Annotated in this window: 52 protein-coding genes and 1 pseudogene (2 of these 53 cut by a window edge); 21 read left to right on the top strand and 32 right to left on the bottom strand. The window is 74.5% G+C overall.

Translation table 11 applies throughout. The features are described from left to right. Positions 1-438, top strand: partial view of an ABC transporter ATP-binding protein gene (locus tag AB0C04_RS22500; protein WP_350871111.1) — the 3' portion only. It extends 351 nt beyond the left edge of the window; only the last 438 of its 789 coding nucleotides appear in the window; the start codon falls outside the window, past its left edge; it ends in the stop codon at positions 436-438. Next, on the top strand, positions 435-2492 hold the full coding sequence (locus AB0C04_RS22495) for a penicillin acylase family protein (RefSeq protein WP_357057671.1): 2058 nt from the start codon (positions 435-437) through the stop codon (positions 2490-2492). The genes AB0C04_RS22500 and AB0C04_RS22495 overlap by 4 nt, the downstream gene beginning before the upstream one ends. Positions 2493-2645: 153 nt before the next feature. On the opposite strand, the gene AB0C04_RS22490 is transcribed toward AB0C04_RS22495, so the two are convergent. From AB0C04_RS22490 to AB0C04_RS22445, 10 genes are all read right to left on the bottom strand, one after another. After that, positions 2646-3488 carry a S1 family peptidase gene (locus AB0C04_RS22490; RefSeq protein WP_357057669.1) on the bottom strand — a complete coding sequence of 281 codons (843 nt, stop codon included), beginning with the start codon at positions 3486-3488 and terminating at the stop codon, positions 2646-2648. A gap of 66 nt (positions 3489-3554) precedes the next feature. After that, a complete protein-coding gene (locus tag AB0C04_RS22485) occupies positions 3555-4385 on the bottom strand; it encodes a metallophosphoesterase (RefSeq protein WP_357057667.1) in 831 nt (276 codons plus the stop codon). Then, positions 4382-4954, bottom strand: coding sequence for a nucleosidase (locus AB0C04_RS22480; RefSeq protein ID WP_357057665.1), 573 nt, complete (start codon positions 4952-4954; stop codon positions 4382-4384). Before AB0C04_RS22480 ends, AB0C04_RS22485 begins: the two co-directional genes overlap by 4 nt. Next, positions 4951-5832, bottom strand: coding sequence for an SMP-30/gluconolactonase/LRE family protein (locus AB0C04_RS22475; RefSeq protein WP_357057663.1), 882 nt, complete (start codon positions 5830-5832; stop codon positions 4951-4953). The genes AB0C04_RS22480 and AB0C04_RS22475 overlap by 4 nt, the downstream gene beginning before the upstream one ends. Before the next feature lie 57 nt (positions 5833-5889). After that, complete coding sequence (locus AB0C04_RS22470; protein WP_357057661.1) at positions 5890-6825, bottom strand: sugar kinase; 936 nt, start codon at positions 6823-6825, stop codon at positions 5890-5892. Further along, entirely contained in the window at positions 6822-7442 is a 621-nt protein-coding gene (locus AB0C04_RS22465) for a bifunctional 4-hydroxy-2-oxoglutarate aldolase/2-dehydro-3-deoxy-phosphogluconate aldolase (protein WP_357057659.1), read from the bottom strand. The genes AB0C04_RS22470 and AB0C04_RS22465 overlap by 4 nt, the downstream gene beginning before the upstream one ends. Continuing rightward, entirely contained in the window at positions 7439-8263 is an 825-nt protein-coding gene (locus tag AB0C04_RS22460) for a hypothetical protein (RefSeq protein WP_357057657.1), read from the bottom strand. The genes AB0C04_RS22465 and AB0C04_RS22460 overlap by 4 nt, the downstream gene beginning before the upstream one ends. An 86-nt stretch (positions 8264-8349) precedes the next feature. After that, positions 8350-9495, bottom strand: a complete 1146-nt coding sequence (gene dgoD / locus AB0C04_RS22455) for a galactonate dehydratase (RefSeq protein WP_357057655.1) — start codon at positions 9493-9495, stop codon at positions 8350-8352. 164 nt (positions 9496-9659) lie between these two features. Then, the gene (locus AB0C04_RS22450; protein WP_357057653.1) at positions 9660-10370 is read right to left on the bottom strand and encodes a FadR/GntR family transcriptional regulator; all 711 of its coding nucleotides are present in this window, start codon (positions 10368-10370) and stop codon (positions 9660-9662) included. 36 nt (positions 10371-10406) lie between these two features. Then, positions 10407-11165 carry an SDR family NAD(P)-dependent oxidoreductase gene (locus AB0C04_RS22445; RefSeq protein ID WP_357057651.1) on the bottom strand — a complete coding sequence of 253 codons (759 nt, stop codon included), beginning with the start codon at positions 11163-11165 and terminating at the stop codon, positions 10407-10409. Between the two features lie 145 nt (positions 11166-11310). Between AB0C04_RS22445 and AB0C04_RS22440 the strand changes: the two genes are divergently transcribed. The 4 genes from AB0C04_RS22440 to AB0C04_RS22425 are packed head-to-tail and all read left to right on the top strand — an operon-like array spanning position 11311 to position 16451. After that, positions 11311-12609: an extracellular solute-binding protein gene (locus AB0C04_RS22440; protein ID WP_357057649.1), complete on the top strand. Its 1299-nt coding sequence runs from the start codon at positions 11311-11313 to the stop codon at positions 12607-12609. 10 nt (positions 12610-12619) lie between these two features. Continuing rightward, positions 12620-13555 carry a sugar ABC transporter permease gene (locus tag AB0C04_RS22435; protein WP_357057647.1) on the top strand — a complete coding sequence of 312 codons (936 nt, stop codon included), beginning with the start codon at positions 12620-12622 and terminating at the stop codon, positions 13553-13555. Next, positions 13552-14376 carry a carbohydrate ABC transporter permease gene (locus AB0C04_RS22430; protein WP_357057645.1) on the top strand — a complete coding sequence of 275 codons (825 nt, stop codon included), beginning with the start codon at positions 13552-13554 and terminating at the stop codon, positions 14374-14376. The genes AB0C04_RS22435 and AB0C04_RS22430 overlap by 4 nt, the downstream gene beginning before the upstream one ends. After that, positions 14373-16451 (top strand): alpha-galactosidase, encoded by a 2079-nt coding sequence (locus AB0C04_RS22425; protein ID WP_357057643.1) that lies wholly within the window; start codon positions 14373-14375, stop codon positions 16449-16451. The genes AB0C04_RS22430 and AB0C04_RS22425 overlap by 4 nt, the downstream gene beginning before the upstream one ends. Here AB0C04_RS22425 and AB0C04_RS22420 read toward each other — a convergent pair. Beyond that, positions 16448-17407 carry a YafY family protein gene (locus tag AB0C04_RS22420; RefSeq protein WP_357057641.1) on the bottom strand — a complete coding sequence of 320 codons (960 nt, stop codon included), beginning with the start codon at positions 17405-17407 and terminating at the stop codon, positions 16448-16450. The genes AB0C04_RS22425 and AB0C04_RS22420 overlap by 4 nt on opposite strands. Positions 17408-17468: 61 nt before the next feature. Between AB0C04_RS22420 and AB0C04_RS22415 the strand changes: the two genes are divergently transcribed. Both AB0C04_RS22415 and AB0C04_RS22410 read left to right on the top strand, forming a co-directional pair. Then, on the top strand, positions 17469-18053 hold the full coding sequence (locus AB0C04_RS22415) for a DinB family protein (RefSeq protein WP_357057639.1): 585 nt from the start codon (positions 17469-17471) through the stop codon (positions 18051-18053). A gap of 1 nt (position 18054) precedes the next feature. Continuing rightward, positions 18055-18492: a VOC family protein gene (locus AB0C04_RS22410; RefSeq protein ID WP_357057637.1), complete on the top strand. Its 438-nt coding sequence runs from the start codon at positions 18055-18057 to the stop codon at positions 18490-18492. A 23-nt stretch (positions 18493-18515) separates the two neighbouring features. Here the strand turns inward: AB0C04_RS22410 and AB0C04_RS22405 are convergent, their stop codons facing one another. Next, positions 18516-21551 carry an Hsp70 family protein gene (locus AB0C04_RS22405; RefSeq protein WP_357057635.1) on the bottom strand — a complete coding sequence of 1012 codons (3036 nt, stop codon included), beginning with the start codon at positions 21549-21551 and terminating at the stop codon, positions 18516-18518. 165 nt (positions 21552-21716) lie between these two features. Between AB0C04_RS22405 and AB0C04_RS22400 the strand changes: the two genes are divergently transcribed. Beyond that, a complete protein-coding gene (locus tag AB0C04_RS22400; RefSeq protein ID WP_357057633.1) occupies positions 21717-22409 on the top strand; it encodes a response regulator transcription factor in 693 nt (230 codons plus the stop codon). Continuing rightward, on the top strand, positions 22402-23421 hold the full coding sequence (locus tag AB0C04_RS22395; protein WP_357057630.1) for an ATP-binding protein: 1020 nt from the start codon (positions 22402-22404) through the stop codon (positions 23419-23421). Before AB0C04_RS22400 ends, AB0C04_RS22395 begins: the two co-directional genes overlap by 8 nt. Positions 23422-23465: 44 nt before the next feature. Here the strand turns inward: AB0C04_RS22395 and AB0C04_RS22390 are convergent, their stop codons facing one another. The 3 genes from AB0C04_RS22390 to AB0C04_RS22380 are packed head-to-tail and all read right to left on the bottom strand — an operon-like array spanning position 23466 to position 25488. Next, complete coding sequence (locus AB0C04_RS22390) at positions 23466-24116, bottom strand: class I SAM-dependent methyltransferase (protein WP_357057628.1); 651 nt, start codon at positions 24114-24116, stop codon at positions 23466-23468. Continuing rightward, a complete protein-coding gene (locus AB0C04_RS22385) occupies positions 24113-24793 on the bottom strand; it encodes a DUF2064 domain-containing protein (protein ID WP_357057626.1) in 681 nt (226 codons plus the stop codon). Before AB0C04_RS22385 ends, AB0C04_RS22390 begins: the two co-directional genes overlap by 4 nt. Continuing rightward, positions 24790-25488: a glycosyltransferase family 2 protein gene (locus AB0C04_RS22380; RefSeq protein WP_357057623.1), complete on the bottom strand. Its 699-nt coding sequence runs from the start codon at positions 25486-25488 to the stop codon at positions 24790-24792. Before AB0C04_RS22380 ends, AB0C04_RS22385 begins: the two co-directional genes overlap by 4 nt. A gap of 145 nt (positions 25489-25633) precedes the next feature. Here AB0C04_RS22380 and AB0C04_RS22375 point away from each other — a divergent pair, with 145 nt between their 5' ends. Beyond that, entirely contained in the window at positions 25634-27100 is a 1467-nt protein-coding gene (locus tag AB0C04_RS22375; protein ID WP_357057621.1) for a hypothetical protein, read from the top strand. A gap of 214 nt (positions 27101-27314) precedes the next feature. Here the strand turns inward: AB0C04_RS22375 and AB0C04_RS22370 are convergent, their stop codons facing one another. Further along, positions 27315-28376, bottom strand: a complete 1062-nt coding sequence (locus AB0C04_RS22370; RefSeq protein WP_357057619.1) for an NAD-dependent epimerase/dehydratase family protein — start codon at positions 28374-28376, stop codon at positions 27315-27317. A 304-nt stretch (positions 28377-28680) separates the two neighbouring features. Here AB0C04_RS22370 and AB0C04_RS22365 point away from each other — a divergent pair, with 304 nt between their 5' ends. From AB0C04_RS22365 to AB0C04_RS22355, 3 genes are all read left to right on the top strand, one after another. Next, the gene (locus AB0C04_RS22365; RefSeq protein WP_357057818.1) at positions 28681-30009 is read left to right on the top strand and encodes a molybdopterin-dependent oxidoreductase; all 1329 of its coding nucleotides are present in this window, start codon (positions 28681-28683) and stop codon (positions 30007-30009) included. Beyond that, the gene (locus AB0C04_RS22360; protein WP_357057617.1) at positions 30002-30487 is read left to right on the top strand and encodes a hypothetical protein; all 486 of its coding nucleotides are present in this window, start codon (positions 30002-30004) and stop codon (positions 30485-30487) included. The genes AB0C04_RS22365 and AB0C04_RS22360 overlap by 8 nt, the downstream gene beginning before the upstream one ends. 304 nt (positions 30488-30791) lie before the next feature. Next, positions 30792-31892 carry an L-dopachrome tautomerase-related protein gene (locus AB0C04_RS22355; protein WP_357057615.1) on the top strand — a complete coding sequence of 367 codons (1101 nt, stop codon included), beginning with the start codon at positions 30792-30794 and terminating at the stop codon, positions 31890-31892. A 75-nt stretch (positions 31893-31967) separates the two neighbouring features. Here the strand turns inward: AB0C04_RS22355 and AB0C04_RS22350 are convergent, their stop codons facing one another. From AB0C04_RS22350 to AB0C04_RS22315, 8 genes are all read right to left on the bottom strand, one after another. Further along, entirely contained in the window at positions 31968-37541 is a 5574-nt protein-coding gene (locus AB0C04_RS22350; protein ID WP_357057613.1) for a GH92 family glycosyl hydrolase, read from the bottom strand. A gap of 311 nt (positions 37542-37852) precedes the next feature. Further along, on the bottom strand, positions 37853-38542 hold the full coding sequence (locus tag AB0C04_RS22345; RefSeq protein WP_357057816.1) for a dihydrofolate reductase family protein: 690 nt from the start codon (positions 38540-38542) through the stop codon (positions 37853-37855). Between the two features lie 11 nt (positions 38543-38553). After that, positions 38554-39207, bottom strand: a complete 654-nt coding sequence (ribA, locus tag AB0C04_RS22340; protein ID WP_357057611.1) for a GTP cyclohydrolase II — start codon at positions 39205-39207, stop codon at positions 38554-38556. 63 nt (positions 39208-39270) lie between these two features. Further along, a complete protein-coding gene (locus AB0C04_RS22335) occupies positions 39271-40224 on the bottom strand; it encodes a lysylphosphatidylglycerol synthase transmembrane domain-containing protein (RefSeq protein ID WP_357057609.1) in 954 nt (317 codons plus the stop codon). Between the two features lie 67 nt (positions 40225-40291). Next, positions 40292-41110: a class I SAM-dependent methyltransferase gene (locus AB0C04_RS22330; RefSeq protein ID WP_357057607.1), complete on the bottom strand. Its 819-nt coding sequence runs from the start codon at positions 41108-41110 to the stop codon at positions 40292-40294. Then, the gene (locus tag AB0C04_RS22325; protein WP_357057814.1) at positions 41107-42150 is read right to left on the bottom strand and encodes a glycosyltransferase family 4 protein; all 1044 of its coding nucleotides are present in this window, start codon (positions 42148-42150) and stop codon (positions 41107-41109) included. Before AB0C04_RS22325 ends, AB0C04_RS22330 begins: the two co-directional genes overlap by 4 nt. Before the next feature lie 68 nt (positions 42151-42218). Further along, a complete protein-coding gene (locus tag AB0C04_RS22320) occupies positions 42219-42617 on the bottom strand; it encodes a 6-carboxytetrahydropterin synthase (protein ID WP_350870191.1) in 399 nt (132 codons plus the stop codon). Between the two features lie 3 nt (positions 42618-42620). Then, on the bottom strand, positions 42621-43601 hold the full coding sequence (locus AB0C04_RS22315) for a zinc-binding alcohol dehydrogenase (protein WP_357057605.1): 981 nt from the start codon (positions 43599-43601) through the stop codon (positions 42621-42623). A gap of 91 nt (positions 43602-43692) precedes the next feature. Between AB0C04_RS22315 and AB0C04_RS22310 the strand changes: the two are divergent. The 4 genes and pseudogenes from AB0C04_RS22310 to AB0C04_RS22295 form a co-directional block, all read left to right on the top strand. Continuing rightward, positions 43693-44391, top strand: a pseudogene (locus AB0C04_RS22310) (CDP-alcohol phosphatidyltransferase family protein); the annotation flags it as partial. A 143-nt stretch (positions 44392-44534) separates the two neighbouring features. Then, a complete protein-coding gene (locus AB0C04_RS22305) occupies positions 44535-46301 on the top strand; it encodes a sulfatase (RefSeq protein ID WP_357057603.1) in 1767 nt (588 codons plus the stop codon). A 119-nt stretch (positions 46302-46420) separates the two neighbouring features. Further along, positions 46421-46756 carry a YciI family protein gene (locus AB0C04_RS22300; protein ID WP_357057601.1) on the top strand — a complete coding sequence of 112 codons (336 nt, stop codon included), beginning with the start codon at positions 46421-46423 and terminating at the stop codon, positions 46754-46756. Positions 46757-46760: 4 nt separating this feature from the next. After that, a complete protein-coding gene (locus AB0C04_RS22295) occupies positions 46761-47981 on the top strand; it encodes a sigma-70 family RNA polymerase sigma factor (RefSeq protein WP_357057599.1) in 1221 nt (406 codons plus the stop codon). Here the strand turns inward: AB0C04_RS22295 and AB0C04_RS22290 are convergent. From AB0C04_RS22290 to AB0C04_RS22275, 4 genes are all read right to left on the bottom strand, one after another. Continuing rightward, positions 47978-48661 (bottom strand): hypothetical protein, encoded by a 684-nt coding sequence (locus tag AB0C04_RS22290; RefSeq protein WP_357057597.1) that lies wholly within the window; start codon positions 48659-48661, stop codon positions 47978-47980. The genes AB0C04_RS22295 and AB0C04_RS22290 overlap by 4 nt on opposite strands. Continuing rightward, positions 48658-49485, bottom strand: coding sequence for an ATP-binding cassette domain-containing protein (locus AB0C04_RS22285; RefSeq protein ID WP_357057595.1), 828 nt, complete (start codon positions 49483-49485; stop codon positions 48658-48660). The genes AB0C04_RS22290 and AB0C04_RS22285 overlap by 4 nt, the downstream gene beginning before the upstream one ends. Then, positions 49482-49820: a PadR family transcriptional regulator gene (locus AB0C04_RS22280; RefSeq protein WP_357057593.1), complete on the bottom strand. Its 339-nt coding sequence runs from the start codon at positions 49818-49820 to the stop codon at positions 49482-49484. Before AB0C04_RS22280 ends, AB0C04_RS22285 begins: the two co-directional genes overlap by 4 nt. An 85-nt stretch (positions 49821-49905) precedes the next feature. Then, a complete protein-coding gene (locus tag AB0C04_RS22275; RefSeq protein ID WP_357057591.1) occupies positions 49906-50682 on the bottom strand; it encodes a DNA-formamidopyrimidine glycosylase family protein in 777 nt (258 codons plus the stop codon). A 130-nt stretch (positions 50683-50812) separates the two neighbouring features. Here AB0C04_RS22275 and AB0C04_RS22270 point away from each other — a divergent pair, with 130 nt between their 5' ends. Continuing rightward, complete coding sequence (locus tag AB0C04_RS22270; RefSeq protein ID WP_357057589.1) at positions 50813-51079, top strand: hypothetical protein; 267 nt, start codon at positions 50813-50815, stop codon at positions 51077-51079. Positions 51080-51140: 61 nt separating this feature from the next. On the opposite strand, the gene AB0C04_RS22265 is transcribed toward AB0C04_RS22270, so the two are convergent. The 4 genes from AB0C04_RS22265 to AB0C04_RS22250 are packed head-to-tail and all read right to left on the bottom strand — an operon-like array spanning position 51141 to position 55493. After that, entirely contained in the window at positions 51141-52688 is a 1548-nt protein-coding gene (locus tag AB0C04_RS22265) for a long-chain fatty acid--CoA ligase (RefSeq protein ID WP_357057587.1), read from the bottom strand. After that, on the bottom strand, positions 52685-53149 hold the full coding sequence (locus AB0C04_RS22260; protein ID WP_357057585.1) for a MaoC family dehydratase: 465 nt from the start codon (positions 53147-53149) through the stop codon (positions 52685-52687). The genes AB0C04_RS22265 and AB0C04_RS22260 overlap by 4 nt, the downstream gene beginning before the upstream one ends. Beyond that, positions 53146-54318 carry an acyl-CoA dehydrogenase family protein gene (locus tag AB0C04_RS22255; protein ID WP_350870212.1) on the bottom strand — a complete coding sequence of 391 codons (1173 nt, stop codon included), beginning with the start codon at positions 54316-54318 and terminating at the stop codon, positions 53146-53148. The genes AB0C04_RS22260 and AB0C04_RS22255 overlap by 4 nt, the downstream gene beginning before the upstream one ends. Positions 54319-54344: 26 nt before the next feature. Continuing rightward, the gene (locus tag AB0C04_RS22250) at positions 54345-55493 is read right to left on the bottom strand and encodes an acyl-CoA dehydrogenase family protein (protein ID WP_357057582.1); all 1149 of its coding nucleotides are present in this window, start codon (positions 55491-55493) and stop codon (positions 54345-54347) included. Between the two features lie 143 nt (positions 55494-55636). On the opposite strand from AB0C04_RS22250, the gene AB0C04_RS22245 reads away from it, so the two are divergent. Together AB0C04_RS22245 and AB0C04_RS22240 are read left to right on the top strand one after the other, a co-directional pair. After that, complete coding sequence (locus AB0C04_RS22245; RefSeq protein WP_357057580.1) at positions 55637-56302, top strand: TetR/AcrR family transcriptional regulator C-terminal domain-containing protein; 666 nt, start codon at positions 55637-55639, stop codon at positions 56300-56302. Between the two features lie 48 nt (positions 56303-56350). Further along, positions 56351-56479: the start of an aldehyde dehydrogenase family protein gene (locus AB0C04_RS22240; RefSeq protein WP_357057578.1), read on the top strand. It continues 1290 nt past the right edge of the window; only the first 129 of its 1419 coding nucleotides appear in the window; the start codon lies at positions 56351-56353; its stop codon lies beyond the right edge, outside the window.

Here is a 56479-nt window from a genome sequence, read left to right as displayed (position 1 = left end):
GCGACCGGGGTGGCCGACCTCGCCGACCGGGCGGTGGACGAGCTCTCCGGCGGGCAGCGGCAGCGGGTGTGGATCGCGATGGCGCTGGCCCAGCAGACTCCGCTGTTGCTGTTGGACGAGCCGACCACGTACCTGGACATCGCCCATCAGATCGAGATCCTCGACCTCTGTGCCCGGCTGCATGAGGAGCAGGGCCGCACCCTGGTCGCCGTGCTGCACGACCTGAACCACGCCGCCCGGTACGCCACCCACCTGATCGCGATGCGCGACGGGCGGGTCGTCGCCGCGGGCGAGCCCGGCGAGGTGGTCACCGCCGAGCTGGTGGCGGAGGTCTTCGGGCTGCCCTGCCGGGTGATCGAGGATCCGGAGACCGGCACTCCGCTGGTCGTCCCGGCGGGCCGCCGCCGGGCCGCCGTGCTCGCCCCGGAGCCGGCATGAGCATCGCGCACGGCGGCGCGCGCGTGTTCCGGGACCGGTGGGGTGTGCCGCATCTGCGCGCGGTCGACCCGCGGGCGCTCGCCGTCGCACAGGGCCGGGTCACCGCGTACGACCGGGCCTGGCAGTTGGAGGTGGAGCGGCACCGGTCCCTGGGCAGCACCGCGTCCTTCCTCGGCGCCGACGCGGTCGGCTGGGACCGGTTCGCCCGGCAGGCCCGGCTGGACGACACCGCCCGGCGCTGCCACGCCGCCCTGGACCCGGCGACCGCCGAGTGGGTACGCGACTACGTGGACGGGGTCAATGCCGGCCTGGCCGCCGGTGCGGCCCGGGCGCCCGAGTTCGCCGCCGTCGGGCTCAGCCCCGGCCGGTGGGAGCCGTGGACACCGCTGGCGGTGTGGCTGACCCACCACATCCTCTTCGCCGGCTTCCCGAACAAGTTCTGGCGCGAGCACGTCGCCCGCCAGTTGGGTGATGCGGCGACGACCCTCTTCGCCGCCGACCACCCGGCGACCGCCGGCAGCAACGGTTGGCTGCTGGCCGGCGACCGGACGGCGACCGGCGCGGCGCTGCTCGCCGGCGACCCGCACCGGATCATCGAGGCCCCCGGGGTGTACCAGCAGATCCGGCTCGCCTGCCCCGAGTACGACGTGATCGGCCTGGCCGTGCCGGGCGTGCCGGGCGTCGCCCACTTCGGACACACCGGCGAGGTGGCCTGGTCGATCACCAACGCGATGGCCGACTACCAGGACCTCTACGTCGAGCGGCTACGCCGCCGGGGCGGCGTGGTGCAGGCGTACGGCCCGGACGGCTGGGAGACGGCCGCGGCGCACACGGAGACCGTGGAGGTCGCCGGCGGGGACCGGGTCGAGGTCGAGGTGGTCGAGACTCCCCGCGGACCGGTGATCGCCGGCGGGCCGGACGAGGAGTCGGCGATCAGCCTCCGCTACCCGCCCCGGGTGCTGGCGCAGCTCGGCTTCGCCGCGCTGCCGGCGCTGCTGCGCGCGCGTACCGTCGCCGACGTGGACGCGGCGGTCGACCTCTGGGTCGAGCCGGTCAACGTGCTTCAGGCGGCGGACACCCAGGGTGGTCTGCTGCACCGGGTGGCCGGCGCGGTGCCGGTGCGACACCCGGCCAACCGGCTGCGGGTGGTGCCGGCCTGGGCGGCGGACCACGCCTGGCAGGGCTGGTACGCGCCGATGCCGCGGGCCGACGTCGACGGCTGCGCGGTGATGGCCAACGCCCGTGGGCTGGCCACCCCGCTCGGCGTCGAGTTCGCCCCGCCGTACCGGGCCGACCGGATCCGCGAGCTGATCGACGGCGGCCGGGACTGGACGGCCGAGGAGATGGCGGGGGTGCACACCGACACGCATCTCGCCGCCGCCGGCCCGCTGCTCGCCCGGCTGGCCGGCCTCAGCGGGCTCGGCCCGGCCGCCGCGGCGCTACGGGACCGACTGCTGCGCTGGGACCGCCGGATGGCCGCCGAGAGCACCGACGCCGCCGGGTACGCCCTGGTGCGGGCGGCCCTGGTACGCCGGCTCGCCGCACACCCCGCGCTCGCCACGCTGGCCGACCCGCCGTCGTACCCGGAGGTGTTCCAGCCCTGGCTGGCGCTGACCCCGCGGGTCGCGCTCGCGCTGGCGGCGCTGCTGGAGAGCACGCTGCTGCCCGGCGTCGACCCGGACGCGCTGCTCCGCGCGGCCGTCGAGGAGGTGGCGGCGGCCGGGGTCGGGCTGCCAGCCTGGGGTGAGCTGCACCGGCTCACCCCGTGGCGGGCGCTGCCGGACCCGGACGCCGGGCCGGGCCCGCGGCTGGCCGGGGACCACGACTGCGTGCTGTCGACGTCCAGCGTCCCCGGGCTCACCCACGCCAGCGTGCGTGGCCCGGCGGCCCGCTACGTCTGGGACCTCGCCGACCGGGCGCGCAGCCGCTGGGTGGTGCCGCACGGCGCGTCCGGGGTGCCCGGCGACCCGCACCACCACGACCAGACGCCGGCCTGGCTGGCCGGCGACCTGCTGCCCGTGACCACCGACTGGGACCAGCTCACCGAGGTGTGAGCGGAGAACTGACCGCCGCACCGCGCGGGGGGCGCCGCCCCGCGGCGGTGCCTCCGGTGAGGGTGATACCTCTGCGGCATCAATATGCCGCAGAGGTATCACGCTCGTGCGGACCACCGCCGCCGGGCCCGACAGTTCCCCGGGCGCGGCGGGTCAGGGGATGGTCAGGCCGTACGCCGCCAGGACCTCCTGGATCGGCTGGTAGTAGGTGGTGCCGCCGGAGGTGCAGTTGCCGCTGCCGCCGGAGAGGATGCCGACGATCCGCCCGGTCGACGCGACGTAGAGCGGGCCGCCGCTGTCGCCCGGCTCGGCGCAGATGTTGGTGCGGATCAGCCCGGCGACCGAACCCTGCGAGTAGTTGACGGTCTGGTTCAGGCCGGTGATCGTGCCGCAGCGTACGCCGGTGGTCGAGCCGCTGCGACAGACCGCCAGACCGACGTAGGCGCCGGTGACGCCGTTGATGGTCAGCAGCCCCGGGTAGGTGTAGACGGCGCTGGGGTGGGCGACCGTGCTGGTGTAGCGGACCAGGCCGTAGTCGTTGCCGGGGAAGCTGCTGCCGGTACGGGAGCCGAGCACGGTGGTCTGGGCGCTGTTGGCGTACCAGGTGGCGCCGAGGGTGGTGCAGTGCCCGGCCGTGACGAAGTAGTAGGTGCTGCCGCTGCGGACGTTCGCGCCGAGCGAGCAGCGACCGCCCCCGCCGTAGATCGCCTGGCCGCCGGCGATGAGGGTGCTCAGCCGTCCGGGTTCCCGGCGCAGCTGCGCGCCGGCCCGGGAGGCGGTCTCCCGCAGCGCGGCCAGTTCCCGCCCGGTGACGGTGTCGTCGACGGTGACGGTCATCCGGCCGGTGGCCGGGTCGAGTCCCCACGCGGTGCCGGTGGTGCGCACCTCGGCGAGCACCGCGGCCGCGCCGGCCGGGTCGGGTCGGGCCTGGGCGGCGGCCGGGGTGCCGAGCACCAGCGCGGCGAGGACGAGGACGACGAGCGGGAGACGGCGCATCCGGACCTCCGATTGATCGGCAGATGTCGATGTACTCTCTCAGCATCCGCCGGTCCCACCGCGCATTCAAGACCCCGGCAGGATCACCCGGGGCACCGCCGGAGCGCCGCGTCGCCGCCACTCCCGCGGGTAGCCCAGCGACACCTCCTCGAACCGGACCCCGTCGTAGCTGGTGGTGCGGGGGATGTGCAGGTGCCCGTAGACCACCGCCGTGGCCCGGAACCGCCGGTGCCAGTCGGCCGTCCGCACCGTGCCGCACCACTGCGCGAACTCGGGATGACGCAGCACCAGCGTCGGCTCGCGGACCAGCGGGAAGTGGTTGACCAGCACGGTCGGCCGGGTCGGGTCGGTGGCGGCCAGCCGGCGCTCGGTCGCCGTCACCCGGGCCGCGCACCAGGCGTCCTGGCTCGGGTACGGGTCGGGGTGCAGCAGCGCCTCGTCGGTGCAGACGACCCCCACGTCGTACGCCCGACGCAGCGACTCCTCCTTGCTGCTGGTGCCGGGAGCGTGGAACGAGTAGTCGTAGAGCAGGAAGAGCGGGGCGACGGTCACCGGACCGTCCGGGCCGGACCAGACCGGATAGTCGTCCTCCGGGGTGAGCACACCCAGCTCCCGGCACATCGCGACCAGCTCCCGGTAGCGCGCGTCACCGCGCAGCTGGACCGGATCGTCGCGCATCGTCCACAACTCGTGGTTGCCGGGCGCCCAGACCACCGTGGCGAACCGGGCACGCAGCAGGGCCAGGGTGGACCGGATGTCGGCGAAGCGCTCGGCCACGTCCCCGGCGACGATCAGCCAGTCCTCGTCGGACCCGGGACGCAGCCCATCCACGACCGCCCGGTTCTCCGCGTACCCGACGTGCAGGTCGCTGACCCCGAGCAGCCGGCCGGCGCTCACCCGAGCTCGGCCCGCACCCAGTCGGCGAGGTCCCGCGCGCAGTCGTCGACCGTGTCGCGCCAGGCCCGGTCCGCGCCCTCGCCCGCCTCGTCGCTGACCCGCTTCACCAGCCGGCACGGCACCCCGGCCTGGGCGGCGGCCCAGGCGACCGCGTACCCCTCCATGTCGACCAGGTCGGCGCGCCGGGCCAGCCGGGCCCGGGCCGCCTCGTCGGCGATGAACGCGTCGCCGGTGGCCAGCACCGCGGTCCGGCTGCCCAGGGTCAGCGGCGCGCCGTAGGTCTGCCCGGTGAGGGTCCGCAGCAGGTCGGTGTCGAGATCGTGCTGGAGCACCGTGCCGATCTCGTGGATGCCCGCCCAGCCCGGACGCAACGCCCCGGCGGTACCGAGGTTGAGCACCAGCCTCGGCTTCGGGCCGGCGGCCAGCACTGTCGCCAGCGCGGCGGCAGCGTTGACCTTGCCCATGCCGGTGAGCAGCACCGGCAGCCCGGAATCGAGGTACGCGGCCTCCTCCTCGACGGCCAGCACCACCAGCGGGACGTCGGACCGGATGTCACCGGAAAGAATCACCCGCGAATCGTACGGGCCGCCCGGGCGGGCCGGCCGATGGCCGGCACGTCCACCGCGAGCAGCGCGCCGTCGAGCGGCCCGGGATCGGTGAGCCCGTACCGGGCGGTGGTCACGAAGAGCCGGCTCAGCCCCGGCCCGCCGAGACAGACGCTGGTCGGCTGGGCCGCCGGCAGCCGGACCTCCCGCTCCAGCGCGCCGTCCGGCCGGTAGCGGCGTACCGCCGAGCCGCCCCAGAGCGCCACCCAGAGATGGTCGGCCGCGTCCACCGTCATCCCGTCCGGGGCGCCCTCGGCCGGGTCGAGGCGCAGGAACGGCTCACGGGCGCCGAGCTCGCCGGTGCGGGCGTCCACGGTGAACCGGTCGACCTGCCCGCGCGGGGTGTCGGCCAGGTACATGGTGGTGCCGGCGCCGTCGAAGGCGGGCCCGTTGGCGATCGTCAGCCCCGTCACCACCGCGACCGGTACGCCGCCCGGGTCGAGCCGGTAGAGGGAGCCGCCGCCGGGCACCCCGGCGTAGGTCATGCTGCCGGCCCAGAAGCGGCCGTGCGGGTCGGCCACCGCGTCGTTCATCCGCGCCGGCTCGGACCGGCCGCCTTCCAGGTCGGCGACCGTCCGGTGCCCACCGTCGGCGGTGAGCCGGGTGATCCCGGTGCCGGCCACGGCCAGCCACTCCCCCGGCCGCCCCGCCACCGGCGCCACCGCACCCAGCGGCACGTCCAGCCGGGTCAGCTCGCGCAGCGGTCCCGGGCCGTCCCCACCGTTGCTCAACAGCCGGCCGGCGAGCAGGTCGACCAGGACCAGCCGGTCGTCCACCCAACGGGCGCCCTCGCCCAGCTCGAGGCGGTCCGCGCTCCAGGCGGTGGGCTCGGTCAGCTCCATCTCTCCTCCTCCAACGACAACGCGGCGCAGGCCCGCCCGGTGCGGACGCGACAGCGGTCAGCGCAGCGCGGCGCCCGGTTCGTGGTCGAGCAGCGTCAGCTCGGTCCGCTCGGGCAGGCCCTCCCAGTCCCCACGGGTGGCGACGGCGAAGGCGGCGGTGGTCACCGCGCGATCCAGCCGGCCGGTGACGTCCGCCCCGTCGAGCAGCGCGGAGAGCAGCCCGGCGACGAAGGCGTCCCCGGCGCCGATCGTCTCCACCACCGGCACCCGGCGGGCCGGGCGGTGCACGGTGCCGCTCTCGTGGTAGCTGGTCGCCCCGTCGGCGCCGAGCTTGACCACCACCTCGCGTACGCCCCCGGCGCGCAGCGCGGCGGCGGGGTCGTCCGCGTCGGTGAGCACGGGCAGCTCGTCGGCGGAGGCGACCACCAGGTCGACCCAGGGCAGCAGCGGCCGCAGCGCCGCCGCGGCCTCCGCGACGGACCAGAGCCGGTTGCGGTGGTTGACGTCGAGGCAGACCAGCGCGCCTGCGGCGCGGGCCCGCTCGACGGCGGTGCGTACCGCCGCGTACGGGCCGGGGCCGAGGGCACAGGTGATCCCGGTGACGTGCAGCACTCGGGGTGACGCCGCGTCGAACGCGCGGTCGACGTCGGCCGGGGTAAGCCGGGAGCCGGCCGACCCGGCCCGGTGGTAGGTGACCCGGTTGAGGTCGGCCACCCGGGGTTCGAAGAGGATCAGCCCGGTGGGCGCGTCGGGGTCGACCCGTGACCAGGTCAGGTCGACGCCCTCGGCGCGCAGCGTGCGGCGGACCAGCGCCCCCGGCTCGTCGGCGCCGGTGACCCCGACCCAGCCGACGGTGTGGCCCAGCCGGGCCAGCCCGATCGCCACGGTGGACTCGGCGCCGGCGATGGAGATGCCGGCGGTGCCGCCGAGGCGCAGCGCGCCGGTCGCGCGGAAGGCGGCCATCGTCTCGCCGAGGGTGAGCACGTCGGTCACGCGCGTACCGCCGCCAGGAAGGCCGCCGCTCGCTGCCGCAGGGCGGCCGGGTCGCCGCCGCGGACGGCGTCGCCGAGCAGCGGCGATCCGACGCCCACGGCGATCGCGCCGCGCTCCAGGTAGCGCCGGGCGCCCTCGGCGTCGACGCCGCCGACCGGCACGAGCGGGGTGTCCGGGAACGGGTCGCGCAGCGCGGCGAGGTAGTCCGGGCCGCCGAACGAGGCGGGGAAGAGCTTGACCGCGGCGGCGCCGGCGGCCCGCGCGCGGACCACCTCGCTCGGGGTGAGCGCGCCGGCGAGTACCGGCAACCCCAGCCGGGCCGCCTCGTCCAGGCTGTCGGCGATCGCCGGGGTGACCAGGAAGGTCGCGCCCGCGTCGGCGGCGGCCCGGGCGTCGTCGACGGTGAGCACGGTGCCCGCGCCGAGGTGGAACTCCGGGCCGAGCGCGGCTCGGGCCCGGCGAATCGTGCCGAGCGCGTCCGCGCCGGTCAGTGACACCTCGATCAGCGCCACCCCGCTCTCGGCCAGGGTCAGCACCGCGGCCAGCGCCGCGTCCGGGTCCGGGCCGCGCACGATGGCGAGCAGTCGATGGGTACGCAGGGCGTCGGTCAGGTTCATCGGGGTCCTCCCCTTCGGTGGGCGGAGACGGTCAGTCGCCAGGTGACCTCGCCGGCGGGCGGGACCACCGCCGCGTCCCCGGGCCCGGCGTCGGCCAGGTCGAAGGCGGCGCCGAGCATCGGCTCCACCCCGACGCTGCGGTACGGCCGGTCGGCCGGCCAGCCGCGCAGGTTGCGCCAGAGCGCGGTGGACCGGGGCTGGTCGGCGCACTCCAGCTCCAGCGTCAACAGGTCCGGCCCGTCCACCACCCGGACCCGGGGGCAGTCGACCAGCACCGCGCCGACGGCGGTCCCGTCGTCCGGGCCGAGCGCGTCCAGCGTCAACCCGGCCGGGGCGGGCCACTCGCCGGTCAGCCAGGGCTGGTTGGTGGGCCAGTCGCCCGGCAGCAGTTCGGCGGCCTCCGGGTGCAGCCGGGTCGGGGTGCCGGCCGGGGCCTGGAGTCGGGCCGCCGGCGAGAGGTCGAGCAGGGCGTGGGCGGCCCACACGAAGCGGTAGCCGGGCTCGGCGGCGAGCCGGTAGTCGGCGACGACCGCGCCGGACCGCTCGGCCAGCCGCCGGGTGAGGGTGAAGTCCGGGTTCTCGACGACGGCGGTGTCGGGCCCGGTCGCGCGCCACGGCCGGGACCAGACGTCGCCGTGGTCGGGCCGGCCGCGCACGGTGGGCAGGCACTCCTCCAGCCCGCCGGCGTCCACGAACGCCGCCCCGGGGCGCACCGCGGCCCGGCCGGGCTGCGGCCCCCGCCAGAGCCACTCCCGGCCGCCGCCGGCGAGGCTGGTCCAGCGTCCGCCGAGTGCGAGGTCGACACCGACGCGCAGCGGCACCGGCCGCTCGACGTCGGCCGCCGGGTGGACGGCCGGCGACGGGCCAGGGCCGTCCCTGGATGTCTGCGGTCGCGGGTCGGTCGGGGTCACCATTCGGCGAACGAGCCGTCGGGGTGCCGCCAGACCGGGTTGCGCCAGGCGTGCGGGCTCTTCGCGGCCTTGCGGACCGCGGCCTCGTCGACGGTGACGCCGAGGCCGGGCCCGTCGAACTTGACGATGTGCCCGTCGACGAACCGGAACGGCTCCGGGTCGACGACGTAGTCCAGCAGCTCGGAATCGGCGTTGTAGTGGATGCCGATGCTCTGCTCCTGAATGAGGAAGTTCGGCGTCGCGAGAGCCACCTGAAGGCTCGCCGCGAGCGCGATCGGGCCGAGCGGGCAGTGCGGGGCCAGCAGCGCGCCGTACGTCTCGGCGAGCGCCGCGATCCGCCGCACCTCGGAGATGCCGCCGGCGTGCGACAGGTCGGGCTGGACCACCGCCACCCCGGCCTGCAACGGGGTGAGGAACTCCCCGCGCCCGTAGAGCCGCTCGCCGGTGGCCACCGGCACCGGCGAGCAGGCGACGATGTCGCGCAGGTGGTGGGCCTGGTCCGGCAGGACCGGTTCCTCCACGAAGAACGGCCGCAGCGGCGCCAGCTCGGGCAGGATGCGCCGGACCGCGGCGAACCCGGCCCGACCGTGGAAGTCGAGCGCGATGTCCCGGTCGTCGCCGAGCACCTCCCGGGCGGCGACGACCCGGCCGAGCACCGCGTCTATCTCAGCCGGCGTGGGGATGGGCGAGAGCTGCCCGGAGGCGTTCATCTTCACCCCGGTCAGCCCGGCGGCGACCTGCGCGGCGGCGGCGTCGGCGATCTCGCCGGGCTCGTCCCCGCCGATCCAGGAGTAGATCCGCACCCGGTCCCGGACCGCCCCGCCGAGCAGGGCGTGCACCGGCACCCCGTACGCCTGCCCGGCGATGTCCCAGAGCGCCTGGTCCAGCCCGGCCACCGCGCTGGAGAGCACCGGGCCGCCCCGGTAGAACCCGCCCTTGGTGAGCACCTGCCAGTGCTGCTCGATGCGCAGCGGATCCTCGCCGAGGAGGTACTCGGCGAGCACCTCGACCGCGGTGCGGACGACCTCGGCCCGCCCCTCCACCACCGGCTCACCCCAGCCGACCAGCCCGGTGTCGGTCTCCACGCGGCAGAAGAGCCAGCGCGGGGGCACCAGGAAGGTCTCGATCCGTTCGATCCTCACTGGACCGGCCTTTCGTTCGCGACCGCGGTGCTCGCAAGCTCACTCCTCGCGCTCACCGGACCGGCCTTTCGTTCGCGACTGCGGGGCTCGCAAGCTCACTCCTCGCGCTCACCGGACCGGCCTTTCGTTCGCGACTGCGGGGCTCGCAAGCTCACTCCTCGCGCTCACCGGTCACCCTTCTGTCCGCGGACCTTTTCCACGTCCCGTACCGCCTTCGCCAGCAGGTCGCGCATGGCCGTCTCGGCCGCGCTCTCGTCGCCCGCCCGGATCGCGTCGACCACCGCGCGGTGGCTCGGGACCGGGTCGTCGTCGCTGTCGCGGCCGTGCACCAGCCGGTCGCGCTCGGCGAGCCCGGTCTCCATCACCACCTCCATCCGGACCAGCAGCTCGTTGTGGGTGGCGGCGAGCAGCGCGCGGTGGAACGTGAGGTCGGCGGCCACCGCGGCGCTCGGGTCGCCGTGCGCCTCGGTCATCTCGGCGAGCGCGGCGTCGAGGGCCAGCACGTCCTCCGGAGTGGACCGGGCGGCGGCCAGCCGCGCCGCGGCCGGTTCGATGATGGCGCGGACCTCCTGGAGCTTGTCCAGCAGCCGCGGGTCGGCGCCGTCGGCGAACTGCCAACGGATCACGTCGCCGTCGAGCAGGTTCCAGTCGGCCCGGGGCCGGACGAACGTGCCGCGCTTCTGCCGGGCGTCGACGATGCCCTTGGCGGTGAGGACCTTCAGTGCCTCCCGCAGCGCGGTGAGGCTGACGTCCAACTCTTCCTGCAACGCGGCGATGTTCAGGGTGGCGCCCTCGGCGATCTCGCCGCTGAGGATGCGGCGGGCGATCACCTCGACGGTCTGCCCGTGGACGCCGCGGCCCGCGTACTGTGCCAATCTATTCGCGCCTTTTCGCTCGTCGGTTTCGATCTCTCAGGCCGAGGCTTTCACCGCGGTCCAACCGCCGTCCACCACCAGGCTCGCGCCGGTGACGTAGGCGGCGTCCGGTGAGGCGAGGAACGCCACCACCGCCGCCACCTCGTCGGGGGTGCCGAAGCGCTGCGCCACCGTCTGGGCGACGCTGCGGCGGCGGTCCTCCTCGTCGATGCCGTCCCAGGCGCCGGTGAGGATCGGGCCGGGGAGCACGCTGTTGACCCGGACCTGCGGCCCGTACTCGACGGCGAGTTGGCGCCCGAGGGACACCAGGGCGCCCTTGGCCGCGGCGTACGCCGGCCGGCCGGGGAGGCCCACCAGCGCGTGCACCGACGACACCAGCACCACCGCGCCGCAGCGGGCGACCAGGTCGTCGAGGCAGGCCCGGACGCCGAGGAACGCGCCGGTGAGGCTGACCCCGAGCTGCCGGTCCCAGGACGCCCGGCTGGTCTGGTGCGCGGGCGCGACCTCGACCGCGTAGGCGTTGCTGACCAGGATGTCGACCGGGCCGAGCGCGGCGCGCACCTGGTCGACCGCGGCCGTCCAGGATGCCTCGTCGGCGACGTCGGCCAGCACGGACAGTGCCTGCCCTCCGGCGGCGGTCAACTCCTCGGCCAGCGGCGTGCAGTCGCGGACGTCGAGCAGGGCGACCCGGGCACCCTCGGCGGCCAGGCGTCGAGCCGTCGCCGCGCCGATGCCCCCGAACGCGCCTGTGACCAGCGCTGTTCTACCGTCCAACCGACGCGCGTCCGGACTCATCGACACCCCACACCGAGCCGTTTAACCATTAATTACGAATACATCTTGACAGTCAGCCGGCTCGGATGCAACCTTCTGGTCACATCGTTCACACCACCGACACACAAGCGAGTGACGCAGCGTGTCGATGAGGAAGGGACACCCCGTGACCGACTTCGACCCCGGCCGCCGCCGGCTCCTCGGCCACCTCGGGCTCGCCGGCCTGGGCGTGCTCGGCGCCGGCCCGTTGCTCACCGCCTGCGCCAGCTCCGCCAGCGGGCCCGCGAGCGGCGACGGCGGCTCCAAGGCCGTGACCCTCCAGTCCAACCTCTCGTCGCCGCAGGCCAAGACGGCGATCGAGAAGCTGATCGACAGCTTCAACAAGCAGGGCAAGGGCACCGCGTCGGTCAACACGATCGCCTCGGAGACCTTCCGCACCCAGCTGCCGACCTACCTCACCTCCGCGAACCCGCCGGACCTCTACACCTGGTACGCGGGCTCGGTGGCCAACGACTACGCCAGCAAGGGGCTGCTGCTCGACGTCTCGGACGTCTGGCAGGGGCTGGGCGAGTACCCGCAGTCGCTGCGCACGCTCTCCACCGACGCCAGTGGCAAGCAGGTCTTCGTGCCGATGACCAACTACTGGTGGGGCTTCTTCTACCGCAAGAGCAACTTCGCCAAGTGGGGCGTGCAGGAGCCGAAGACCTGGGCCGAGTTCCTGTCGGTCTGCCAGACCATCCAGAGCAAGGGCGTTCCGCCGATCGGCATCGGCCTCGGCGACACCCCCTGGGTCGCCTCGGCCTGGTTCGACTACCTCAACATCCGGATCAACGGCGCGCAGTTCCACCGCGAGCTGCTCGCCGGCAAGCAGCGCTTCGACGACCCGAAGGTCAAGGCGGTCTTCCTGCGCTGGCGCGAGGCCCTGCCGTTCTTCGACCCGAAGGGCAAGGCGTACCCGTTCCAGGAGGCGACCACCGCGCTGCTCGCCGGCAAGACCGGGATGTTCCTGATCGGCACCTTCTTCGCCGACGCCGCGCCCAAGGACGCCCTGGGTGACCTGGACTTCTTCCGGTTCCCGATCATCGACCCCGCGGTGCCGGTGGCCGAGGAGGCGCCGACCGACGGCTTCTTCGCCAGCGCCAAGACCGGCAACGCGACCGGCAGCAAGGCCCTGCTGAGCTACCTGGCCTCGGTCGAGGCCCAGGAGGAGTACGTCCGGTCCAGCTCCGGGATCGTGCTGCCGGCGCACCCGAAGGCCAAGGCCGCCGACTCCCCGTTGGTGAGCAAGGGCAAGGCGATGCTGGAGAGCGCCGCGGAGCTGACCCAGTTCTTCAACCGCGACTCCAGCGACGCGCTCCAGCCGACGGCGGACACCGCGCTGACCAAGTTCATCGACAAGCCGGACCAGATCGACGCGATCCTGCGGGAGTGGCAGGCCGGCGCCGAGAAGGTCTTCAAGGGCTGACGTGACAGACGTGTCCACCAAGGCCGAGACACCCCGGACGACGGCGTCCGATGTGGCCGGCACACCCCGGCGGCGGCGACGGTCGGCTCGACTGTCGCCGCTGCTGGCGGCGTTCGTGCTGGTGCCTTTCGCCGTCGAGAGCATCTGGGTGTTCTGGCCGGCGCTGCAGGGCTTCTGGTTCTCGCTGACCCGCTGGGACGGCCAGACCCCGCCGCAGTTCATCGGCGTCGACAACTACGTCGAGCTGGCCGGCGACGCCACCTTCCGCGGCGCCCTGATCAACACGGTCATCTGGCTGGTGCTCTTCGGCGGGCTCTCCGTCGTCGGCGGCTTCGGGATGGCGCTGCTGCTGCAACGGGACCGTCGGGGCGTCGGCTTCTACCGGGCCGCCCTCTTCACCCCGGTGGTCTTCTCCCTGGTGGTGACGGCGCTGGTCTGGCGGGTCTTCTACCAGCCCGACGGGGTGGCCGACTCGATCCTGCGAGCGATCGGGTTGGAGCATCTCATCCGGCCGTGGCTCGCCGACCCGGAGACCGCGCTCTACGCGGTGATCCTGCCGGCGCTCTGGCGGCAGATCGGCTACGTGATGGTGCTCTTCCTCGCCGGTCTCAAGGCCATCGACCCGGCGCTGCACGAGGCCGCCCGGATGGACGGGGCGAACGCGTGGCAGCGGCTCTGGCACGTCACCGTGCCCCAGCTCAAGGGGGTCAACGCGGTCGTGCTGTCGGTCATCGTGATCGACTCGCTGCGCTCGTTCGACATCGTCTGGTCGCTGACCCGCGGCGGGCCGTACCACTCCTCCGAGCTGCTCAGCACCTACATGTACTCGGCGGCCTTCCAGAGCCTGCGGCTCGGGTACGCCTCGGCGATCGCCGTAGTGATCTTCGTGCTCGCACTCGCGGTCATCCTCGGCTACCTCGTGCGTGCGTTCCGGGAGGAAGCGTGATCCAGAAGTTCCGCACCGGGGCCTTCCACAGCGGCATGATCCTGCTCTCGCTGCTCTGGCTCGCCCCGGTGCTCTGGGTGGTCGTGATGTCCACCCGCACCTTCGACGACATCGCCGCCCACGGCGTGGGCAGCCTGCCCCACTCGTTCACCCTCGACACGTACCGCCAGGCGTGGACCGACGGCGGCGAGCTCCAGGCGCTGATCAACAGCATGCTGGTGACCATCCCGTCGGTGGCGCTGAGCCTGGCGCTGGCCGCGGTCGCGGCGTTCGCGCTGAGCCGCTACCGGATCCCGGGGCGGCGCACGATCCTGCTGCTGATGCTCGCCGGCAACCTGCTGCCGCCGCAGATCCTGCTCATCCCGGTGCAGAAGTTCAGCGAACTGACCGGCCTGTACGACACGCTCTGGGCGCTGATCGCGGTGCAGGTCGGCTTCGGGCTCGGGTTCTACACCTTCGTGCTGCACGGCTTCATGCGCGACCTGCCCGGTGAGATCCAGGAGGCGGCGACCATCGACGGGGCCGGCCCGTGGCAGATCTTCGCCCGGGTGATGCTGCCGCTGACCCGCCCGGCGCTGGCCGCGCTCGGCGCGCTCTCCTTCACCTGGATCTTCAACGACCTGCTCTGGGCGATCACCGTGCTGCGCACCGACGACCGGATGCCGGTCACCCCGGCGCTGCTCGCGCTCCAGGGCCAGTTCGTCTCGTCGTGGAGCGTCATCGCCGCCGGCACGGTCATCGCCGCGGTCCCGACGGTGGCGGTCTTCCTGCGGTTCCAGCGGCACTTCGTCTCCGGCCTCGCGATCGGAGCGGTCAAGTGAGCGCGCGGCGGTGGACGCTGCGCGGCGCGCAGACCGAGTACACCGTGACGCTGCCGGCGCACGGGCGCTGGTTGGAGCTCTCCGCGTGGGGCCCGCACGGGGTGAGCGACGGGCCCTCCCCCGTCGCGTACGACGGGCCGGTGCCGTTCCTCACCGCCGGGGACGCCGCCCCGGTCGAGTACGCCACCGACGCCGACCGCCCGTTCACCGGCGCGGACCTGGTGGTGGAGACCACCACCGGGCACCGGCGGGTGGCGTTCGGCTTCGCCGAGGCGGCGCACGACGTGGCCGCCGGCACGCTCGCGGTCGCCTTCGTCGACCCGGTCAGCGGGCTGCGCGCCGAGCTGCGCTACGCCGTCCCCACCGGCACCGACGTGGTACGACGCTGGGTGGAGCTGACCAACACCGGCGTCGAGCCGCTGCGGCTGGTCCGGGCCGGCTCGGCCGGGTTCTGCGTGCCGACCCCGCACGGGGCGGTGCTCAGCCACCAGTGGGGTCAGTGGGCGCAGGAGTTCCAACTCGACCACGTCGACCTCGGCCACGGCGGGTTCACCATCGGCAGCAGCCAGGGCGTCCCCGGCCATCTGCACGTACCGTGGCTGGCCGTGCGCGACCGGGCCGCGCCGGACGGCCCCACCTGGGGCGTCGCGGTGGCCTGGACCGGCTCCTGGGAGATCACCGCGGAGCGCGACACCGGCGGGCTGACCCGGGTACGGGCCGGCCGCCAGCTGGCCGACGGGCCGCTGGACCTGCCGGCCGGCGCCGAGCTGACCCTGCCCGAGGTCGCCGGGGCGTACAGCGCCGACGGGCTGGACGGGCTGGCCCGGGTCTGGCACCACTACCAGCGGCTGCTCGCCGGGGACCGGCTGACACCCCGACCGGTGCTCTACAACTCGTGGGAGGCGACCTACTTCGCGGTCGACGCCCAGAGCCAGCTCGCGCTCGCCCGGATCGCCGCCGACCTCGGGGTGGAGACCTTCGTGGTGGACGACGGCTGGTTCCTCGGCCGTACCGACGACACCACCGGCCTCGGCGACTGGTCACCCGACCCGGCCAGCTTCCCGGACGGTTTCGAGGCGTTCATCGCCGAGGTGCGCGCGCTGGGGCTGCGGTTCGGGCTCTGGGTGGAGCCGGAGTGCGTCAGCCCCAAGTCGCGGCTCTACGCCGAGCACCCCGACTGGGTGTACAGCGTCGACGGTCGGCCGCTCACCCCGATCCGCAACCAGTACCTGCTCGACCTGGGCCGCCCGGAGGTCGCCGAGTTCGTCCACAGCACCCTCGACGACCTGCTGCGCCGCTACGACATCGCGTACCTGAAGTGGGACTTCAACCGGCCGCGGACCGAACCGGGCAGGGCCGGCGCCCACGGCGCGGTCGACCTGGACGGCGGGCACGTGGCCGCCCTGCACCGCATCTACGACCAGTTGCGCCGGGACCACCCGGACGTGCTGATCGAGTCCTGCGCGGGCGGCGGCGCCCGCACCGACCTGGCGATGGCCGCCCGAGCCGACATCTTCTGGCCCAGCGACAACACCGCCCCGATGGACCGGTTGGCCATCCAGCACGGCTTCCTGCACGCCAACGCCCCGCACCTGCTCAGCTCATGGGTGACCGACGCGCCCGGGATCTTCGACCCGCGGCCCCGGTCGCTGGCGTTCCGCTTCGTGCTGGCGATGGCCGGGGTGCTCGGCATCGGCGCGGACATCCGGCACTGGACCCCGGAGCAGCGGGCCGAGGCGGCCGACTGGATCGCCCGGTACAAGGAGATCCGGGAGGTGGTCACGCACGGCGAGGTGCACCTGATCGGCGGGCCGGACCAGGCCCGCTGCGCGGTGCAGTACACCTCGCCCGACCGGCGGACCGTGGTCGTGCTGGCCTGGCACACCGGCCGGTCGGACGGCGTCGGGCTGCTGCCGTCGCGCCCGGTGCGGCTGCCGCTGCGCGGCCTCGACCCGGACGCGCGGTACCGGCACGGCGAGCACCACTACTCCGGCAGCCACCTCGGCGCGGTCGGGCTGCCGGTGCAGTGGACCCCGAGCCACGACGCCGAACTCGTCGTCCTGCACCGCGACTAGGCGGTCCCGGCGATGGCTGCGAGGCGGCGGGCGAGCAGGGCAGCGGCCTCCCGCAGCTCCGGCGGCTCCAGCACCTCCGCCTCGAAACCCAGCCGGGCCACGTGCGCGGCGAGCCAGTGCAGGTCGTCCCCGCCGACGACGAGCACGCACCACCCGTCGCGGTCGTCCTCGACCCGCCCGACCTGGGGCGGCACCAGCTGCCGCACCCGGTCGGGCGGGGCGTGCACCCGCACCCGGGCGAGATACCGGTACGGCGACTCGGTCACCGAGCGCTGCACGTAGGCGACCGGGTCCGGATGCTCCCGCGGCCGGAAGCGCCAGGTCGTCGGCTCCACCTCGCGCATCCGGTCGAGCCGGAAGGTGCGCCAGTCGTCGCGGTCGACGTCCCGAGCCATCAGGTACCAACGGCGGCCGGTGGTCACCATCCGCACCGGCTCGACCGTGCGCTCGGCCTCCCCGCCGTCGCGGCCCGCGTAGCGGAACCGGACCCGCACCGCGTCGCGACAGGCCCGCGCGAGCGTGACCAGCAGCTCCGCGTCGATCTCGACCCCGGGGCCGACCAGCGTCTCGGTGGCGCCGTAGACCGCCCGCACCTCGGCGCGCAGCCGGGACGGCATCACCTGGTCGAGCTTGGCGAGGGCCCGCAGCGCCGCCTCGCCCGCTCCGGCGATCGTGCCACCCGACGCCAGCCGCAGGGAAACCGCCGTCGCGATCGCCTCCTCGTCGTCGAGCAGCAGCGGCGGCAGCCGGGTGCCGGCGCCGAGCTGGTAGCCGCCGCCGACGCCCGGCGTCGCGTGCACGGGGTAGCCGAGCGCACGCAGCCGCTCGACGTCGCGGCGCACCGAGCGGTCGGTGACCCCCAGCTCGACGGCGAGTTCGACGGCGGTCCAGGACGGCCGCCGCTGCAACAGCGCCAGCAACCGCAGTACCCGCTCGGTGGTCGCCTCGACGGTCACGCGCCGATCGTTCCACAGATCACGGAACGATTCTGTCCGCAATCTGCGGCAGGCTGCACCCATGACCGACCCGACCTGGAATTCCCTGCTACGAGACCAGCTCACCTGGCACTGGACCAATCAGTTACGCGATCGCCTCGACGGGCTCACCGACGACGAGTACTTCTGGGAGCCGTCGCCCGGCGGCTGGAGCGTGCGCCCGCGCGGCACCGGAACGGCGCCGGTGCAGGCCGGCTCCGGCGCGATGACCATCGATTTCGCGATGCCGCAGCCTGACCCGCCACCGTTCACGACGATCGCCTGGCGACTCGGGCACGTGATCGTCGGGGTGCTCGCGGCGCGAAACGCAGCGCACTTCGGCCGCACGCCCACCGACTACCAGTCGTTCGAGTACGCTGCGACCGCGAAGGCGGCGCTGGCCCAGCTCGACACTGAGTACGCCACCTGGCTGGCCGGGGTCGAGTCCCTCGGCGAGAGCGGTCTCGCCCGCCCGTGCGGGGATGCGGAAGGACCGTACGCCGAGTACCCGATGGCGGTGCTGGTGCTGCACATCAACCGCGAGCTGATCCACCACCTGGCCGAGGTCTGCCTGCTCCGCGACCTCCACCTGCACACCAACCGGCAGACCCGACGGGAGGCGAGCTGAATTGGCCCGCGACGTACAGATCACTTTCGACTGCGCCGACCCGGCCGGGTTGGCGGCGTTCTGGGCCGACACCCTCGGCTACCGGCTACAGGACCCACCCCCGGGCTTCGAGTCGTGGGAACAGGCGCTGGAGGCGATGGGCGTGCCGCCCGAGCGCCGCAACGACGCCTCGGCGGTGCTCGACCCCGAGGGCGCGGGGCCGCGGTTGTTCTTCCAGCGGGTGCCGGAACCCAAGCAGGTCAAGAACCGGGTGCACCTCGACGTGCGGGCCGCCCCGGGGCTCGAGGGCGACGCGCGGATGGCCGCCCTGGAGGCGGAGGCCGAACGGCTCGTCTCCCGTGGCGCCACCCGGCTCGAGCGCCACGAGCCCGCTCCCCCGCTCGGCGCCGGTCACATCATCATGGCCGACCCGGAGGGCAACGAGTTCTGCCTCGACTGATCAGCCGCGGGTGACCACCCGGGTCAGTCGGAGGCGAAGCGGTAGAGCACGAAGTCCTTCTCCGCTCCGCAGGCGATGACCCGGGTGTTCCACGAGCAGGTGGCGCTGCGTACGTCCTTGAGCTGGCCCAGCTCGGCCACCTCCCCGTTGCCCGCCCACACCCCGGCCATGCTGCGGTCATCCTCGACCGAGCTCGGCGGCTTGGCGAAGACGAGCACGTTGCCGGCGTCGAGTCGGACCCCGACACCGTCACGGTCGCGCAGCACCGTCTTGCCCTTAGCGTCGAAGATGGTGCTGGTCGCGGCCGGGTCGGTCCGCCGCACGAGCAGGCGCTCGCCGAGCGGCACCAGCGTCGCGGCATTCGGGGCCGGCCAGTGCTGCACCGCGCCCTCCTCGGTGGCCACCACCACCTCGGTCCGCGCAGCCTCGGAATCCGGCACCTCCAGCAGGCAGGCCCGCCGCTCGCCGCAGGCCACCAGCGCCTTCGGCCGGCTCCGGTCGTCCCGGGAGCGATAGAGCAGCACCGGCTTCGCCGCCGAGGTGAGGTCGTAGGCGAGCACCTGGTAGCCGCTGTCGTTGTTCGCCACGTAGAGCCGGTCCTCGTGGGCCACCAGCAGGTCGTCGAGGTCGGCGACCGCGCCCCACTCGCGGACGATCCCGCCACTGTCCATGTCTACCAGTCGCACCGACCGGTCCGCGCCGACCTGCACCAGCCGCCGCGCCTGCCCGTCCTCCCACGGATCACGGGACCCGCCGTCCAGGTATGCCGGCCCGCCGGCTCCCGCGTCGGTGCCCACCGGCAGGACCTCGGTCCGGGTGCTGCCGTACTGCTCCTTCGGGTTGGGCCGGCTCCACCGCTCCCGGCCGTTGTCCATCCGTAGGCCGACAAGCCGGTGCTCGGTCCGGTCGACCAGCACCGCGGTCCGCTCGGTGAAGAAGACCTCGTCGTCGCCGCGCACCGCGCGGTTCCAACGCCGCTCGCCGGTCGTACCGTCCAGGATCACCAGCTCGCGCGGGGTGCTGTCGCCGGGCGCGTCGGCGAAGATCGCCACCGCGCCCGGGACGGCGACCAGCCGCTCCCAGTCGTCCGCGACGAAGCCGGTCTGCTTGCGCCACGGCTCGTCACCGGTGCCGGTGTCGACCGCGACCACCTCAAGCTGCTTGTCGGCCCGCTGGTATGCCAGGTAGGCGCGGTCGCCGAGCACCGCGGTCCACATTCCGGTGGGCCGGTCGTCGCCGGCCTTCGGCCGGGCCACCTCGGTCAGCGCCTCCTGCCACTCCAACCCCGGGTAGCGGTCCCGGGTCAGGTAGAGCACCGCCGCGGTGGCCACCCCGGCGAGGGCGAGGACGGCGCCCAGCGCGATCCACCAGACCCGCCGCCGGCGGCCGGCCCGACCACCGGGCCGAGCCGGCGACACCGGCCCGCCGCCCGGCGGGCCGGACGCGGCAGCGCCGAACGGTGGCCCGGGCGGCCCGCCGAACGCCGGAGCAGACGGACCGCCGAACGCCGGGGATGTTGGCCTACCGAACGCCGAGGCGGACGGGCCACCGGGCGAGGGCGCGGCCGGACTGCCGTAGGGCGGCAGGGGCGGTGCGCCGCCGAGTGGGGGCGCGGAGACCGGTCGGCCGGGTGCCGGCAGTGCCGTCGGATGGTCGGCCAGGTCTTCGAGCGTGGGTCCGAGGCCGACGCCGGCCGGCATCGTCGCCGCCAGGGTCGCCGGCACCGCGGGGGCGGCGGCCGGCACCGTCGTACCCGGACCGGCGGCCGGCCGGGTCGGGTCGTCCGCCGCCGGCTCGGGCGGGGCGGCGGGCACGGTCGGTGTCGTGACAGCGGGCGGCGGGGCGGCCTGTCCGGGTACGGCGGGCGCGGCAGCCGGTGCGACGTGCCCCGGCATCGGCTGGGGCGGGCGTCCGGCCGGGCGGCGCAACGGCAAATCGGTGAGCGCGCCCTCGGCCACCGGCAGCTCCGGCTGCTCCAGCACGGTCGGCGCGATCCCCAGGTCGGCATGGAGCATCCGGGCCACCAGCGGTATCCGGGACGAGCCGCCGACCAGGAAGAGCCCGGCCAGCTGCTCCGGAGTCAGGCCTGCCTCGGCGATCACCTCACGGGCGGCGGCCACTGCGCGGCGCAGCAGCGGCGTGGCGGCGCGCTCCACGTCGTCGCGGGTCAGCCGCACCGCCTCGGCGATCCCGGGCACCGCCACCGGCGCGGTGGTACCGCGGGAGAGCATCTCCTTCGCGCCCCGTACCTCGTCCCAGAGCTGGACGCGGTCCCGCCGCCCGGTGGCGTCGCGCGGGCCGGTGAGCCGCATCCATTGCTCCGGGTGCCGCCCGGCGACCAGCTCGCCGACGCGCTCGATGAGCGCGAGGTCGACGTCCAACCCGCCGAGGTCGGGCAGGCCGCCGCAGGAGATCACCGTGAAGCCGGAGTCACCCCACGGGTCGGCGCCGTCGTTGCGGACCACGGCGACGTCGAGGGTGCCGCCGCCGAAGTCGAAGACCGCGATCGCCTCGCCGACCGGCACCGGACGGCGTAGCACCTCGGTGTAGTAGCGGGCGGCGGCCACTGGCTCGCGCAGCAGCCGCGTTCCGGGGGGCGTGGGGCCGGCCAGGGTGTGTTCGGCCGCCTGCGGCCAGCCGGCGCGCAGCAGCGCGTCGCCGAGCACGTGCCGGCGCGGGGCGTCCCAGGACGCCGGGCAGGTGAGCACGGCCGGGGGAAGGAAACCGACGGTCGCCACCGCGGCCCGGCCGACCACGTGCAGCACCGCGCCGAGCAGCTCGGCGGGCGCGAACTCCCGGTCACCGAGCGGGACGGCCGGCTCGCCGATCCGGCGCTTCGGGTTCGGCTCGAACCGGGCCGGGTCCTCCTGCGCCAGCCGCCGGGCGTCCAGACCGGCGTGCAGCCTGCCGTCCGAGTCGGCGTACACGGCGGAGGGCATGATCGGCTGACCGTCCACCAGCAACGGACGGGTCCGCCCGTCCGGCCAGCGCAGCACGGCGACGGTGTTGGACGTGCCGAGGTCGACACCGAGGGCGAAGCCCTCGTGCTGGCCTGCCATCTACCGATACCTCCGCCGCGACGAGGGATGCCGACCCCGCATCGTACGCAGCCACCGCCGAGCTGCTGACCGGCCGGTCAGCACCAACCGCCGTAAGGAAGCCGCAACATCTTGTCGCGTGGGCCCGGCGGGCGGGCTGGCTAGGCTGGCTGCCGGGAGGTGCGCGTGGGGCAGCGGGTGCTGGTGGTCGACGACGACCGGACGGTCAGCGACGTGGTCTGCCGCTACCTGGAGCACGCCGGCTACGAGGTGAGCCACGTCGGCGACGGCCTCGCCGCGCTCGACGCGGCGCACGAGCGCCGGCCGCACCTGGTGGTGCTCGACCTGATGCTGCCCGGGCTGGACGGGTTGCAGGTGTGCCGACGGCTGCGCGAGCGGCCGGACGGCGTACCCATCATCATGCTCACCGCCCGCGGTGACGAGGCGGACCGGGTGCTCGGCCTGCAACTGGGCGCGGACGACTACCTGGGCAAGCCGTTCTCGCCGCGGGAACTGGTACTGCGGGTCACCTCGGTGCTGCGCCGGGCCGGCGAGCCCGTTCCCCCGGCGGCCGAGGTCTTCGCCGACGCCGGCCTCGAGGTGGCGACCGGGCCACGGTTGGCCACCCTGCACGGTCGGGAGCTGACCCTGACGCTGCGCGAGTTCGACCTGCTGGCCCACCTGATGCGCCATCCGGCGCGGGCGTTCCGCCGCGCGGAACTGCTGGAGCGGGTCTGGGGCTGGAACTTCGGCGACCAGTCGACGGTGACCGTGCACGTGCGACGGTTGCGGGAGAAGATCGAGGACGACCCGGCCGAGCCGCGCCGCATCGTCACCGTCTGGGGTGTCGGCTACCGATACCAACCCGCCGATGCGTGACCTCGCGCTGATCTTCGTCATGGCGCTGGCGGCGGCGCTCGGTGTCGGCCTGGTCGGCGCGCTCGCGCTGCGGCTGCTGCGGCACCGGTCGATCACCGTGCACGTCTGCGTGCTGCTGGCGGTGGCCGTGGCGGCGGTGGTGGCCGGCGTGGTGGTGGTCGCCCAGGCGATGTTCCTGTCCGCGCACGATCTGCAGGTGGTGCTGCTCACCGTGGCCGCCGCGGCGGCGGTGAGCCTGGCGATCGGTTGGTCCTTCGGCCGGCGGCTCGCCGTCGCCGCGGTCTGGGCCGACCAGGCGCGGGAGCGGGAACGCCGGATCGAGAAGGGCCGCCGGGACCTGGTCGTCTGGGTCTCCCACGACCTGCGCACCCCGCTGGCCGGGCTGCGCGCGATGGCCGAGGCGCTGGAGGACCGGGTGGTCGACGACCCGGCGACGGTCGCCGAGTACCACCGGCGGATCCGGGTCCAGACCGACCGGATGACCCGGCTGGTGGACGACCTGTTCGAACTCTCCCGGATCAACGCCGGCGCGCTGCGGCTGTCGCTGAGCGCGGTGCCGCTCGGCGAGGTGGTCTCCGACGCGCTCGCCGGTGCCGCGCCGCTCGCCGCCGCCCGGCGGATCCGGCTGGTCGCCGCCGAGTCGGGCTGGCCGACCGTGTCGGCCAGCGAGCCCGAGCTGGCCCGGGTGGTCGGCAACCTGCTGCTCAACGCGGTGCGCTACACCCCGGAGGACGGCACGGTCCACGTCGACGGCGGCCGGGACCGGGACGACGCCTGGCTGGCCGTCGCGGACACCTGCGGCGGGATCCCCGAGGACGACCTGCCCCGCCTCTTCGACGTGGCGTTCCGCGGCGAGCCGGCCCGCACCCCCCGCTCCAACGGGGAGGGCTCCGGCGGGTTGGGCCTGGCCATCGTCCGAGGGCTGGTCGAGGCGCACGGCGGCCGGGTGGACGTGCAGAACACCGACGGCGGCTGCCGGTTCGTGGTCCGGCTGCCGGCCACCGCCGGCTGACCGGGCCGCCAACAGCAGCCCCCAGGGCCGCGTCACGTCAGGCATCACTCGCCGGACGGCGTGCCCAGCTCGCCGAACCACCGTCCGTCGCGGCGGAACACGTCGCGTACCGAGAGGCCGACCCGGCTGGCGACCGGGTGCGCCGCCCGGGTGTCGAGGCGGGCCCAGCGGAACGTCGGACCGAGGGCGGGCTGGCCGGGCCGGCGTGGCGAGGCCACCCGGGCCTGCCCCTGCCAGAGCCCGGCCCCGGGCGGCTCCAGCTCGACCAGCACGGTGCCGGCCGGGTCGAGCAGCGCCCGGCAGCGGCGCAACAGGGCGACTGGGTCACCGCCGATGCCGATGTTGCCGTCGAGCAGTACGACATGCGCCCAGCGCCCCTCACCCGGCAGCGGGTCGAACAGGTCACCGTGGATCGCCACCGCGCCCCGGGCCCGCGCGGCGGCGACCGCGTACCCGCAGACGTCGACGCCGACCGCCGTGATCCCGGCCCGGGCGAGCGCCACCGTGAGCCGGCCCGGACCGCATCCCAGGTCGAGCGTCGGCCCGGCGCAGCGGGCCACCACCTCGGCCGCGGCGGGCTCGGCCGGGCCGTGCCAGCGGCGCACCGGCAGGCGGCTGCGCCGCCCGTCGCCGTGCACCAGCCAGTGGCCGTCCGCCCGGTCGCGCAGCGCGGTGCCGAACCCGTCGGAGCTCATCCGCGCCCCCGGGGGACCAGGTCGCGCCGGACCGCGCCGACCTGCCGGGCGAACCGGCCGCTCGGCACGCTCGCGGCGACCGCCAGCGCGTCCGGCCACTCGTCGACGTCGCGCAGCACCGGCAGCGCGGCGGTGCGCAGGCCCCGCTCCCCCAGCGCCGACCAGGTGCCCCGGCCGGTCTCCGGGGTGGACATCGGCACCGTACGCAGCAGCGTCGCGTGCCGCGGGTCGCGCAGGCCCAGCGACCACCAGCCGCCGTCGAGCGCCGCGCCGAGCACCGCCTCCACGCTGTCCAGCCGGCGCACCGCCGCGGCCAGCCGGGCCGGGGTCAGCTGCGGGGTGTCCATCCCGATCTGGAGCACCGGCCGCCCCGGATACGCGGCGGCCACCTCGGCGTACGCGTTGGCGAGCCGCTCACCCAGGTCGGCGCCGCGCTGCGCCAGCATGGTCCAACCGGTGAGCGCCTCGGCCAGCGCGGCCCCGTCGACGGCACCGTCCAACCGGCCGGTCCAGGCCAGCACGGGGGTCACCCCGGGGGTGGCCCGGACCGCGTCCAGGGTGTCCCGCAGCGCGGCGGCGGCGATCCGGGCCGCCTGGGCGGGGCTGGCCGGCGGGCAGAGCCGGGTCTTCACCGCGCCCGGGACCGGCGCCTTCGCGACCACCAGCAGGACGGTCACCGGGGACCGCCGACGGTACGCAGCACACCCGCGAAGTCGCGGGTCGCGCGCAGGGTGCCCCGGACCGAGCCGGAGACCTTCGACCGGGTGCCGGCGGTTCGGGGCGCGTAGGGGACGTCGAGTTCCCGGATCCGCCAGCCGGCGGCGGCCGCCCGGATCAGCAGTTCGAGGGGGTAGCCGAAGGCCCGATCGGTGACGCCGAGGGCGAGCAGCGCGTCGCGGCGGGCCACCCGGATCGGGCTGAGGTCGCGCAGCGGCACGCCGCGGCGGCGCAGCAGGGCGGCGACCAGCGCCGTACCGGCTCGGGCGTGCCAGGGCCAGACGCCGGCGCCGACCGGCCGGCGGCGACCGACCGCGAGATCCGCCGTGCCGGCCGCGACCGGGGCCACCAGCGCCGGCAGGCCGGCAGGGTCGAACGAGCCGTCGGCGTCGAGCACGCACACCAGCTCCGTGTCGGCCGCCTCCACTCCGGTGTGCACGGCGGCGCCGTAGCCCCGGCGCGGCTCGTGGACCACCCGGGCGCCGTGCCGGGCGGCGACCTCCGGTGAGCCGTCCCGGGAGCCGTTGTCCACCACGACGGCCCGGTAACCGGGTGGCAGGGCGGCGAGCACGCCGGGCAGCGCGGCGGCCTCGTCCAGGCAGGGCAGAACGACGTCGATGACGGTCGGCGGGGCGCTGTCGATCGGGGCAGGCATATCGCCGACGCTAGGGCGCGACCAGGGCGTTCGGGGTGGGAACGTCCTTACCGAACGCTTACCGCGCGGGCGATTCTTACCGTGCGATGACGTCCCGGCGGTTCCGCCACGGGGCGGCGCCCGCTGGTCGTACCGTCCGATCGTCATGGCCTCGACTCCCACGCTCACCGCCGCCCCCGCGCGGACCCCCGCCCGGCGCGGCGGCGCCGACGCGGTGGTGCTCGCCGTGGAGGCGGCGCTGCTCGCCGCCGCCGTCCTGATGGGTCTGCTGCTCAACGCGCGCGGGGCGGGGCTGCACGCCGACGCCGCGCCGCTCTACGCCACCTGGCGCCCGCATCTCGGCTGGGGCACCCCGGCGGCGGCACTGGTCGCCGCCGTCGTGCTCGGCTGGGGGATGCGCTGGGCGCAGCGCGCCCGGTGGAGGGTCCTGCTGGCCGCCGGCTGGTTCACGGCGGTGGCCTGGACGCTCTCCCTGGCGCTGGTGGACGGCTGGTCGGCGGGGCTCGCCCGCCGGCTCACCGCGCAGGCGGAGTACCTGCACGAGGTGCCGGGGGTGACCGACATCCCGGCGATGCTGGCCGGCTTCACCGGACGGATCCTCGACTTCCAGCCGGACTCGTGGTCCACCCACACGGCCGGTCATCCGCCGGGCGCGCTGCTGATCTTCGTCTGGCTGGACCGGGTGGGCCTGGGCGGGGGCACGGCGGCCGGACTCGCCTGCGTGCTGGTCGGGGCGTCGGTGGCGGTGTCGGTGCCGGTCGCCCTGCGGGCGCTCGGCGCCACCGAAGCGGCGCGGGCGGTGCTGCCGTTCCTGGTGCTGCTGCCCGGCGCGGTCTGGGTGGGGGCGTCGGCCGACGGCATCTTCGCCGGCGTGGTCGCCGCCGGCCTGGCCCTGCTCGCGGTACGCGGCCCGGGCGCCGCCGCGCTCGGCGGCGCGCTGCTCGGTTTCGCGCTGTTCCTCTCGTACGGCTTCGTGCTGGTCGGCGTGCTGGCCCTGGCGGTGCTCGCGCTGCGCCCGGCGGCCCGGCTCCGCTCGCTGCTCGCCGCCGGCGTCGGGGTCGCCGCGGTGACGCTCGCGTTCACCCTCGCCGGCTTCCACTGGTGGGAGGGTTATCGGCTGGTCGTCGAGCGCTACTACCAGGGCTGGGCCGCTGAACGGCCGTACGGCTACTGGGTCTGGGCGAACCTGGCGGCGCTGCTGCTCTGCGCCGGCCTGGCGCTCGGGCCGGCGCTGCGCCGGGCGGTGGTAGTGGCCGGCGCCGCGGCGCGCGCCGGCTGGGGCCGACCCGGCGCGCCGGTCGCGGCGCGCGCGGCCCGGCCCGGCGGCCGGGTCGCGGCCCTGGTCGCGGCGGTACGCGGGGCTGGGCAGACCGTCGCGGCGGTACGCGGGGCGGGGCCGACCGTCGTGCTCCCGCTGGCCGCCGCGGTGGCGGTGGCCGGCGCGGACCTGTCCGGGCTGAGCAAGGCGGAGGTGGAGCGGATCTGGCTACCGTTCGCGGTCTGGCTGCTGGCGGCCACCGCGCTGCTGCCGGCCGATCGCCGCCGCTGGTGGCTGGCCGGGCAGGTGGTGACCGCGCTGGCCGTCAACCACCTGCTCTGGACGGTCTCATGACCGCGGTGGGACCCCCGCACACGGCCACCGGCCAGCCCCGCGCCCGCGCCGGGGGCGGATGTCCGCGCGAGGCTGATACCTCACCGGCATATTTATGCCTGTGAGGTATCACGCTCACCGGGACAGACCTCCGCCGGCGCAGGCCTCTGCCAGGGCGGGTCGTCGCCAGGACGGGTCGCCGCCGGCGCGAGCGGAGAGCGCCGCGGGGCGGGAATCAGGCGGGGAGCGCCGCCGGTTCGCGCAGCGGGTCGGTGGCGAAGCCGGCCACCCCCTCGGCGAAGCTCACCCGGGCGGTGTAGCCGAGCAGGTCCGCGGCGCGCCGGGGATCGGCGACCACGTGCCGCACGTCGGCCGACCGCGCGCCGCCGGCCACCACCGGCGCGGGCCCGCCCATCGCGGCAGCCAACGTCCTTGCCAGCTCGCCGACCGTGTGCGGCTCGCCGGAGCAGACGTTGACCGGCACCAGACCCTCCGGCGTCGGCGCGGTGAGGGCGAGCAGATTGGCCCGGGCCACGTCGCTGACATGTACGAAGTCGCGCCGTTGCCGGCCGTCCTCCAGCACGCGGGGAGCCCGCCCGGCGGCCAGCGCCGACCGGAAGATCGAGGCCACCCCGGCGTACGGGGTGTCGCGGGGCATCCGCGGGCCGTAGACGTTGTGGTAGCGCAGCGCCCAGACCCCGCCGCCGGTCTGCCGCGCCCACGCCGCCGCCAGGTGCTCCTGGGCGAGCTTGCTGGCCGCGTACGTGCTGCGCGGCTCCAGCGGAGCGTCCTCGGGCACCAGGGCGGGGCTGAGTGGTTCGCCGCACCGGGGGCAGGCCGGGTCGTAGCGGCCGGCGGCCACGTCCTCGAGCCGGCGCGGCGACGGGCGGACCGTCCCGTGGCCGGCGCAGACGTACCGCCCCTCGCCGTAGACCACCATCGAGCTGGCCAGCACCAGCCGGGACACGCCGGCCCGGTACATCCCGGCGAGCAGCACCGCGGTGCCGAGGTCGTTGTGGCTGGCGTACGCCGGGGCGTCGGACGGGTCGAGTCCGTGCCCGACCATCGCCGCCTGGTGGCAGACCGCGTCGACCTCGGGCAGCAGCCGGTCCAGCAGTGGGGCGTCCCGCACGTCCCCGGGCACCAGGTCGTGCCGGCGGGTCCACTCGGGCGCCGCGTCGCCGTGCGCCTGGGGCAGCAGCGCGTCCAGCGCCACCACCTCGTGCCCCTCGTCGACGAGCAGGTCGGCGACGTGCGATCCGATGAACCCGGCCGCGCCGGTGACCAGTACCCGCATGTCTGGTGACGCTAGGTCAGGCGGGTCGGTCGGCGGGCCGGCTCGGCGGTCCCGTAAGGAGTTCGCAACAGGTCGCCCCCGTCCGGGGACGTGGCGGTAAGCCTTCGGTAATGCGGCAAACCCGACCGGGCCGGCGTACCCGCGCATAGCCTGCCGGAAGACGACGGACACGGCCGGGCCACGCGCCGGCCGGGCGCGGAAAGGACCGGCCGCCCGGTGCGTCGACCGGCCACGAGGTCACGAAGGAGGACCGGTGCCCACGAGCGACCCCGGACCGTCGGGCGCGGCCCGACCCGGCCCGGCGGTGGACGACCCGACCGACGGGTACGGCGCGCCCCGGCGGTTCTGGCGGGCGCTCGACCGGCGCCGGCCGCCCGGCACGGACGCGGTCACCCACGGCTGGCGCAGCCCGCTGCGCGGCCCGTGGCTGACCTCGGTGTACGGCCTGGCGCTGCTCGTCACCCTGCCCCTGGTGATCATCACCGGGCTGCTGGACTACGCCGCCTACGGCCCGCAGTTCGGTCAGGCGTTGCCGACGGACGTGGGCTGGCTGCGGCTGCCGCCGTTCGACTGGCCGACCCGGCCGTCCTGGCTGTTCCGGCTCACCCAGGGCCTGCACGTGGGGCTCGGCATCGTGCTGATCCCGGTGGTGCTGGGCAAGCTCTGGTCGGTGATCCCGAAGCTCTTCGACTGGCCACCGGCCCGCTCGGTGGCGCAGCTGCTGGAGCGGCTGTCGCTGCTGCTGCTCGTCGGCGGGATCCTCTTCCAGATCGCCACCGGCCTGCTCAACATCCAGTACTCGTACCTCTTCGGCTTCGACTTCTACACCGCGCACTACTTCGGGGCCTGGGTCTTCACCGCCGCGTTCGTCGTGCACGTGGTGCTGAAACTGCCCCGGCTGGTCACCGCGCTGCGGTCCCGCCCGGCGCGGGCCGAACTGGGTACCGCGCGCACGCGGACCCGGCCCGAGCCGCCCGACCCGGACCGCCTGGTGCCGCCCCGGCCCGGCCCGGCCACGGTCAGCCGCCGCGGCGCGGTCGCGCTGGTCGGCGGCGGTTCGCTGCTGCTGGCCGCGCTGACCTTCGGGCAGAGCCTGGACGGGCCGCTGCGCCGCACCGCCCTGCTGCTGCCGCGCGGCCGCGAACCGGGCGGCGGGCCCAACGGGTTCCCGGTCAACCGGAGCGCCGCGGCGGCGGGCATCCAGGCCGCCGACACCGGGCCCGGTTGGCGGCTGACCCTGCGCGGTGCCGGTCGTACCGTGACGCTCGACCGCGCCGGCCTGCTGGCGATGGCCCAGCACACCGCCAGCCTGCCGATCGCCTGCGTCGAGGGGTGGTCCACCCAGCAGACCTGGACCGGCGTACGACTGCGGGACCTGGCCGCCCTCGCCGGGCTGCCCGACCCGGCCGCGGCGCACGTCCGCTCGCTGGAGCGGGCCGGGCTGTTCCGGCAGGCCACCCTGCAGGCCAATCAGGTACTCGATGCCGACTCGCTGCTCGCGCTGCGGGTCAACGGTGTCGACCTCTCCCCCGACCACGGCTTCCCGGCGCGGATCATCGTGCCGGCGCTGCCCGGGGTGCACTGCACCAAGTGGGTGACCGACATCGAGTTCCGGGCCCGCTCCGATGGCTGACCCGACCGCCCGACTGCGCGCCGGGTACGGCGCCGGCCCCCGGCACCTGCTCGTCCTGCTGGCCTGCTTCGTGCTGACCGGCTGGGTCGCGCAGCGGATCGCCGGGGAGGCGACGGCCGGCCGGATGCTGCTCTGGTTCGTGGGCGCGGTGATCGCCCATGACCTGGTGCTCTTTCCGGTCTACGCGACGCTCGACCGGGCGCTGCGCGGGGCGCTCGGCGTCGGGCGGCGACCCACCGGGCCGGGCCGGCTGGCCCTGCTCAACCACATCCGGGTGCCGGCGCTCGGGGCCGGGCTGCTCTTCCTGGTCTACCTGCCCGGGCTGCTGGGCTGGGGCGACGAGACCTACCGGGCCGCCACCGCCCAACAGCGCGTACCGCTCCTGACCCGCTGGCTGGCCATCACCGCCGCCCTCTTCCTGATCAGCGCCGCCCTCTACACCCTCCGCCGCCTCCGCCGCCCCCACCGCACCCCCTGACCCCCACCCCCTGACCCCCACCCCCTGACCCCCACCCCCTGACCCGGCGCCCGCCCCGCCCCGCCCCGCCCCGGTGGATCATGCAGTGGTGGTGGGTGACGAAAGGTGCGCAACTGGATCAGGCTGGCACCACAACTGCATGATCGACGGCGCGAAGGGGCGGGGGTGTCGGTTTCAGGTGGGGCGAGGTGGGAAGCACGGATCGGTTCGGTGCGGCCAACGGGCCGCGCCACCACCGAGGGGGTACGTCCATGGGTAGCCACGTCAGATCCGCCACCCTCCGACGGCGCGCCGGGGGCGCGGCGTGAGCGGGCCGGTGGGCGTCGAGCCGGTCGGTGAGCTGGAGCTGGTGCACGCCTTCACCGGCCCGATGCCGACCGGGGTGACCGTCTCGCACACCGGACGGATCTTCGTGAACTTCCCCCAGTGGGGCGACCAGCCCCCGGCCACCGTGGCCGAGCTGCGCGACGGCCGGGAGGTGGCGTACCCGGACGAGCGGTGGAACTCACCCTCGGGCGACGACGACGCGCAGGCCTTCGTCTCGGTGCAGTCGGTGGTGGTCGACCCGGCCGACCGGCTCTGGGTGGTCGACACCGGCAGCCCGATGATGCGGCCCACCCGACCGGGCGGCCCGAAGCTGGTCCGGGTCGACCTGACGACCGACACCGTCGCCCAGGTGATCACCTTCCCGCCCGAGGTCGCGCTGCCCACCAGCTACCTTAACGACGTCCGGTTCGATCTGCGCCGCGGCTCGGCCGGCCTTGCCTACCTCACCGACTCCGCCATGACCGGCCCGAACGGCATCGTGGTGGTCGACCTGCACAGCGGCCGCTCCTGGCGGCGGCTGCACGACCACCCGTCCACGAAGGCCGATCCGCTGCACGGATACCTGCCGGTGGTCGAGGGGCGGCCGCTCCTACAACGGCCCCCGGACGGGCCGCCGAAGCCCCTGACGTTCGGCTCGGACGGCATCGCCATCTCCGCCGACGGTTCCCGCCTGTACTACTGCGCGCTGATGTCGCGCCGCTGGCACAGCGTCTCCACGGACGCCCTGGCGGACGCGTCGCTGCCGGAGCAGGAGGTCGCCGACACGGTCATCGACGAGGGCGACAAGGGCGCCGGCTCGGACGGGCTTGAGAGCGACGACGCGGGCCGGCTGTACCTCACCGCGTACGAGCAGAACGCGGTGCTGCGCCGGTTGCCGGACGGGCAGTTCGAGACGGTGGTGCACGATCCGCGGCTGCTCTGGCCGGACACCATGTCGGTCGCCGTGGACCGGCATCTCTACGTGACCGCCAACCAGCTGCACCGGCAGGCCGACTACCAGGGCGGTCAGGACCTGCGCCGCAAGCCGTACGCCCTGTTCCGCACCCCGATCGACGCCGGGCCGGTGCTGCTGCGCTGAGCCGCCCCGCGGACCAGCTCCGCCCTGGGCGGGCCGTCTGCACGGCCCGCCCAGGGCGGCTGGGTTGTCTCCGGCTCAGTTCGAGCCGGTGACCGTGAACGGCAGCTGCACCCGCGTCTTCGAGTCGGCCCCCGCCAGCGTGATGCTGGTCGAGCCGGCCCGCGCCGCCCCGGGAACGCTGACCGTCATACCGGAGATGACGCCGTCGCCGTTCGCGCGCACCGTGCTCTTCGCGAGACCGTCACCGAAGGTGATCGTGACCGCCTCGTTCGGCGCGAATCCGTGACCGTCGAGCGTGATCGCCGTACCGCGCGGCCCCGCCGTGGTGGAGAGCCCCACCTGCGCACGGTTCGCCGGCACGTCCTGCTCCCCGGTCACCTGCACAGTGGCCGTCGCCGGGGTCCGCGAGGACGCGCCGGTGACGGTGACGGCGTAGCGGCCGGGCTGCGCGTCACCCGAGGTCGCGATGGAGGCGCGGACCGCTCCCGCCGCGGAGGCGGCGACCTTCATGCTCCGCGCCGGGCTGGTGCCGAGCGTCACGGTCACCTGCTCGCCGGCGGCGAATCCGCTGCCGTTGACGGTGATCGCGTCACCGGTGGCGACGGTGGCGGACCCGGGCAGCGCGATCGTCGGCTGGCGCCCGCCGCCCGCCACGGTCACGGTGAAGCTCGCCGTGCTGCTCGACCGCGTGTCCCACGCGGTCACCCGCACCGTGTACGAGCCCGCCTGCGGGTAGGTGTGCTGCCCGGCCAGAGCGCCGGACGAGCCGACGGTGACGTCCTGCGGAACCGTGCCGTCACCCCACTGGACGCGCGCGTGGTAGCCCGCCGGGTCGGGAACGCCCCCGGTGACCGAGCCGAGGTCCGCCGAGATGACCTGCCCGGCGGTGGCCGTCTGGTCCTTCGGGGCGACGGTCGCCAACGCGGGCGCCGGCGTGCCGTCGTCGGCGATGGCGAACACGTGGATCCGACCCGCCGAGGCGGGGTCACCGCTCTGCGCCGGCAGGGTCACCGAGACGAGCGTCCTGCCCGCCGGGATCTGGTACGGCGTGGTGGCGAACAGGAACGGCTGGGCGCCGTCCCGGCTCGTGCCGCTCAGCCGGTACGCCGCCTTGGCGACGACCGTGTTGCCGTACGACGGGGTGCCGTTGGCGTTGCCGCCCAGCGTCCAGTCACTCATCTGGATCGGGATGCTGGCGGTGCTGCCGTCGCTGAACGTCGCCGTGCCGGTGCTGTCCTGGTTGCCCTGCGTGCCGGCGCCGATGAACGAGATGCTCCTGGCGTCGTCCGGGAGGTCGAGCACGATCGTCTGCCCGTTGCCCGCGGCGTTGTCCGGCTGCCCCGCCGGGATCGCCGGCAGCGTGAAGTGCAGCGCCGTGCCCGGCACCTGGTGTCGCTGGCCCTGGGTCACCCCGGCCGCAGCCAGGGCGGCCCGGGAGTACGCCCACGACTTCGCGTCGCAGTTGGCCGCCCGGATGCCCTCGTCACCGATGCAGACGGTGTCGAACGCCGCGGTGAGCCCGGAACTCGGCGTGTAGGCCACGTCGACGCCGACCGTCGTGGAGCCCTGGCCGGAGCCGTCGGTCACCGTGACGCTCGCCTGGTGGTAACCGGGCGTGGCGTAGGTGTGCGTGCCGCTGACGCTGTAGACGGCCCGCGAGCTCAGCGTGAGGGTGCCCGGGGTGGTCGGCGAGCCGTCACCCCAGTCGATCGTGGCCTGGTAACCGCTGGCGGTGCCGCCGGTGACGGTCGCCAGCGGCACCGACACGGATGCGCCGGAGGTCGCGTGCACGCTGTCCGGGGCGGTCACCGTGATCGCCCCGCCACCGAGATCGAGGTCGCCGCCGGCGAGCAGCTCGACCTCGGCGAGGTTGGTCTGCGCGGCGCCGACGGTCTTCGTCACGACGAGGCGGAACTGCGCGAACCGCCCCGGCCTGTCGATCTCGAACGGCCGGGTCTGGTTTCGCCACGCGAACACCTCGCCGGAGCGGGAGTCCACGGTGGTCCAGGTGGCGCCGTCGTTGGAACCCTGCAACCGCCAGTCCGCCGGATCGCCCGCACTGGCCCCGGAGGTGAGGCTGTAGTAGGCCGGGGTCTGCTTGCCGCCCCGGTAGGCCCAGCTGACCTGCGGCGTCGCCGAGGCGAAGGTCAGCTGGGTGGTCGACGAGTCGTCGAAGAGCTTGGACGCGTCCTGCCCGACGGTCGCGGTCGCGGTGCCGAGACCGGGGCCGGTGGTGTCCTGCAGCGGCTTCGGCGCCGCGTCGCCCTTGGTCAACGACGGCGGCCCGTCGTTCTTGCCGGTCCCCCAGGACGACGGGTCGGGGCCCATCTGGAAGTCGATCGTGCCGCCCCTGGCCAGCACGGACACGTCGACGGAGAGCGTGCGCTGCTTCTTGCCGTTGACCTTCACGCCCTGCACGTAGACGTTCTTCGTGCTGTTGTTCGGCGCGTTGACGACGATGTCGCCGCTCTCGCGGTGCACGACCATCCGGGTGAACTGCGGCGAGCCGATGGCCCAGTGGGACGACCCGGCCTGCAGCGGGTAGATGCCCAGCGAGCTGAGGATGTGCCACGACGACATCTCGCCGTTGTCCTCGTCGCCCAGGTAGCCCTGGCCGATCTCGCTGCCGACGTAGAGGCGCTGCATGATCTCCCGCACCAGCGCCTGCGTCCTGGCCGGCGCGCCGGCGTAGTCGTACATGTACGGGATGTGGTGCGACGGCTGGTTGCTCATGCCGAGCTGACCCATCCGCACGGCCCGCGCTTCGAGCATCTCGTGGATGATGCCGCCGTACCCGCCGGGACGATCGGCGTTCTCCGGGGTGGCGAAGAACTGGTCGAGCTTGTCGCGCAGCGCCTGCTGCCCGCCGTACAGGTTGGCCAGTCCCTTGCCGTCCTGCTGCGCGGTGAACGCGAAGTTCCACCCGTTGGTCTCGGTGTAGACGCCACCCCAGTCCAGCGGGTCGCCGGCGAGGAACGTGCCGGCGGCGTCGCGGCCCTGGAAGAGCTTCGTCTCGGGGTCGAAGAGGTGCACGTAGTTGCGGGCGCGCTGCAGGAAGTACTGCGACTCCTCCTTGAGCCGGTTGCGCTCCGACTTCGGCGTGGCCGGGTCCTTGGCCAGGGCCGCGCCCATGTTGCCGATGCCGTAGTCGTTGATGAAGCCCTCGAGCGCCCACGACACCGACTCTCCGGTGGAGGTCGGCGTGTAGCCGAGGAACAGCGAGGTCTCGATGCCCTTGCGGCCGACCTCGCCGCGCCCGGAGGCGACGGTCGCGTCCTTGACCGCCGCGTCGTACGCCGCGAGCGGGTCGGGCAGCTTGACCCCGGTGAGGTAGGCCTGCGCCAGGGCCACGTTCGCGCTGGTGCCGGTCATCAGGTCGGCGTAGCCGGGCGACGACCAGCGGGCGATCCATCCGCCGTCGCGGTAGTGCTGCACGAAGCCGTCAGAGATCTTGGCCGCGACGTCCGGGTACAGCAGCGCGTAGGCGGGCCACACGGTGCGGTAGGTGTCCCAGAACCCGTTGTTGACGTAGATCTCCCCGTCGACGATCTTGGCCCCGGTGTGCGTGGCGGTCGACGTGCCGGTCGGCGCCGACACCGGGCTCGCGTACTGCCAGCGCGGCGCGGCGGCGGTACCGGTGTTCTCCGACTGCGAGTTCGGATACAGGTTCAGCCGGTACAGGTTCGAGTACAGCGTCACCAACTGCGTCTCGGTCGCGTCCCGTACCTCGACGCGGGCGAGCCGGTCCTGCCAGGCCGCGGTGGCGGCGGCGTGGATCTGGTCGAAGCTCTTTCCGGTGACCTCCAGGTCGAGATTCCGGTGCGCCTGCTCGACGGAGAGGAACGAGGTCGCGATGCGCATCGTGACCTGCTGGTTCGCCGAGACGTCGAAGCTGGCGGAGGTCGCGGACGACGCCTTGGGGGCCCGGTCGAAGGCGCCGGAGACGTACATCCGGCTGCGACCGGCCGACAGGCCGCTTCCGTTGTCCACCCAGCCGGTGAAGCCGCCGTCCGCGCCGATGGTGAAGGTGCCGTTGTAGAAGACGAGGCTGCCGGTGGCCTGCCCGGACGGGAAGGTGAACCGCATGATCCCGGCATGGTCGGTGGGCGACATCTCGGCGGTCAGGCCGTTCTGCAGCCGCACCCGGTAGAGGTCCGGCCGCGCCGTCTCGTCCGCGTGGCTGAAGGCGAGCGCCCGGCTGGCGGGCGGCCCGGTGAGCGGTCCGTCGCCGGCGACCGGCATGACCGACATCTGGTTGCGGTCACCCATCCACGGGCTGGGCTCGTGTGAGATCGCGAGGCCCTGCAGCGTGGGCAGGTTGGCCGCGTTGTTGCTCCGGTGGTACTGGTACTCCCACGAGTCGGAGGTCGCGTCGGTCACCGGCGTGAAGAAGTTGAAGCCGTTCGGCACCGCGGTGATCGGCAGGTTGTTGCCGCGCGAGAATCCGCCCGTCGAGTTGGTCCCACGCCGGGTGTCGACGTAGTTGGTCCGGCTCGAACCGTCGATCGCCGCCGGCTCGCCGGTCAGCTCGATGTCGTCGAGCCAGCCCTGGAACCGCGTCTTCTCGGTGGCCTGCGGGTTGTCGTAGGCGAGCAGGATGCGGTCGATGGTCTTGCCCCGTGCGACCGCGCCCACGTCGGTCTGCACCGCGTTCCACTGGTCGGCGTACAGCACCTTCGACGCGCCCTGCCCGGCGGCCGGGAGCGGGTAGCCGTGCTGGTCGACGGGCGAGCGACGGCTCAGGTAGCTGCCGTCGGTGAAGTGCAGGTCCACGGCCGCGAAGGTGGACGGGTACTGGGCGTCCTGGCCGGTGAACTCGGGGAAGATCTTGTAGGAGAGCCGGGTCTTCGGCCCGACCGGGATGTCGACGTCGAAGAGCTTGTTCGTCGCGTACGAGCGACCGTCGGCCTCGGCGCCGCCCGCGTAGCGCAGGGCGGCCGTCCCGGTGAACCCGGCCTCCGGCTTGGTGGTGTAGCCACCGACCGGGCCGGCGCCGACGACGCTGACCATGGGGGTGGCCGGCGGCCTGACGTTCGACCCGTCGCTGATGTTCCAGTCGCCGAGTTGCAGGATCGAGTCACCGGAGTTCGCGGTGACGTTCAGCCGGTAGTAGCCGTAGGCGGTGCTGTTGGTGAAGCTGTAGACGTTGGTGGCCAGGCGCCCACCGAACTTCTCGCCGGTCCGCCGGTCGAGGTCGCTCCAGGTGCTGCCGTCGTTCGACCCCTGCACGACGAAGTCCCGCGGGTCGCGGGTCGGCGCGTCGTTCGCGGAGGTCAGTGCGTACCGTCGCACCACCGTCGGCTCGGCCAGCCGGTAGGTCACCCAGCCGGTCGGGTTGAACGCCAGCCACTTGGTCGACGGATTGTCGTCCTTGAGATTGGCGGCGATCTCCGCCGGCGGGTACTCGGCGCTCGCGGTAACCGCGCTGACCTTGCCGAGCAGGCTGCCGGGCAGGGTGGTCACCGATCCGCTCAGGTTCGCCTGGACCGGCTTTCCGTCCGCGCCGACCTCGACGGTGCTCGTCGCCGGTCGCGGGTCGGCCGACTCGAACGAGGAGCTGAAGTTGCCGGGCGGCGCCGAGCTGGGTGCGGCATTCGCCAGGGGTGCGGCGACGAGCAGTCCCACCGGCAGCAGGACCGCGGCTGTCACGGCGGACAGGCTGCGGTGCCAGGGGCGGGCGAGTGAGGGGTACGCCATGGGGGCCGGGCCTTTCGACTCGATCCGGGTCGAGTCCGTCGAACGTGTGGGCAGGGTGGACCGATGTTGCTGCGGAGCGTGGTGCGGGACTACGTGGATGACCTGACATCGTTGTCACATGGAGACACGTGAAACACGAGGGCGGGCCATCGGACGTCGCTGATAGTTCCGGGCCGGAGACGGCCGTGTCAACGGGTTGATCAAAGCGAAACAGTCCATCGCCGACGGTGCCGACGATCTCGCCCAGGGGTGCGGCCGGTCGATCAGCCCAGGCAGCTGTCGGAGAGGGCGTAGCGGATCAGCACCACGTCGCCGATCTGGCGGACCTCCGCCACGGTGGCCCGCCGACCCGGATGCCACGGGTAGCGGCCGTCGCCCACGAAGCGCGGCGCCTGGCAGTCACCGACGAAGAACGGCGCGATCACCAGGTGCAGCTCGTCGGCGAGCCCGGCGGCGAGGAACTGCGCGTGCACCGTCCCGCCGCCCTCTACCATCAGCCGGCGCACCCCCCGGTCGGCGAGGTCGTCCAGCACGAACCCGAGATCCACCGGATCGCCGCCGTCGACGACCGTGGCCAGCCCGCCGACCCGCTCCCCGGTCTTCTCCAGCGCGCCCGTCGCGCAGTACACGACCCGCTCCGCCTCGCCGGCGGTGAAGAACCGGGACGTCGGGTCGAGGTCGCCGCAGGCGGTGAGGGTCACCTTCGTGGGCGAGGCGGGCAGGCCGCGGGCGACCCGCGCGTCCCGGTGCGACGCCGAGCGGATCAGCAGCCGCGGGTTGTCGCCGCGGACGGTGCCCGCGCCGACCAGGATCGCGTCGCAGCTGGCCCGGACCTCGTCGATCCGGGCCAGGTCGTCGGCGTTGGAGAGCACCAGCCGCTGCTCGGAGGCGTCGTCGATGTAGCCGTCGATCGAGGTGGCGCAGCTGAGCAGCACGTACGGCCGCGCCCGCACCGGCCCGGAGGTCATCGGACGGCGGGAAGGTCGGAGGTACGAGCGGCCCGGCTGGCCTTGGCCGCCAGGTAGTCGGCGTTGGCCGGGGACAGGTACAGGCCGGTGGGCACCCGCTCGGTCACCGTCACCCCCAGCCGGTCGAGCTGCACCGCCTTCTCCGGGTTGCTGCTGAGCAGCACGATGGCCGGTACCTCCAGAGTGGCCAGCATCTGCGCCGCGGCGGTGTAGTCCCGCTCGTCCTCGCCGTGCCCCAGCGCCACGTTCGCCTCGTAGGTGTCGAGCCCGGCGTCCTGCAACGCGTACGCGTCCAGCTTGGCGTACAGGCCGATGCCCCGCCCCTCCTGGCGCAGGTAGAGCAGGAAGCCACCGGCCTCGGCGATCCGCTCGACCGCCTCACGCAGCTGCGGGCCACAGTCACAGCGCTGGCTGCCGAACACGTCCCCGGTCAGGCACTCGCTGTGCGGCCGTACCAGCGGCGCGGGACCACCCGCGCCGTGTCGATCCAGCGCCCCCGCCCAGTCCCCGAGCCCGAACGCCAGGTGCTCCCGGCCGTCGATGAGTCCTTTGAAGGTGAAGAGGCGGGCAGTGGTGGCGTAACCATCCGGGAAGCGCAGCGGCACGGTGACCTGGGTACGGATCGTCGCGACAGGAAGTGCTTCGGGCATGGGTCTCCTTCGTCCGGCGCGGCCCGGACCGGCCGCGCTTACCGCTCACCACTGTGTCAACACTCAACCACGCAAGGCTCCTTCCCGCCTGTCAGCGGGAAGCGGATCCGCTGGCTGGGTGGCGTGGCGCCGACGGGCGAGCAGCACGGCCGCGCCGGGCAGGCTGGCCACCAGCACCAGGGCTCCGTACACCGTGGCGGTGGCCACCCCCTCGGCGGCGGTCAGGCCGGCGGCCCCGAACGCCCACGCGGCCACCCCCTCGCGCGGGCCGAAGCCGGCGACGTTCAGCGGCAGCCCCATCGCCAGCAGCGCGAGCAGGGTCAGCGGCACCAGCCGGGACAGCGGCGCGGTGGAGCCGGCGGTGCGCGCGGCGACCAGGAAGGTGCCCAGGTGACCGGCCACCATCACCGCGGAGGCGAGCAGCACCCCCAGCCAGGTGCGGCGGGCGAGCAGTCCGGTTCGCACGTCGGTGACCGCGGTGCGCAGCGTCCGCGCCCAGCGCGAGCCGCCGGCGCGGGGCAACGCCCGGGCCAGCAGCACCGCGCCGAGCCCGCCGGCCACCACCAGGGCCGCCGCGGCCGGCAGGTACGGCCGCACCGGCGACGGAAAGGCGACGAGCACGACCAGTGCGAGGCCGGCCTGGACGACCTGGCCGGCGGTCCGCTCCCAGACCACCGCCCGCACGCCCCGGCCGACGTCACCGGCGTCGCGCCCGTGCCGCACCGCGCGGTGCACGTCGCCGAGCACCCCACCGGGAAGCGTCGCGTTGAGGAACACCGCGCGGTAGCAGTGCGCCACCGCGGTGCCCAGCGGCAGCCGCACCCCGAGCCCGCCGGCGACGAGGGTCCACCGCCAGGCGCCACAGACCGTGGTCAGCACCCCGATCGCCAGCGCCGCGGCGAGCGCCCCGCCGTCGATCAGCGCCAACCCGGCGAGGAAGGGCCCGCCGCCCACCTGCCACAGCAACGCGCCGAGCAGCCCGATCCCGCCGAGCGCCCGCGCCCAGGCCCAGAACATCCGCGCCGGCCCTCCCGTCAAAAGATCGTTCCCTCTCCGGTAGGCACGTGCCGGACGCCCAAAGGGTTCATCCGCCGGCGAGCAGGTCCAGGTGTTCGACCACCACCCCGAGCCGGCCGGCCGCCGCGTCCGCCAGCCGACGACGGGCGTACCCGGCCGCCGGGGCGGCCAGCTCCGGCCGCTGCTCGCAGGCCGCGGTCAGCCAGCCGCGGAACCACTCGGCCGCCAGCTCGCCCTGCGCGGCACCCAGCCGCCACGGGCTGGCCGAGGCCTGCACGGCGACCCCGTGCCGGGCGAACGCCGCCACGGTGGCATCGACCGCGTCCGGGCCGAGCAGGCGCCGGCCGTCGACGGTACGGCGCTGGTGCTCGTTGAACGCCGCCTCGACCTGCGCGTCCAGCGGATGGGCCGGGGTGAGCCGCACCCGGCCGGTAACCGAGATCATCAGCAGCGTCGGCGCGTCGGCCGCGGCGCAGGCGGCCACCACCCGCTCGACCTCCTCGGCGGTGAACATGTCGAGCAGGGCGGACGCGGTGACCAGGGCCGCGCCGGCGAAATCCGCGGCGGTCAACCGGGTGAGATCGGTGCACCGGGTCGCCACGCTGACCGGGGCCCCGTCGGCCGAGGTGACCGTTCCGGCCGTGGCATGGGCGAGCAGCTCCGGATCCCGGTCGTAGAGGATCCAGTGCTGCGGCCCGGGCAGGCGCGGAGCGAGCCAGCGCAGCATCGAACCGGTGCCGCTGCCCAGGTCGTGCAGCACGATCGGCCCGGCGGCCGGCAGCCGACGGCGGACCACCTCGACCAGTCCGTCGGCGCGCGCCGCCGCGTCGGCGGCTTCCCGCAGTCGCAGCCACGCCGGGAACGACAGCAGCACGTCGGTACTCATGCCGCACCCACGCCGGTCAGCACCGACGCCAGCCGCGTCGCCGTGACCTGCCAGCCCGCGAGGGTGTCCCGGCGGGCCCGGGCCGCGCGGGCGAGCCGGCGGCGCAGCGTGGCGTCGTCCAGCCACTGGCGCAGCGCGGCGGCCAGCGCCGGCGGGTCGTCCGGGGGCACCAGCAGCCCGGGCAGCTCACCGTCCGGCGCCCGGCCCAACGCCTCCGGCAGGCCGCCCGCCGCCGTACCGAGCACCGGAAGCCCCCGGGCCAGCGCCTCGGTGACCACCATGCCGTACGTCTCGCCGCGCGAGGGGAGCACCAGCAGGTCGGCGGCGGCGTACGCGGCGTCCAGCGCGGCCCCGGTGCACGGTCCGGCCAGACGGACCCGGTCGGCGAGCCCGGAGCGGGCCAGCCCGGCCCGCAGGTCGGAGACGAAACCGGGATCGCGGGTGAGCGCGCCGACGCAGACGCAGCTCCAGGGCAGCTCCGCGACCAGGGCCAGCGCGTCGGCCAGCACGTCGTGCCCCTTGGTCGAGGTCACCGCCGCCACGCAGAGCAGCGCGGTGCCGGTGCCGGTCCCGGTCGCCACGGGCGCCGGGTCCACCCCGGGCGCGGCGACGTGCACCCGCTGCGCGGGCAGCGGATACCGGTCGAGCAGCCGCCGGCGGGCCCAGTCACTGGTGGCGACCACCGCGCTCGCCGCGGTCAACGTCCGCTGCTCGGCCTCGTCGCCGAGCGGCATGTGCACCAGGACGACCAGCCGCAGCCGGGCCGCCTGCGGGGTCAGCACCTCCGGCGCCGGCGAGGCGACCAGCCCGTCGAGCAGGACCGCCGCGCCGTCCGGCAGCGCCGCGAGCACGCCGGCCAGCGCGGCCCGGGCGGTCGCGTCCGGCTGCGGCCAGTCACCGGGTACGGCGTGCTCGTGCACCCGCCAGCCCTGCTCGGCCAGCCCCCGGCAGACCCGCCGGTCGTACTGGTTGCCGCCGCTCGGCGTGGCCGGGTCGTCGATGTCGTTAGGCAGCACCACGTGCACCTCGCGGACGCCCACCGACCCGGCCGCGACCCCGGGGCTGGGGCTGGCGAGCCCTGCGGGGCTCGCGAGCTCACTCCTCGCGCTCACAGTGATCGCTCGTAGCTGGCCCACGCCACGTGCGACTCGTGCAAAGTGACGGTGATGCCGGCCAGGCCACGCGCTCCCTCGCCGAGCTGACCGGCGTGCACCCGCTCGGCGAGCCGGTCGGCGACCGTCCGGGCCAGCACCTCGGTGGTGGTGTTGGTTCCCGCGAAGGCGGGCTCGTCGTCGAGGTTGCGGTAGGTCAGCTCACCGAGGACGGCCTTGAGCTGCTCGGTGGCCAGGCCGATGTCGACCACGATGCCGTCCGCGTCCAGGTCGGCGCGGCGGAACGTGGCGTCCACCACGAACGTCGCGCCGTGCAGCCGCTGCGCGGGCCCGAAGACCTCGCCGCGGAAGCTGTGGGCGATCATCATGTGGTCACGGACGGTCACACTGAACACGGATCACTCCCCGTCGTAGGTGATGAGGTGGCAGAGCGCGGGCAGTTCGCCCGACGTCAGGCGGTCGAGCACGTCCGGCAGCTCCGCGAAGCGGGACGCACCGGTGATCAGGGCATCGAAGGCGGGATCGTCGAGCAGGTCCAGGGCGAGCGCCAGCCGGTCGGTGAAGCTCCGACTCCCCCGCCGGGCCGGCGCGACCGCGCCGACCTGGCTGCCGCGGATGCTCAACCGTCCGCTGTGGAACACCCCGCCCAGCGACAACTCGACCGGGCGGTCGCCGTACCAGCTCAGCTCGACGACGGTGCCCTCCGGGCGCAGCAGCTCCAGCGAGCGTTGCAGGCCGGCGGCGCTGGCGCTGGCGTGCACCACCAGGTCGCGTCCGGTGGCCGCGTCGGCCGGCGACGCGAAGTCGACGCCGAGCGCGCCGGCGATCCCGGCCCGGCTCGGGTCGGTGTCGACAAGCTCCACGCGCACCCCGGGAAAGCGGGCCAGCAGGGCCGCGACGCAGCAGCCCACCATGCCGGCGCCGACCACGCTCACCCGGTCGCCCAGCAGGGGCGCGGCGTCCCAGAGGGCGTTCACCGCGGTCTCCACCGTGCCGGCCAGCACGGCCCGGGCCGGCGGCACCCCGTCCGGCACCGGTACGACCGCCTCGGCGGGGACCACGTACCCGGTCTGGTGCGGGTAGAGGCAGAAGACGGTACGGCCCAGCAGGTCGGCCCGCCCCTGCTCGACCGTTCCGACGTTGAGGTAGCCGTACTTCACCGGGGCCGGGAAGTCGCCCTCCTGAAAGGGCGCGCGCATCACGGCGTACTGGTCGGCGGGCACCCGGCCGGCGAAGACCAGCGTCTCGGTGCCCCGGCTGACCCCGGAGTAGCAGGTCCGGACCAGCACCTCGTCCGGCCCCGGGGCCGGCAGCGTGACCGGCCGGATCTCCCCCTGACCAGGCGTCCGAAGCCAGAAGGCGTGCGCCTCACGGGTCACCGGCTGCTCCTCACCTCGGGCCTGACCGAACCGAACGGCCCCGTCATCCGTGTTCCCTGTCAGGGTCGTCGATCATAAACACGGAGGTACGGTGCCCACAGTTCGAACTGGTCCGCTGATCGGGCTGATCGCCCAGATCTCCCTGCTCGGCGCGCTGGCCGCCACGGTCGGGCTGACCGGCCCGGGATGGCTGGCCGGCGTGGGCTACGGCCTGGTCACCTGTGTCGCGCTCAGCCGAGGGCTGGGACGCGCGGGCGCGGTACGCCTCGGACCGGCGGACCGGGTGACGCTGACCCGGGCCGTCCTGGCCGGCGGGGTGACCGCGCTCGTCGTGGACGCGGCGATCGGCCGGCCCACGCCGGTCGGGCTGCTGGCCACCCTCACCGTGGTCGCGCTGCTGCTGGACGCGGTCGACGGTCGGGTCGCGCGCCGGACCGGCACCGCCAGCGCACTCGGCGCCCGGTTCGACATGGAGGCCGACGCCTTCCTCCTGCTGGTGCTCAGCGTGCACGTCGCGCCGGACGCCGGAGGCTGGGTGCTCGCCATCGGTGGAATGCGGTACGCCTTCGTCGTCGCCGGCTGGGCGCTGCCCTGGCTGCGCGCGACGCTGCCCGCCCGGCAGTGGCGCAAGGTGGCCGCGGCGGCGCAGGGGATCGTCCTGGCCGTCGCGTTGGCCGGCGTGCTGCCGCACCGGTGGGCCACGCTGCTGGTGGCCGGCGGCCTGGCGCTGCTGGTCGAGTCGTTCGCGCGCGACGTGTTCTGGTTGTGGCGGCACCGCCCGCTGCGGCCCCGCCCCCGCCCGACCGGGCACGTCGCCGGGGTGGTTCCGGTCCAACTGGTGGCGGAGCGGGTGCGCGTGCTGCCGGGCGGGGCGACGGCCCGACCGCCGGCGCTGGCCGTCGGCGCCGCCCGCGCCGACGAGTGGGGACGTTGATGGGCGCCGAGGCAGAGCGGTCCGCCGACGCCGGCGAGCGCACGGAGGAACGGCCGGTCGGCGTCGCACCGGCCGACGCGGCGGCGGAGCGTACCCCGATCGCCGGTGGCGGCTGGCGGGTGGCGCGGTCGGTCGCGGCCGGACTGCTCACCACGCTGGCCGGCCTGTTGGTCTTCGCCGCCCTGGTCGGCCCGGACCGGATGGACCGGTTGACGCCCGACGCCTTCCTGCGCATCCCACTGGAGGGGCTGCTGGGCCTCGCCCTGCTGCTGGCGCTGCCCGGGCGCGGGCGGCGGGTGGCGGTCGCGCTGGCCGGCCCGCTGCTCGGCCTGCTGGCCGTGCTGAAACTCGCCGACCTGGGCTTCGACTCCGCGCTGGCCCGGCCGTTCGACCTGGTCCTGGACTGGGCGCTGCTGGACGACGCGTTCGGCTTCGTCACCGACTCGGTGGGCCGGGCCGGCGCGGTCGGCGCGGCGATCGGCGCGCTGCTGCTCGCCGCCGGCCTGCTGCTGCTCATGACGCTCGCGGTACGTCGAGTGACCCGGCTGGTGGTCCGGCACGACCGGGCCGCGACCCGGGCGGTGGCCGCGCTGACCGTCGCCTGGGTGGCCTGCGCCGCGTTCGGGATACGGGTCGCGCCGGGCGTGCCGGTCGCGGACACCGGCGCGAGCGCCCTGGTCGGCGCGCACGTCGCCCAGGTGCACGCCCGCTTGCGGGACCGCACCACGTTCACCGCCGAGATCGCCACCGACCCGTTCCGGGACACCCCCGGCGACCAGTTGTTGACCGCGCTGCGCGGCAAGGACGTGGTCCTCGCGTTCGTGGAGAGCTACGGACGGGACGCGGTCGAGGATCCGGAGTTCGCCCCGGAGATCGGCGCGCTGCTCGACGCCGGCAACCGCCGGCTGCGGGCCGACGGGTACGCCGCCCGCAGCGGCTTCCTCACCTCCCCCACGGCCGGCGGCGGGAGCTGGCTGGCCCACGACACGCTGCTCTCCGGGCTGTGGATCGACAACGAGCAGCGCCACCGCAGCCTGCTGGCCAGCGACCGGCTCACCCTCAACGGCGCGTTCCGGCGGGCCGACTGGCGCACGGTCGGGGTGATGCCGGCCGCCACCCAGCCCTGGCCGGAGGGGGCCTTCTTCGGCTACGACGGGTACTACGACGCCGAGCGGCTCGGTTACCGCGGCCCGAAGTTCAGCTACGCCCCGATGCCGGACCAGTACACCCTGGCCACCTTCCAGCGCACCGAGCGCGCCCCGGCGGACCGGCCGCCGCTGATGGCGGAGATCCCGCTGATCTCCAGCCATTCGCCGTGGACGGCGGTGCCCCGACTGATCGGCTGGGACGACGTCGGCGACGGCTCGGTCTTCGCCCACGCGGCGGCCAGCACGGAGGGTCCGGGAGACACCGTCCGCCGCTCGACGGCCGAGGTGCGCGCCGGCTACCGGCTGTCGATCGGGTACTCGCTGGAGACCCTGATCTCCTACGTCGAGACGTACGGCGACGACGACCTGGTGCTGGTCTTCCTCGGCGACCACCAGCCGGCCCCGGTGGTCACCGGCCCGAATGCCAGCCGGGACGTGCCGATCACCATCGTCGCCCGGGATCCGGCGGTCTTCGACCGGATCGCGGGATGGGGCTGGCAGGACGGCCTGCGGCCCGGCCCGGACGCGCCGGTCTGGCCGATGGACGCGTTTCGCGACCGGTTCCTCACCGCGTTCGGCCCGACGGTGAATCCGGCCGCCGCCCGGCCGACCCGGTGAGCCGCCGCTGAGCCGGGAGCCGCGCCCGAGCCGCCGGTAGATTTTCTTCCCGGGTCGCTGTCCGGAACGGGGCACGCCGATCGTCACCCTGGTGGAGTCACCACACCGAGGAGAACGACATGAAGTACATGATGTTCGTCTGCACCGACACCGAGCCGGACGCCGACCCGAGCGCGGCGCCGGACATCCACCAGTGGGTGGCCGAGCGCGACGCCCGGGGCCAGCGCCTGCAGGGCGACGCGCTCGCCCCGCCGGCCGCGGCCACCACGGTCCGGGTCCGGGCCGGTGAGCTGCTGGTCAGCGACGGCCCGTTCGCCGAGACCAAGGAGGTGATCGTGGGCTTCGACCTGCTGGAGTGCGCCGACCTCGACGAGGCGATCGAGGTGGCCCGCAGCCACCCGATGGCGTACGCGGGCCGGATCGAGCTGCGGCCCTTCATGGACCTGGACGCCTGATCCGGTGACGGAGGCGTCCAGGGCGGTGGCCGCCGCGGGTCGGGAGTCGTTTCCGCGGATCGTGGCGGCGCTGATCCGGGTGACCGGCGACTGGACGCTCGCCGAGGACTGCGCCCAGGAGGCGCTGGCGCTCGCCCTGGAGCGCTGGCCCCGCGACGGCGTACCCGGCAATCCGGGCGGCTGGCTGATGACGGTCGCCCGGAACCGGGCCGTCGACGTGCTGCGCCGGGCCGACACCGAGCAGCGCAAGCTGCGCGAGTTGGCGCTGCTCGCCGAGCAGGAGGTGGCGCCGCCGCCGGCCGGGGAGGAGGACGTGGTGGACGACCGGTTGCGGCTCATCTTCACCTGCTGCCATCCGGCCCTGGCGATGGAGGCCCGGGTGGCGCTCACCCTGCGGACCGTCTGCGGGGTGGCCACCGTCGACATCGCGCGCGCCCTGCTGGTCAGCGAGTCGACGATGACCCGGCGGCTGACCCGGGCCAAGGCGAGGATCGCCCAGGCCGGCATCCCCTACCGGGTACCGAGCGGGCCGGCGCTGGCGGAGCGGCTGCCCGGCGTACTGGCCGTGCTCTACCTGCTCTTCACCCGGGGCTACGACGCCGACGGTGAGCCGGCCTTCGCGGACGAGGCGATCCGCCTGGCCCGGCTGGTCGACGGGCTGCTGCCCGGTCACCCGGAGGTCGCCGGGCTGCTCGCGCTCTTCCTGTTCCAGCACTCCCGCCGGTCGGCCCGGCGCGACGCCGCGGGCAACCTGCTCACGCTCGACCGGCAGGACCGGTCCCGGTGGGATCACGCCGCCGTCGCCGAGGGGCTCGACGTGCTGCGGCGGGCCGGCGAGGACGGCCCGTACGCGCTCCAGGCGCGGATCGCCGCCTGTCACGCCACCGCCCGCAGCAGCGCGGAGACCGACTGGCCGGCCATCGCCGGCTGGTACGACCGGCTGGCGCAGCGCTCCGCCTCGCCGGTGGTGGAGTTGAACCGGGCCGTGGCGCACGGATTCGCGTACGGGCCGGCGACCGGGTTGGCCCTGCTCGCCGGGGCGCGCGCCGGCGGCAAACTGGACGGCTATCCGCCGGCGCTCGCCGCCGAGGCCGAGCTGACCGCCCGCCAGGGCGACCGGGTCCGCGCCGTGCGGCTGTTCCGGGCGGCCGCGGCGATGACCGACGCGCCGGCCGAGCGACGAGCGCTCACCGACCGGGCCGACGAGCTGGCCCTCGACCGCTAGGCGAACCGCAGGTGGCGGCGCTGGCGCAGGCGTACGGCGCCGGCCACGGCGACCAGGACGGTGAGCGTGACCGCGACCGCGACCCCCTGGGTCAGGCCTCGACTCAGGTAGCCGCCGTCGGTGTGGTCGATGGCGTACGTGGCGATCTCCCGGCTGAACCAGAAGGGCAACGCCCGGGTGATGTTGTTCGCCGGGTCCATCACCATCTGCAGGCCGACCACGGTCAGCAGCACCAGCGTCCCCTCCAGCTCGCGGGGCAGCACCGCGCTGAGCAACAGGCCGAACGGGGCGGCCACCGCCACGGTCAGCGCCATGATCAGGGCGATGGCGGCGTACCGGACGTCGTGCTGGTCGAGGAGGATGAGCACGAAGTACGGCGCGGAGAGCAGCACGCCCACCGTCCAGAGGGCGAGCAGCCGCCCGAGCACCAGGTGCAGGCTGCCGTAGCCGGACAGCCGCAGCCGGGGTTCCATCCCGCGCGCCGCGCTGCCGGCGAAGAGCGCCGCGGTGCTCAGCGCCCAGCCCAGCCCCAGGCAGACGAAGCGGATCGACTGGCCGAGGTAATCGCCGCGGCGGCTGAGGTAGAAGGCGAGCGGCAACAGCAGCAGGATCAGCAGCACCGAACGCCGGCGCAGCAGCTCCCGCAGCGCGGACTCGGCCACCACGAGGATCTTGGTCATGCGCTGCGCTCCCGAGGGGTGGTCAGGTCGAGCACGATGTCGACGCGGTCGAGCTGGTTGAGCAGGTGGGTGACGACGACGATGGCCTTGCCGGCGTCGCGCCATCGCCACACCTCGTGCCAGAAGTCGAGATAGGTGCCCCGGTCGAAGCCCTGGTAGGGCTCGTCGAGCAGCAGCACGTCGGGTTCGCCCAGCCCGGCCAGCACCAGGTTCAGCTTCTGTCGGGTGCCGCCGGAGAGGTGTCGCGTCTGCGTGCCGGCCGGCGGGGCCCAGTCCAGCGCGGCGGCCCCGGCGCGGCCGGACCGCCGGGCCGCGCTCCGGTCCAGCCCTCGGCCCGCCCCGACGAGTACGAAGTGCTCGTCGGGGTCGAGGAACTCGGCGGTGCCGCCGTCCTGCGGGCAGTAGCCGAGGGTGCCGTGCACCCGCACAATGCCGGCGTCCGGGCTGAGCATGCCGGCGCAGATGCGCAGGAAGGTGCTCTTGCCCGCGCCGTTGGCGCCGACCACCGCGGCGATCTCCCCCGCGCGGACGGTCAGGTCGACCCGGTCGAGGACGGTGCGTCCGCGGTAGCGCTTGGTGATGCCCTGCGCGGCGAGCCGCACCGGGCCCGGCTGTCGGCGGGGCGGGCGCAGGTCGGGCCCGCCGAGGCTGTCGGCGACCGCCCGGGCGTACGTCTCGGGTGGGCCGAAGACCCGTAGCGGCGGCTCCCCGCTCTCCCGCAGGTGGGTGGCGGCCTCGGCGACGACGTGGCCGGTCAGGTCGGGCCCCACCCCGTGCCGGCGCAGCTCGCCGGTGAGGGCGGCGAGCCAGGCGTGGTGGTTCACCGCATCTGCTCCTCGCTCAGTATCGCGCCCACGCTCGCCGCGAAGGCGGTCCAGTCGGTGCCGGTCGTGCGCAGCGCCTCGCTGCCGGCCGGGCTGATCCGGTAGTACTTGCGGGCCGGGCCGGTCTCCCCTTCGCGCCAGTGCGCGCTCACCAGTCCGGAGCGCTGCAGGCGCAGCAGCACCGGGTAGAGGGTGCCGCCCTGTACGGCGCCGAGCCCATGGGCGCGCAGCGCTTGGGACAGCTGGTAGCCGTAGGACTCCCCCCGGCTGAGCAGCGCGAGGACGCAGAGGTCGAGCACCCCGCGCAGCCACTGCGCCCGCCGTTCCTGGTCCATCCCGGCCCTACCGGAACCGAGTGGGGCGGGCCGCTCGAAAGATCACGTGGGGACGATAGCGCCGCCACCTAGGTAGCGCAACAACCTAGTCGGCGCTCCCGCCGTGCGTCACCGCTGCGGCGCGCTGGTCGACGGGGCAGGCGTAGGCGGTGCGGGCGGCCAGTTGCCAGCGGCGGACCGGGGCACCGCAGCGGCGGCACTCGTCGCGCTTGTACACCCAGCGCTCGTCGGGGGCGATCGGGTCACTGACCACCTGTCCGGCGTCGCGGCCCAGCGCCAGGTAGCGCACCGCGAGCTCCCAGAGCCGCCGCGCCGGCGCCGGCCCGATCCCGCGCGCGTCCGGGTCGAGGCCGGCGAGGAAGAGCAGCTCGGCCCGCCAGGCGTTGCCGATGCCCGCCCAGGTCGCCTGGTCGAGCACTGCCGCGCCGATCGCGCCACCGGTCGCGGACATCCGCCGCACCGCCTCGGCCGGATCGGCATCGGCCCGCAGCGGATCCGGGCCCAGGGAGGCCCGCAACGCGCGCTCACCGTCGGCCGGAAGCGGCTCGCACCGGATCGGCGCGATCAGGTCGTACGCGACGCGCTCGCCGGCGAGCCGCAGCCGCACTCCCCCACGGGGCGGCACGGCGGGGTCGTCCTGGCGCAGGAAGAGCCCGCGCATGCCGAGGTGCACGTGCAGGGCCGGGCTGTCGTCGAAGTGGTAGAGCAGGTGCTTGCCGTACGCCTCGACGGCCCGCAGCGTGCGCCCGGTGTACGGGTGCGGGTCGAAGCGGCCCTGCGGGCTGGACAGCGCCGGAACGCTGCCGGCCAGCGCGGCGTGCTGCTCTCGCGCGTACCGGTGGATCAGGTGACCCTCGGGCATGCCCGGCGGGTACCCGGCGCCATTGCGAGAAAACACCCGGTTTACCCGCCGGTGCCCGGGTTTCCGGCCCGCCACCGGGGAACTAAGGGGTGCGACCAGTGCCGTGGCCCGCCCGCCGAGAGGATGCGAGATGACCGTCAACCCGGATGATCCGCTGCGCGAACCACCGGAGGCCGACGCGATCGAGCAGCGTCAGCCCGTGGTGGACGATGCGGAGCAGGACGTCACCGCGACCAGCACGCCGGTGGAGGCCAGCGAGGCGGACGTGGCCGAGCAGAGCGCGCCGCCGGCCGGCGAAACGGACTCGCTCACGCTCCTGCCGGAGGACGCCAACCCGGCCGACGCCCTCGAACAGCGAGAATCGATCATCCCGGCCGACGAGGACCACCGGCCCTGACGGCGAACCGCCCCTGCACGCAGCCTTCCGCGCGTCCCGGACCGGTCGCCGCGCGCTGCGGTCACTCGATCGGCGAGGTGGAGAGGGTCCGGCGCAACTCCCGCTTGAGCACCTTGTGGCTCGGCCCGATCGGCAGCGCGTCGACGTAGCGGACCTGACGCGGGTACTTGTGCCGGCCCAGGTGCTCGCGCGCCCAGTCGATCAGCTCCTGCTCGCTCGGCGCCGGCCCGGCCGGGTCGCGCACCACCACCGCGCACACCTCCTCGCCGTGCCGCGGGTCGGGCACGCCGATCACCGCCACCTGGCCGACCGCCGGGTGCCGCGCGAGAGCCTCCTCGACCTCCCGCGGATAGACGTTGAAGCCGCCGCGGATGATCAGGTCCTTCTTCCGGTCGACGATGGTGACGAACCCGTCGGCATCCTTACGGCCCAGGTCGCCGCTGCGGAACCAGCCGTCGACCACGGCCTCGGCGGTGGCCTCCGGCCGGCCGTGGTAGCCGGCGAAGACGTTGTGCCCACGGATGACGATCTCGCCGAGCTCCCCGGTCGGCAGCAGCTCGATCCGCTCGTCCAGGTCGGCGCGGGCGATCTCCACCTCGACGCCCCAGACCGGATGCCCGATGGTGCCCGCCCGGGTGCCGAAGTGCGGCTGGTTGGTGGTCGCCGTGGGCGAGGTCTCGGAGAGCCCGTACCCCTCGAAGACGGTGGTGTCGAAGGCGGCGTGGAAGCGTTCCAGGACGGCGACCGGCAACGACGCCCCGCCGGAGACGCAGAGCCGCAGCCGGGGCAGGGCGGTGCGGCCCCGGGCGGCTTCGAGCAGCGCCACGTACATGGTCGGCACGCCGTGGAAGACGTCCACCCGCTCGCGCAGCATCAGGTCGATCGCCTCCGCGCCGGTGAACCGGCCCAGCAGCACCAGGGTCGCGCCGATCCGGAAGGTGCCGTTCATCGCCACCGTCTGGCCGAAGCTGTGGAACAGCGGCAGACAGCCGAGCACCACGTCGGTCTCCCGGGCGTCGTTGGCGTCGAAGACGTTGACGGTGGCGTTCATGACCAGGTTGAGGTGGGTGAGCAGGGCGCCCTTGGGCACGCCGGTGGTGCCGCTGGTGTAGAGCACCACCGCGGTGTCCTCGGCGGCCCGGGTGACGTACGACGGCAGCGGCGCCAGCGGCTCGCTCACGTTCTCCAGTCGGCGGGCCGCGACGCCGGTCGCGGCGGGGCCGACCGTCACCAGCGCGACGCCGGCCTTCTCGGCGGCCGCCGCGCCCAGGGCCAGCTGGGAGGTGTGGCAGACCAGCAGCTTCGCGCCGCTGTCGCGCAGCACGTGCCCGGCCTCGTCCGGGGTGAGCAGCAGGTGCACCGGGACCAGCACCGCGCCGGCGGCGAGGGCGCCGTAGTAGACCCGGGGGAAGTCGACCACGTTCGGGGCGAGCAGGGCCACCGGGTCGCCCGGTCCGACGCCCAGCTCGCGCAGCCCGGCGGCGTAGCTGCGGGCCTCCAGCCACAGCTCGGCATAGGTCACCCGGATCTCCCCGTCCACCACCGCGACGGTGTCGGCGTGCCGGCGCGCCGACTCGGCCAGCACCATGGCCAGCGACAGGGCGGTCATCGGGCCGCGCCCCGGTAGAGGCGGCTGACCGTCTCGGCGACGCAGGCCGGCTTGCCGCCCGCGTCGCTCTCCACGGTGACCGCGGTGACCACCTGCACCCCACCGTCCACCGGGGACACCTCGGCGATGGTCGCGCTGGCCCGCACCGCGCCGCCGACCCGCACCGGGGCCGGGAACCGCACCCGGTTCAGGCCGTAGTTGACCCCCATCCCCACCCCCTCGACCCGGTAGAGCCGGCCGACCAGCGCCGGCAGCAGGGACAGGGTCAGGTAGCCGTGGGCGATGGTGCCGCCGAACGGGCCGGCCGCGGCCCGCTGCGGGTCGACGTGGATCCACTGGTGGTCGTCGGTGGCGTCGGCGAAGAGGTCGACCCGGTTCTGGTCGACGGTCTGCCAGGGCCCGGGGCCGACGGTCTCGCCGACCGCCGCGGCCAGCTCGTCGATGGAGGCGAAGGTCCTCATGCCAGGTGCCCTCCCAGTCGGGTGTAGCCGCGCAGCAGGTCACGGGAGATGATCAGCCGCTGCATCTCGTCGGTGCCCTCGAAGATCCGGTAGAGGCGGACCTGGCGGTACCACCGCTCGATGGGCAGCTCGCGGGTGTAACCCATGCCCCCGTGGATCTGCATCACCCGGTCCACCACCCGGTTGACCATGCCGGCGGCGTAGAGCTTGCACATCGAGGAGGCGTGCCGCGGGTCCATGCCCTGGTCGACCGTCCAGGCGGCCCGCAGCACCAACCACCGGGCCGCCTCCAGCTCGGTCTCCGAGTCGGCGATCATCCACTGGATCGCCTGGTTCTCGCCGATCGGCCGGCCGAACGTCTCCCGGGTGTTGGCCTGGTCGATCGCCATCCGCAGCGCCCGCTCGGCGATGCCGATCGCGTGCGAGGGGATGATGTAGCGACCCTTGCCGATCCACTCCATGCCGAGGGTGAAGCCCTGACCGATCTCGCCGAGGATGTTGCGCTCGGGCACCCGGACGTCGTCGAAGACGAGCGACGCGGGGCCGCCCTCCCCCATGGTCTGGATGAACTCCGACCGCCAGCCCATCGCCCGGTCCACCAGGAACGCGGTGGCGCCACCACGGCGGGCGCCCTTCTCCGGGTCGGTGACCGCGATGACGATGGCGAAGTCGGCCTCGTGGCCGCCGGTGATGAAGGTCTTCTCGCCGTTGAGCACCCAGTCGCCGCCGTCCCGGCGGGCGCTGAGCTTGATGTTCGCCGCGTCCGACCCGGCGCCCGGTTCGGTGATCGCGAAGCAGCTGAGCCGCTCCCCCTCGATGGTCGGCAGCAGATACTCGCGCTGCTGCTCCTCGTTGGCCCGGAACAGGATGTTGTCGGCCTCGCCGCCGAACCGGAACGGCACGAACGAGCGGCCGATCTCGGTCCAGATCAGCGACTGGGTGACCGCGGGCAGGTCCATGCCGCCGTACTCCTCGGCGGTGGCCAGTCCCCAGAAGCCGAACTTGCGCGCCTTCAGTTGCAGCTCACGCAGTTCACTGCGGTCCAGCCCGGGCTGGTGTGCCCGCTCCCGCCGCAGCAGCTCCTGCTCCAGCGGCATCACCTCCCGGGCGATGAAGTCGCGGGCCGTGTCGCGGATGGCCCGCTGCTCGTCGGATAGCGCGAAGTCCATGGTTCCTCCGGGTGGTGGGGATGCTGCTAGAAGGCGTTGACGCCGGTGAGCGCGCGTCCGATGAGAAGCTGCTGGATCTGGCTGGTGCCCTCGTAGAGGGTGGTGACCCGGGCGTCGCGCAGGTACTTGCCGACCGGGTACTCGTCGATGTAGCCGTAGCCGCCGAAGACCTGCACCGCGTTGTCGGCCGCCCGCACGGCCGCCTCGCTGGCGAAGAGCTTGGCCATCGACGCCTCGGTGGCGAACGGTTGGCCCCGGTCGATCAGGTCGGCCACCTGCCACACCAGCAGCCGGGCGGCGGAGGTGTCCACCGCGATGCCGGCTAGCAGCTGCTGCACCAGCTGGTGGCCGGCGATGGGCTTGCCGAACTGGGTGCGCTGCCCGGCGTAGGCCACGGCGGCGTCCAGACAGCCCTGGGCGATGCCGACGCAGCCGGCGGCGACGGACATCCGCCCCTTCGCGAGGGTGCCGAGCGCCAGCCGGAAGCCGGCGCCCTCGTCGCCGAGGCGGGCCGTGTCGGGCACCCGTACGCCGTCGAGGCGCAGCTCGGCGGTGGCCTGGCCGCGCAGGCCGAGCTTGCCGTGGATCTCCCGCCGGGTCAGCCCGGCGCTGCCGGTCGGCACCAGGAAGGCGGTGATCCCCCGGTGACCGGGGCCGCCGGTACGGGCGAAGACCAGCGCCACGTCGGCCGTGGTGCCGTTGGTGATGAACGTCTTGGTGCCGGTGAGCAGCCAGTCCTCGCCGTCGCGGTCGGCGCGGGTGCGCAGCGCGGCGGCGTCCGATCCGCTGTCCGGCTCGGTGAGCGCGAAGCAGCCGAGGGCGGCGCCGGAGCAGAGCCGGGGCAGCCACTCGGCCCGCTGCGCCGCCGACCCGTGGGCGGCGATCGCCTTGGCGACCAGGCCGAGCGAGACCGAGACGATGCCGCGGATGGCGGAATCCCCCCGGCCCAGCTCCTCGAGGACCAGGCAGTAGGCGAGATGGTCGCCGCCGGCGCCGCCGTCGGCCTCGGGAATGGTCAGGCCGAGAAAGCCCAGCTCGCCGAGCGCGCCGACGACGGCCGGGTCGACCGCCTCGCGCCGGTCCCACTCCGCCGCGTGCGGCCGCACCTCGCGGTCGACGAACTCGGCGGCGAGCCGGCGGACCGCGGCCTGCTCGGCGGAGAGCTGCAGATCCATGACCCTTAAACTAGCGGTGCAAGTTTAAGTCCGTCCAGACCCCGGCTGTGGCAGAGTTTCCCGCGGACCCCGGAGGCCTCCGGCGAGCCAGCACTTCCGCGGAGCGGCACGCCTCCGGCGGAGCACGAGCAGAGGAGGACGCGATGCCCCGGCCGCGACAGGCGCTGCTCAGCCGGCAGCGGATCGTCGAGGCCGCCGCCGCGCTGATCGACGCCGAGGGACTGGAGGGCTTCTCCACCCGACGGCTCGCCGCCGAGCTCGGGGTGCGCGGGCCGTCGCTGTACAACCACTTCGGCACCAAGGACGAGATCCTCGACGCGGTCGCGGACAGCATCACCGGGCAGGTCGACGTGTCCTTCTTCGGTCAGGTCGACTGGCGGGAGGCGCTGCGCCGGTGGGGGCACTCCTACCGGGCGGCGCTCGCGGCGCACCCGAACATCGTGCCGTACCTGGCCCGCGGCCCCGGACGGCGGCCGGCCGCGCTGGCCATGGCGGACGCGGTCTACGGCGGGTTGGTCGACGCCGGTTGGCCGCCCGCCCGGGCCACCCACATCGGAGCGCTGATGCGCTACTTCGTGGCCGGGTCGGCGCTGGGTTCGTTCGCTCGCGGCTTCGTCGAGGATCCCGGGCTCTACGCCGAGCAGTACCCGCACCTGACCCAGGCGCACCGACTCGCCGAGCATCAGCAGCAGGTCGACGAGGGGGCGTTCGTGCTCGGCCTCGACGCGCTCCTCGACGGGCTGTCCCGCACCTACGAACAGCACGTCGGCCCGTTGCCGCCCCTCCCGCCGGCCGCCGGGGCGTACTAGGGTCCAAACTTGCACTGCTAGTTTCGGGCGACCTACGTGAGGGGCGCGATGGATCTCGCACGGACCGACCTCTACCTCGACGGCCGGTGGGTCACCGCGCCGGACGAGGCGACCCTGCCGGTGGAGAATCCGGCGACCGAGGAGGTCGTCGCGACCGTACCGGCCGGCACGGCGGCC

Source organism: Micromonospora sp. NPDC048909 (assembly GCF_040649635.1).
Taxonomy (GTDB): domain Bacteria; phylum Actinomycetota; class Actinomycetes; order Mycobacteriales; family Micromonosporaceae; genus Micromonospora.
The sequence above is the reverse complement of the archived record's forward strand: the minus strand, read 5'-3'. Positions and strand labels throughout refer to the sequence as shown.

Excerpts from the sequence above, each read along its gene's own strand:
- AB0C04_RS22375 (WP_357057621.1), top strand. The coding sequence starts at position 25,634 with ATGGCCTCGACTCCCACGCTCACCGCCGCCCCCGCGCGGACCCCCGCC.
- AB0C04_RS22250 (WP_357057582.1), bottom strand. The coding sequence starts at position 55,493 with ATGGATCTGCAGCTCTCCGCCGAGCAGGCCGCGGTCCGCCGGCTCGCC.
- AB0C04_RS22270 (WP_357057589.1), top strand. The coding sequence starts at position 50,813 with ATGACCGTCAACCCGGATGATCCGCTGCGCGAACCACCGGAGGCCGAC.
- AB0C04_RS22390 (WP_357057628.1), bottom strand. The coding sequence starts at position 24,116 with ATGAGCTCCGACGGGTTCGGCACCGCGCTGCGCGACCGGGCGGACGGC.
- AB0C04_RS22305 (WP_357057603.1), top strand. The coding sequence starts at position 44,535 with ATGGGCGCCGAGGCAGAGCGGTCCGCCGACGCCGGCGAGCGCACGGAG.
- AB0C04_RS22415 (WP_357057639.1), top strand. The coding sequence starts at position 17,469 with ATGACCGACCCGACCTGGAATTCCCTGCTACGAGACCAGCTCACCTGG.
- ribA (WP_357057611.1), bottom strand. The coding sequence starts at position 39,207 with ATGCCCGAAGCACTTCCTGTCGCGACGATCCGTACCCAGGTCACCGTG.
- AB0C04_RS22330 (WP_357057607.1), bottom strand. The coding sequence starts at position 41,110 with ATGAGTACCGACGTGCTGCTGTCGTTCCCGGCGTGGCTGCGACTGCGG.
- AB0C04_RS22275 (WP_357057591.1), bottom strand. The coding sequence starts at position 50,682 with ATGCCCGAGGGTCACCTGATCCACCGGTACGCGCGAGAGCAGCACGCC.
- AB0C04_RS22405 (WP_357057635.1), bottom strand. The coding sequence starts at position 21,551 with ATGGCAGGCCAGCACGAGGGCTTCGCCCTCGGTGTCGACCTCGGCACG.
- AB0C04_RS22245 (WP_357057580.1), top strand. The coding sequence starts at position 55,637 with ATGCCCCGGCCGCGACAGGCGCTGCTCAGCCGGCAGCGGATCGTCGAG.
- AB0C04_RS22395 (WP_357057630.1), top strand. The coding sequence starts at position 22,402 with ATGCGTGACCTCGCGCTGATCTTCGTCATGGCGCTGGCGGCGGCGCTC.
- AB0C04_RS22490 (WP_357057669.1), bottom strand. The coding sequence starts at position 3,488 with ATGCGCCGTCTCCCGCTCGTCGTCCTCGTCCTCGCCGCGCTGGTGCTC.
- AB0C04_RS22290 (WP_357057597.1), bottom strand. The coding sequence starts at position 48,661 with ATGACCAAGATCCTCGTGGTGGCCGAGTCCGCGCTGCGGGAGCTGCTG.
- AB0C04_RS22380 (WP_357057623.1), bottom strand. The coding sequence starts at position 25,488 with ATGCCTGCCCCGATCGACAGCGCCCCGCCGACCGTCATCGACGTCGTT.
- AB0C04_RS22280 (WP_357057593.1), bottom strand. The coding sequence starts at position 49,820 with ATGGACCAGGAACGGCGGGCGCAGTGGCTGCGCGGGGTGCTCGACCTC.
- AB0C04_RS22265 (WP_357057587.1), bottom strand. The coding sequence starts at position 52,688 with ATGACCGCCCTGTCGCTGGCCATGGTGCTGGCCGAGTCGGCGCGCCGG.
- AB0C04_RS22495 (WP_357057671.1), top strand. The coding sequence starts at position 435 with ATGAGCATCGCGCACGGCGGCGCGCGCGTGTTCCGGGACCGGTGGGGT.
- AB0C04_RS22465 (WP_357057659.1), bottom strand. The coding sequence starts at position 7,442 with ATGAACCTGACCGACGCCCTGCGTACCCATCGACTGCTCGCCATCGTG.
- AB0C04_RS22445 (WP_357057651.1), bottom strand. The coding sequence starts at position 11,165 with ATGAGTCCGGACGCGCGTCGGTTGGACGGTAGAACAGCGCTGGTCACA.
- AB0C04_RS22370 (WP_357057619.1), bottom strand. The coding sequence starts at position 28,376 with ATGCGGGTACTGGTCACCGGCGCGGCCGGGTTCATCGGATCGCACGTC.
- AB0C04_RS22255 (WP_350870212.1), bottom strand. The coding sequence starts at position 54,318 with ATGGACTTCGCGCTATCCGACGAGCAGCGGGCCATCCGCGACACGGCC.
- AB0C04_RS22260 (WP_357057585.1), bottom strand. The coding sequence starts at position 53,149 with ATGAGGACCTTCGCCTCCATCGACGAGCTGGCCGCGGCGGTCGGCGAG.
- AB0C04_RS22335 (WP_357057609.1), bottom strand. The coding sequence starts at position 40,224 with ATGTTCTGGGCCTGGGCGCGGGCGCTCGGCGGGATCGGGCTGCTCGGC.
- AB0C04_RS22300 (WP_357057601.1), top strand. The coding sequence starts at position 46,421 with ATGAAGTACATGATGTTCGTCTGCACCGACACCGAGCCGGACGCCGAC.
- AB0C04_RS22360 (WP_357057617.1), top strand. The coding sequence starts at position 30,002 with ATGGCTGACCCGACCGCCCGACTGCGCGCCGGGTACGGCGCCGGCCCC.
- AB0C04_RS22475 (WP_357057663.1), bottom strand. The coding sequence starts at position 5,832 with ATGGAGCTGACCGAGCCCACCGCCTGGAGCGCGGACCGCCTCGAGCTG.